Annotated in this window: 49 protein-coding genes and 3 tRNA genes (2 of these 52 running past the window's edge); 24 read left to right on the top strand and 28 right to left on the bottom strand. The window is 66.4% G+C overall.

Annotation, left to right across the window (positions count from 1 at the left end):
* A protein-coding gene (locus ASE79_RS16005; protein ID WP_056418919.1) for a S9 family peptidase crosses the window boundary here: on the bottom strand, positions 1-1,014 show its beginning. The gene continues 1,041 nt to the left of window position 1, outside the view; the window shows 1,014 of its 2,055 coding nt (coding positions 1-1,014); it begins with the start codon at positions 1,012-1,014; the stop codon falls past the left edge of the window.
* Between the two features lie 502 nt (positions 1,015-1,516).
* Here ASE79_RS16005 and ASE79_RS16010 point away from each other — a divergent pair.
* Positions 1,517-3,325, top strand: a complete 1,809-nt coding sequence (locus ASE79_RS16010) for an aminopeptidase P family protein (protein WP_056418922.1) — start codon at positions 1,517-1,519, stop codon at positions 3,323-3,325.
* Here the strand turns inward: ASE79_RS16010 and ASE79_RS21465 are convergent.
* Positions 3,318-3,455, bottom strand: coding sequence for a hypothetical protein (locus ASE79_RS21465; protein ID WP_199860799.1), 138 nt, complete (start codon positions 3,453-3,455; stop codon positions 3,318-3,320). The two genes, ASE79_RS16010 and ASE79_RS21465, sit on opposite strands and share 8 nt — an antisense overlap.
* 89 nt (positions 3,456-3,544) lie before the next feature.
* Between ASE79_RS21465 and ASE79_RS16015 the strand changes: the two genes are divergently transcribed.
* Positions 3,545-3,619, top strand: a tRNA-Thr gene (locus ASE79_RS16015).
* A 241-nt stretch (positions 3,620-3,860) separates the two neighbouring features.
* Complete coding sequence (gene clpB, locus ASE79_RS16020) at positions 3,861-6,440, top strand: ATP-dependent chaperone ClpB (protein WP_056418925.1); 2,580 nt, start codon at positions 3,861-3,863, stop codon at positions 6,438-6,440.
* 84 nt (positions 6,441-6,524) lie between these two features.
* Here clpB and ASE79_RS16025 read toward each other — a convergent pair whose 3' ends face one another.
* The 4 genes from ASE79_RS16025 to xseA form a co-directional block, all read right to left on the bottom strand.
* Positions 6,525-9,482: a TonB-dependent receptor domain-containing protein gene (locus tag ASE79_RS16025; protein ID WP_235516982.1), complete on the bottom strand. Its 2,958-nt coding sequence runs from the start codon at positions 9,480-9,482 to the stop codon at positions 6,525-6,527.
* 332 nt (positions 9,483-9,814) lie between these two features.
* Positions 9,815-10,654 carry a M23 family metallopeptidase gene (locus ASE79_RS16030; RefSeq protein WP_056418934.1) on the bottom strand — a complete coding sequence of 280 codons (840 nt, stop codon included), beginning with the start codon at positions 10,652-10,654 and terminating at the stop codon, positions 9,815-9,817.
* Positions 10,651-10,851, bottom strand: coding sequence for a DUF2093 domain-containing protein (locus tag ASE79_RS16035; RefSeq protein WP_055881745.1), 201 nt, complete (start codon positions 10,849-10,851; stop codon positions 10,651-10,653). The genes ASE79_RS16030 and ASE79_RS16035 overlap by 4 nt, the downstream gene beginning before the upstream one ends.
* A 12-nt stretch (positions 10,852-10,863) precedes the next feature.
* Positions 10,864-12,288: an exodeoxyribonuclease VII large subunit gene (gene xseA, locus ASE79_RS16040; RefSeq protein WP_056418936.1), complete on the bottom strand. Its 1,425-nt coding sequence runs from the start codon at positions 12,286-12,288 to the stop codon at positions 10,864-10,866.
* On the opposite strand from xseA, the gene purD reads away from it, so the two are divergent.
* The 3 genes from purD to ASE79_RS16055 all read left to right on the top strand — a co-directional run bounded on the left by purD (position 12,287) and on the right by ASE79_RS16055 (position 15,650).
* Positions 12,287-13,552, top strand: a complete 1,266-nt coding sequence (purD, locus tag ASE79_RS16045) for a phosphoribosylamine--glycine ligase (protein WP_056418938.1) — start codon at positions 12,287-12,289, stop codon at positions 13,550-13,552. The genes xseA and purD overlap by 2 nt on opposite strands.
* Before the next feature lie 97 nt (positions 13,553-13,649).
* A complete protein-coding gene (locus tag ASE79_RS16050; protein WP_056418941.1) occupies positions 13,650-14,402 on the top strand; it encodes a hypothetical protein in 753 nt (250 codons plus the stop codon).
* Positions 14,403-14,537: 135 nt separating this feature from the next.
* Positions 14,538-15,650, top strand: coding sequence for a VacJ family lipoprotein (locus ASE79_RS16055; protein ID WP_056418943.1), 1,113 nt, complete (start codon positions 14,538-14,540; stop codon positions 15,648-15,650).
* Positions 15,651-15,751: 101 nt separating this feature from the next.
* On the opposite strand, the gene ASE79_RS16060 is transcribed toward ASE79_RS16055, so the two are convergent.
* Positions 15,752-17,053, bottom strand: a complete 1,302-nt coding sequence (locus tag ASE79_RS16060; RefSeq protein ID WP_056418954.1) for a hemolysin family protein — start codon at positions 17,051-17,053, stop codon at positions 15,752-15,754.
* Between the two features lie 196 nt (positions 17,054-17,249).
* On the opposite strand from ASE79_RS16060, the gene ASE79_RS16065 reads away from it, so the two are divergent.
* A complete protein-coding gene (locus tag ASE79_RS16065; protein ID WP_056418956.1) occupies positions 17,250-17,924 on the top strand; it encodes an OmpA family protein in 675 nt (224 codons plus the stop codon).
* A gap of 44 nt (positions 17,925-17,968) precedes the next feature.
* On the opposite strand, the gene ASE79_RS16070 is transcribed toward ASE79_RS16065, so the two are convergent.
* The 7 genes from ASE79_RS16070 to ASE79_RS16100 form a co-directional block, all read right to left on the bottom strand.
* Positions 17,969-18,313: a tRNA-binding protein gene (locus ASE79_RS16070; RefSeq protein ID WP_056418959.1), complete on the bottom strand. Its 345-nt coding sequence runs from the start codon at positions 18,311-18,313 to the stop codon at positions 17,969-17,971.
* A gap of 1 nt (position 18,314) precedes the next feature.
* Positions 18,315-18,989: a glutathione S-transferase family protein gene (locus ASE79_RS16075; RefSeq protein ID WP_056418961.1), complete on the bottom strand. Its 675-nt coding sequence runs from the start codon at positions 18,987-18,989 to the stop codon at positions 18,315-18,317.
* Positions 18,990-19,310: 321 nt separating this feature from the next.
* Entirely contained in the window at positions 19,311-23,825 is a 4,515-nt protein-coding gene (gene gltB, locus ASE79_RS16080) for a glutamate synthase large subunit (RefSeq protein ID WP_056418963.1), read from the bottom strand.
* Positions 23,826-23,827: 2 nt separating this feature from the next.
* Complete coding sequence (locus ASE79_RS16085; protein ID WP_082445384.1) at positions 23,828-24,409, bottom strand: DUF2059 domain-containing protein; 582 nt, start codon at positions 24,407-24,409, stop codon at positions 23,828-23,830.
* The gene (locus ASE79_RS16090; RefSeq protein WP_056418968.1) at positions 24,406-25,848 is read right to left on the bottom strand and encodes an NAD(P)-dependent oxidoreductase; all 1,443 of its coding nucleotides are present in this window, start codon (positions 25,846-25,848) and stop codon (positions 24,406-24,408) included. Before ASE79_RS16090 ends, ASE79_RS16085 begins: the two co-directional genes overlap by 4 nt.
* Positions 25,849-25,999: 151 nt before the next feature.
* Positions 26,000-26,809, bottom strand: a complete 810-nt coding sequence (locus tag ASE79_RS16095; RefSeq protein WP_056418972.1) for an undecaprenyl-diphosphate phosphatase — start codon at positions 26,807-26,809, stop codon at positions 26,000-26,002.
* A gap of 37 nt (positions 26,810-26,846) precedes the next feature.
* Positions 26,847-27,809 carry a complex I NDUFA9 subunit family protein gene (locus ASE79_RS16100; protein ID WP_056418975.1) on the bottom strand — a complete coding sequence of 321 codons (963 nt, stop codon included), beginning with the start codon at positions 27,807-27,809 and terminating at the stop codon, positions 26,847-26,849.
* A 113-nt stretch (positions 27,810-27,922) separates the two neighbouring features.
* On the opposite strand from ASE79_RS16100, the gene ASE79_RS16105 reads away from it, so the two are divergent.
* The 5 genes from ASE79_RS16105 (at position 27,923) to ASE79_RS16125 (ending at position 30,147) form a co-directional block, all read left to right on the top strand.
* Positions 27,923-28,009, top strand: a tRNA-Leu gene (locus ASE79_RS16105).
* A 323-nt stretch (positions 28,010-28,332) separates the two neighbouring features.
* Positions 28,333-28,569 (top strand): YozE family protein, encoded by a 237-nt coding sequence (locus ASE79_RS16110; protein WP_056418978.1) that lies wholly within the window; start codon positions 28,333-28,335, stop codon positions 28,567-28,569.
* A complete protein-coding gene (locus ASE79_RS16115) occupies positions 28,569-28,751 on the top strand; it encodes a hypothetical protein (protein WP_056418981.1) in 183 nt (60 codons plus the stop codon). The genes ASE79_RS16110 and ASE79_RS16115 overlap by 1 nt, the downstream gene beginning before the upstream one ends.
* 93 nt (positions 28,752-28,844) lie before the next feature.
* The gene (locus tag ASE79_RS16120) at positions 28,845-29,678 is read left to right on the top strand and encodes a type 1 glutamine amidotransferase (RefSeq protein WP_056418984.1); all 834 of its coding nucleotides are present in this window, start codon (positions 28,845-28,847) and stop codon (positions 29,676-29,678) included.
* A gap of 58 nt (positions 29,679-29,736) precedes the next feature.
* Positions 29,737-30,147, top strand: coding sequence for a hypothetical protein (locus tag ASE79_RS16125; RefSeq protein WP_056418987.1), 411 nt, complete (start codon positions 29,737-29,739; stop codon positions 30,145-30,147).
* Between the two features lie 159 nt (positions 30,148-30,306).
* On the opposite strand, the gene ASE79_RS16130 is transcribed toward ASE79_RS16125, so the two are convergent.
* A complete protein-coding gene (locus ASE79_RS16130; RefSeq protein ID WP_056418989.1) occupies positions 30,307-31,065 on the bottom strand; it encodes a DUF1134 domain-containing protein in 759 nt (252 codons plus the stop codon).
* A gap of 236 nt (positions 31,066-31,301) precedes the next feature.
* Here ASE79_RS16130 and ASE79_RS16135 point away from each other — a divergent pair.
* Positions 31,302-31,394, top strand: a tRNA-Ser gene (locus ASE79_RS16135).
* Between the two features lie 258 nt (positions 31,395-31,652).
* Here ASE79_RS16135 and ASE79_RS16140 read toward each other — a convergent pair.
* The 5 genes from ASE79_RS16140 to ASE79_RS16160 form a co-directional block, all read right to left on the bottom strand.
* Positions 31,653-32,720: a 5-(carboxyamino)imidazole ribonucleotide synthase gene (locus ASE79_RS16140; protein WP_056418992.1), complete on the bottom strand. Its 1,068-nt coding sequence runs from the start codon at positions 32,718-32,720 to the stop codon at positions 31,653-31,655.
* An 11-nt stretch (positions 32,721-32,731) separates the two neighbouring features.
* Positions 32,732-33,187, bottom strand: a complete 456-nt coding sequence (gene purE, locus ASE79_RS16145) for a 5-(carboxyamino)imidazole ribonucleotide mutase (protein WP_056418995.1) — start codon at positions 33,185-33,187, stop codon at positions 32,732-32,734.
* Between the two features lie 178 nt (positions 33,188-33,365).
* On the bottom strand, positions 33,366-34,052 hold the full coding sequence (gpmA, locus tag ASE79_RS16150; RefSeq protein WP_056418997.1) for a 2,3-diphosphoglycerate-dependent phosphoglycerate mutase: 687 nt from the start codon (positions 34,050-34,052) through the stop codon (positions 33,366-33,368).
* 150 nt (positions 34,053-34,202) lie between these two features.
* Positions 34,203-35,321 (bottom strand): M14-type cytosolic carboxypeptidase, encoded by a 1,119-nt coding sequence (locus tag ASE79_RS16155; protein ID WP_082445413.1) that lies wholly within the window; start codon positions 35,319-35,321, stop codon positions 34,203-34,205.
* An 11-nt stretch (positions 35,322-35,332) separates the two neighbouring features.
* Entirely contained in the window at positions 35,333-35,947 is a 615-nt protein-coding gene (locus tag ASE79_RS16160; RefSeq protein ID WP_056419010.1) for a DUF4136 domain-containing protein, read from the bottom strand.
* A gap of 157 nt (positions 35,948-36,104) precedes the next feature.
* On the opposite strand from ASE79_RS16160, the gene ykgO reads away from it, so the two are divergent.
* Both ykgO and ASE79_RS16170 read left to right on the top strand, forming a co-directional pair.
* Complete coding sequence (ykgO, locus tag ASE79_RS16165) at positions 36,105-36,230, top strand: type B 50S ribosomal protein L36 (protein WP_003046794.1); 126 nt, start codon at positions 36,105-36,107, stop codon at positions 36,228-36,230.
* Between the two features lie 4 nt (positions 36,231-36,234).
* Positions 36,235-36,861, top strand: a complete 627-nt coding sequence (locus ASE79_RS16170) for an HAD-IA family hydrolase (protein ID WP_056419678.1) — start codon at positions 36,235-36,237, stop codon at positions 36,859-36,861.
* A gap of 29 nt (positions 36,862-36,890) precedes the next feature.
* On the opposite strand, the gene ASE79_RS16175 is transcribed toward ASE79_RS16170, so the two are convergent.
* The gene (locus ASE79_RS16175) at positions 36,891-37,493 is read right to left on the bottom strand and encodes a L,D-transpeptidase family protein (RefSeq protein ID WP_235516984.1); all 603 of its coding nucleotides are present in this window, start codon (positions 37,491-37,493) and stop codon (positions 36,891-36,893) included.
* Positions 37,494-37,695: 202 nt separating this feature from the next.
* Between ASE79_RS16175 and ASE79_RS16180 the strand changes: the two genes are divergently transcribed.
* Positions 37,696-38,400, top strand: coding sequence for a murein L,D-transpeptidase catalytic domain family protein (locus tag ASE79_RS16180; RefSeq protein WP_056419014.1), 705 nt, complete (start codon positions 37,696-37,698; stop codon positions 38,398-38,400).
* 18 nt (positions 38,401-38,418) lie between these two features.
* Here ASE79_RS16180 and ASE79_RS16185 read toward each other — a convergent pair whose 3' ends face one another.
* The 5 genes from ASE79_RS16185 to ASE79_RS16205 all read right to left on the bottom strand — a co-directional run bounded on the left by ASE79_RS16185 (position 38,419) and on the right by ASE79_RS16205 (position 47,548).
* On the bottom strand, positions 38,419-39,534 hold the full coding sequence (locus ASE79_RS16185; protein WP_235516986.1) for a glycosyltransferase family 2 protein: 1,116 nt from the start codon (positions 39,532-39,534) through the stop codon (positions 38,419-38,421).
* A gap of 41 nt (positions 39,535-39,575) precedes the next feature.
* A complete protein-coding gene (locus ASE79_RS16190; protein WP_056419017.1) occupies positions 39,576-42,086 on the bottom strand; it encodes a DegT/DnrJ/EryC1/StrS family aminotransferase in 2,511 nt (836 codons plus the stop codon).
* 138 nt (positions 42,087-42,224) lie between these two features.
* Positions 42,225-44,129, bottom strand: coding sequence for a CocE/NonD family hydrolase (locus ASE79_RS16195; RefSeq protein ID WP_056419687.1), 1,905 nt, complete (start codon positions 44,127-44,129; stop codon positions 42,225-42,227).
* A gap of 264 nt (positions 44,130-44,393) precedes the next feature.
* Entirely contained in the window at positions 44,394-44,693 is a 300-nt protein-coding gene (locus tag ASE79_RS16200; protein WP_056419020.1) for a hypothetical protein, read from the bottom strand.
* A gap of 29 nt (positions 44,694-44,722) precedes the next feature.
* On the bottom strand, positions 44,723-47,548 hold the full coding sequence (locus ASE79_RS16205; RefSeq protein ID WP_056419027.1) for a M16 family metallopeptidase: 2,826 nt from the start codon (positions 47,546-47,548) through the stop codon (positions 44,723-44,725).
* A gap of 68 nt (positions 47,549-47,616) precedes the next feature.
* On the opposite strand from ASE79_RS16205, the gene ASE79_RS16210 reads away from it, so the two are divergent.
* A complete protein-coding gene (locus ASE79_RS16210; RefSeq protein ID WP_235516988.1) occupies positions 47,617-48,429 on the top strand; it encodes a DUF6445 family protein in 813 nt (270 codons plus the stop codon).
* Positions 48,430-48,618: 189 nt separating this feature from the next.
* On the top strand, positions 48,619-50,124 hold the full coding sequence (locus ASE79_RS16215) for a M23 family metallopeptidase (protein ID WP_056419035.1): 1,506 nt from the start codon (positions 48,619-48,621) through the stop codon (positions 50,122-50,124).
* A 33-nt stretch (positions 50,125-50,157) separates the two neighbouring features.
* Here the strand turns inward: ASE79_RS16215 and ASE79_RS16220 are convergent, their stop codons facing one another.
* The gene (locus tag ASE79_RS16220; protein WP_056419037.1) at positions 50,158-50,682 is read right to left on the bottom strand and encodes a DUF177 domain-containing protein; all 525 of its coding nucleotides are present in this window, start codon (positions 50,680-50,682) and stop codon (positions 50,158-50,160) included.
* Positions 50,679-51,185, bottom strand: a complete 507-nt coding sequence (locus ASE79_RS16225) for a ubiquinol-cytochrome C chaperone family protein (RefSeq protein ID WP_235516990.1) — start codon at positions 51,183-51,185, stop codon at positions 50,679-50,681. Before ASE79_RS16225 ends, ASE79_RS16220 begins: the two co-directional genes overlap by 4 nt.
* Positions 51,186-51,318: 133 nt before the next feature.
* Between ASE79_RS16225 and ASE79_RS16230 the strand changes: the two genes are divergently transcribed.
* From ASE79_RS16230 to ASE79_RS16255, 6 genes are all read left to right on the top strand, one after another.
* Positions 51,319-51,822, top strand: coding sequence for an outer membrane protein assembly factor BamE (locus tag ASE79_RS16230; protein WP_056419040.1), 504 nt, complete (start codon positions 51,319-51,321; stop codon positions 51,820-51,822).
* A 153-nt stretch (positions 51,823-51,975) separates the two neighbouring features.
* Positions 51,976-53,436: a glycosyl transferase family protein gene (locus ASE79_RS16235; protein WP_082445386.1), complete on the top strand. Its 1,461-nt coding sequence runs from the start codon at positions 51,976-51,978 to the stop codon at positions 53,434-53,436.
* 209 nt (positions 53,437-53,645) lie between these two features.
* Positions 53,646-54,440 (top strand): hypothetical protein, encoded by a 795-nt coding sequence (locus tag ASE79_RS20500; RefSeq protein ID WP_235516992.1) that lies wholly within the window; start codon positions 53,646-53,648, stop codon positions 54,438-54,440.
* Between the two features lie 76 nt (positions 54,441-54,516).
* Entirely contained in the window at positions 54,517-55,431 is a 915-nt protein-coding gene (locus ASE79_RS16245; RefSeq protein ID WP_056419048.1) for a sulfite exporter TauE/SafE family protein, read from the top strand.
* A gap of 32 nt (positions 55,432-55,463) precedes the next feature.
* The gene (locus tag ASE79_RS16250) at positions 55,464-56,183 is read left to right on the top strand and encodes a TIGR02186 family protein (protein WP_056419693.1); all 720 of its coding nucleotides are present in this window, start codon (positions 55,464-55,466) and stop codon (positions 56,181-56,183) included.
* Positions 56,184-56,261: 78 nt separating this feature from the next.
* On the top strand, positions 56,262-57,671 hold the 5' portion of the coding sequence (locus tag ASE79_RS16255) for an ATP-binding protein (RefSeq protein WP_056419051.1). It continues 261 nt past the right edge of the window; only the first 1,410 of its 1,671 coding nucleotides appear in the window; its start codon is at positions 56,262-56,264; the stop codon falls past the right edge of the window.

Consider the following 57,671-nt stretch of genomic DNA (forward strand, 5'->3'; position numbering starts at 1 on the left):
GAGCCCGTCCTCGCGCCCATCGACCACGAAGAAGTCCTGATAGCACTCCACCCCCGTCATGTAGAAATGCGGCGACGCCGGGATCAGCTCGGTCCACGCGCCCGGCTCCTCGACCAGTGCGGTGCACAGCCGGAAATTCGGGTCGACGTCGTTGGTGTGGATGAACAGCGTCCCGTCATGCTCGTCCACGTCATATTCGCGCCCGACCTTTCGCGCGGACACGAGGATCGGCACCGCCAGCGGCTCGTGCGCGGGCAGCAGGTAGATTTCGCTCGTCACATGGTCGCTCGTCGCGATCACGATCCACTTGCGCGAGCTCGTCTCACCGACGCCGACGCGGAAGCCCTCGTCCTCCTCGTGGAACAGCACGACGTCGTCCGCGATCGGCGTCCCCAGCCGGTGGAACCGCGCATTGTCGGTCCGCCACTGCTCGTTCGCCAGACCGTAGAGGAAGCCCGCATCGTCCGCGGTCCAGACGATCTCGCTGAGCATCCCGGGGATCACGTCGGGCAGGTGCTCGCCGGTATCCAGGTCCTTGACGCGAACCTCGAACCGCTCGCTCCCGTTATCGTCGATCGCATAGGCAAGATACCGCCCGTCATTGCTGACCGAGAACGCGCCGAGCCGGAAATACTCATGCCCCTCCGCCAGCACCGGCTCGTCGAGCAACAGCTCGTCGTCACCGCCCGCAACGGGTTTGCGCCACCATTTCTTATACTGCCCGCCGGTCTCGTACGCGGTCCAGTACAGCCAATCGCCATCCTTCTGCGGCACCGAGGATTCGTCCTCCTTGATGCGCGCCTTCATCTCTTCGTAGATCGTGTCGACCAGCGCGGTATGCGGCGCCATCTGCGCCTCGAAATACGCATTCTCGGCCGCCAGATACGCCAGCACGTCTTCGTCATCGACCTCCGGATAGTTCGGATCCTTCAGCCAGGCATAGGGATCCTCGATCGTCACGCCGTGCGTGGTGAAGCTATGCGGTCGCTGGTCGGCGATAGGGGGTGTGGTCATGGCGATGTGTTAGCCGCGCGAAGGGTGGAAGCCAACGCTCGTCCCATTGGGTGGAGGCCCCACCCCAATGTTTCCCCGCGAAGGCGGGGACCCAGTCTGGGCTCCCGCCTTCGCGGGAGAACAAGAATTGGAGTACGACGCTCGATCATTCCACCACCCGCGCACGTCCACCACCCCGGCGAAGGCCGGGGTCCAGTTGGAAAGGCCGCAGTAGCGACGCGATGCCTCCAGTTAGCAACGTCCCCCAACTGGACCCCGGCCTTCGCCGGGGAGGTGGCGAGGTGACGAGGTGGGGAGCGTTCGTCGGCTAGACTGCGCGCGCCCAAGCCCGCTGTCCTACCCATCCCCTTTCTGCCAAAACCCCCTGCATGGCCCAAGACTGTCAGATCCGCCCCCGCATCGCCGCCGCCGCCTCGCGCTGCAGAGGCCATATCGAGCGCGCACCACACCCACGCCAGCGTCTGCACTTTCTCTACTTCACTTTTGACGAGAGCCTGAACCGATGACCCCGAACGCCCGCCCCGCTGCCCGCCTCGCCGCCCTCCGCGCCCAGCTAACCACCGATAATCTCGACGGTTTCGTCATCCCGCTGACAGACGAGCACATGAGCGAATATGTCGGCGGCTATGCACAGCGGCTCGGCTGGCTCACCGGCTTCGGCGGCTCCGCCGGCACCGCCGTCGTGCTCGCCGACCGCGCCGCGATCTTCACCGACGGCCGCTACACGATCCAGGTGCGCGAGCAGGTCGATGGCGCGCACTGGGCGTATGAGGCGGTGCCGCAGACCAGCCCCGCAGCCTGGCTTGGCACGCATGCGCCGGTTGGCGGCCGGATCGGCTACGACCCGTGGCTCCACACCGATGGCTGGGTCGCCGTCGCCACCGCTGCACTGGCCGAACGAGATGCGGTCCTCGTCGCGGTCGAGGCCAATCCGGTCGATGCGATCTGGACCGATCGTCCCGCCCCGTCGCCCGCCAAGCTCACCGTCCAGCCCGACCAGTTCACCGGCGCCTCGTCCGCCGAGAAGCGCGCCGCGATCGCCGACTGGCTCGCCGATCACAAGGCCGACGCGGTCGTCCTCACCGCGCTCGATTCGATCGCATGGGCGCTCAACGTCCGCGGCGGCGACGTCGATCACACCCCCGTCGCACTGTCCTATGCGATCGTCGGCGCGGACGGCACGACCGACCTGTTCGTCGCGCCCGACAAGATCGACGACGGCGTGCGCCAGCATCTCGGCAACGCGGTGCGCCTCTATGATCGCACCGCGTTCGCCGCTGCGCTCGGCGGCTATGCGGGCAAGCGGGTCGCCGCCGATCCCGAGCGCACCGTCGCCGCGATCACGCAGGCGTTGCAGGCGGGTGGCGCCAGGACGCTGCCACTGCGCGATCCCGTCGTGCTGGCCAAGGCGATCAAGAACCCGGTCGAGATCGGTGGCCACCGTGCCGCATCGGCGCGCGACGGCGCGGCGCTCGCGCGGTTCCTGCGCTGGGTCGAGATCGAATGCATCAAGGGCGGGCAGACCGAGCTGAGCGCCGCCGCGTGCCTGCTGGCGTTCCGCGAAGAGACCGACGTCCTCAAGGGCACGTCGTTCGACACGATCTCCGCGACCGGTCCGCACGGCGCGATCCCGCATTATCACGTCACCGAGGAATCGAGCGCGCCGATCGAGCCGGGCCAACTCTATCTGATCGATTCGGGCGGCCAATATGCCGACGGCACCACCGACGTGACCCGGGTCATGCCGATCGGCGCACCGACGCCCGAGATGCGCGACCGCTTCACGCGCGTCCTCAAGGGCCACATCGCGATCGCCACCGCGGTCTTTCCCGACGGCACGATGGGCGGGCAGATCGACGCCTTCGCGCGCCGACCGCTATGGGAGGCCGGGCTCGATTTCGCGCACGGCACCGGCCACGGCATCGGCGCCTATCTCGCGGTCCATGAGGGGCCACAGCGTATCGCCGCGCCCAACTATCCCGGCGGCGCGGCGCTGGAGCCGTTGCGTGCAGGCATGATGCTGTCCAACGAGCCCGGCTATTACAAGGCGGGCGAATACGGCATCCGCATCGAGAACCTGATCCTGATCGAGCCACGCACCATTCCGGGCGCCGATCGGGAAATGCTAGGCTTCGAGACGCTCACCTTCTGCCCGATCGAACGCACGCTGATCGAGCCCTCGCTGCTGACGCCGCAGGAGCGCGCCTGGGTCGACGACTATCACGCAAAGGTGCTGGCGGTCCTGACCCCGGAAATGACCGACGAGGCGGATCGCGCCTGGCTCGCCGCCAAATGCGCATCGCTTACTTGAGCGGCTCGTCCTCAGTGGCAGGCGCGGCACTCACTGCCCGCGCCTGCGCCTTCCGCCGCCGCAGGTTCTCGCGCAGCGCGGCGGCCATGCGTTCGGCCTTCTCTGCCGCCTTTCGATCCCGATCATCCATAATTCCGCCCTACATTCTGGCGGGATGCCTTGACAATCGTCCCGCCCTCGTCTCTTAGCCCCTCTCCGCCGGCAGCGATGCCGGCGAGTGCTGCCGTAGCTCAGTGGTAGAGCGCATCCTTGGTAAGGCTGAGGTCGTGAGTTCAATCCTCACCGGCAGCACCAGTTTTTTGGTTGTGCCTCCGCATCGGACGCTTTGATGAAAGCGCGATGCGGAGGGCACCCACCTCCCCACCAGACACCACCCCGAGTAGGCGCTACGCCGACGACGGCTTGCGCTGGTTGCGGTGCGCGAGATTTGTAACTTCGCCGCCGGCACTCCATGCTGCAGCCGCGCCGCCTCTTGTGTTGCCCAAATACAACACCATCTTTTGGGCAACACCGAGCAAATCCACAGGGATTCGTCATGAACATCGACAAATTCACCGACCGCGCGAAAGGCTTTCTCCAATCCGCGCAGACCGTCGCGATCCGCATGAACCACCAGCGGATCGCACCCGAACATCTGCTGAAGGCGCTGCTCGAAGACGAGCAGGGCATGGCCGCCGGGCTGATCAAGGCGGCGGGCGGCGACGCGAAGCGCGCGACGTCGGAAACCGACCTCGCGCTCGCCAAGATACCCGCCGTGTCGGGCTCGGGCGCGCAGACCACGCCGGGGATCGACAACGACGCGGTGCGCGTACTCGACCAGGCCGAACAGATAGCGACCAAGGCGGGCGACAGCTTCGTCACCGTCGAACGGCTGCTCGTCGCGCTCGCGCTGTCGCTCAACACGGCAGCGGGCAAGGCGCTGAAGGCCGGCGGCGTCACCCCGGAAGGCCTCAACACCGCGATCAACAGCGTTCGCCAGGGCCGCACCGCCGACACCGCGGGCGCCGAGGACCGCTATGACGCACTCAAGAAATTCGCGCGCGACCTCACCCAGGCGGCACGCGACGGCAAGCTCGACCCCGTGATCGGCCGCGACGAGGAAATCCGCCGCACGATCCAGATCCTCGCGCGCCGCACCAAGAACAACCCCGCGCTGATCGGCGAACCCGGCGTCGGCAAGACCGCGATCGCCGAGGGGTTGGCGCTGCGCATCGCCAATGGCGACGTCCCCGACACGCTCAAGGACCGCCGCCTCATGTCGCTCGACATGGGCAGCCTGATCGCGGGCGCGAAGTATCGCGGCGAGTTCGAGGAGCGGCTGAAGGGCGTGCTCGACGAGGTGAAGGCCGCTGAGGGCGACGTCATTCTGTTCATCGACGAGATGCACCAGCTGATCGGCGCGGGCAAATCCGAAGGCGCGATGGACGCGGGAAACCTCCTGAAACCCGCTTTGGCGCGCGGCGAGCTCCACTGCGTCGGCGCGACCACGCTCGACGAATACCGGAAATATGTCGAGAAGGATCCCGCCCTCCAGCGCCGGTTCCAGCCGGTCATGGTCGGCGAACCGACCGTCGAGGACACGATCTCGATCCTCCGCGGCCTCAAGGAAAAATACGAGCTGCACCACGGCGTCCGGATCACCGACGGCGCGATCGTCGCCGCCTCGACGCTGTCAAACCGCTACATCACCGACCGCTTCCTCCCCGACAAGGCGATCGACCTGATGGACGAGGCTGCGAGCCGGATCCGTATGGAGGTCGAATCCAAGCCCGAAGCGATCGAAAATCTCGACCGCCGCATCATCCAGCTCAAGATCGAACGCGAGGCATTGAAACGCGAAACCGACGACGCCTCGGTCGACCGGCTCGACACGCTCGAGGGCGATCTCGTCAATCTCGAGGAGCAATCCGCCGAGCTGACGACACGCTGGAAGGGCGAAAAGGACAAGATCAACGCCGAGGCACGGCTCAAGGAACAGCTCGACGCTGCGCGCCTCGAACTTGACCAGGCACAGCGCTCGGGCGATCTCGCAAAGGCAGGCGAGCTCTCCTACGGCACGATCCCCGGCCTGCAACGCCAGCTCGACGAGGCGGCGGGCGCGACCAAGGGCGCGATGCTGCGCGAGGAGGTCACCGCGGACGACATCGCCGGCGTCGTCAGCCGCTGGACGGGCATCCCGGTCGAGCGGATGCTCCAAGGCGAGCGCGACAAGCTGCTCGCGATGGAAGCGACGATCGGTAAGCGCGTCATCGGCCAGGCGCATGCGGTGAAGGCCGTCTCGACCGCGGTCCGTCGTGCGCGTGCGGGGCTACAGGATCCCAACCGTCCCTTGGGCAGCTTCCTGTTCTTGGGGCCAACGGGCGTCGGCAAGACCGAGCTGACCAAGGCGCTCGCCGAGTTCCTGTTCGACGATCCGTCGGCGATGGTCCGCATCGACATGAGCGAGTTCATGGAAAAGCACGCGGTCGCACGGCTGATCGGCGCGCCTCCCGGCTATGTCGGCTATGAGGAGGGCGGCGTGCTGACCGAGGCGGTCCGCCGGCGTCCCTATCAGGTGATCCTGTTCGACGAGGTCGAGAAGGCGCATGGCGACGTGTTCAACGTGCTCCTCCAGGTGCTCGACGACGGCCGCCTGACCGACGGCCAGGGCCGCACGGTGGATTTCAGCAACACGCTGATCATCCTGACGAGCAATCTGGGCAGCCAGTATCTCGCCAACATGGCCGAGGGCGACGACGTCTCGTCGGTCGAGCCGCAGGTGATGGAGATCGTCCGGTCGCACTTCCGCCCGGAATTTCTCAATCGTCTCGATGAGGTGATCCTGTTCCACCGCCTCGGCCAGTCGCACATGGCGCCGATCGTCGACATCCAGGTGTCCCGCGTCGACAAGCTGCTCGCCGACCGCAAGATCGTGCTCGACCTCACCGAAGCCGCCCGCGCATGGCTCGGCCGCGTCGGCTACGACCCCGTCTACGGCGCAAGGCCGCTCAAGCGCGCGGTCCAGCGCTATCTGCAAGACCCCCTCGCCGACATGATCCTGCGCGGTGAAGTAAAGGACGGCTCGACCGTCCGGGTCGACGAAGGCGACGGCAAGCTGGTTCTGGCGATCGCCTGACGGCAACGCGAGCCCGTCATTTCTACCAACAAAAAGGGGCGGCTCCTTTCGGAACCGCCCCTCGTTTTTGCAGGTGAGTAAGTCTTAGAACTTGAACTTCGCGCCTGCGCGGAACTGACGACCGAAGATGCCATCGCCGCCCTGGATGGCGTTGTACAGATAGGCCCCATAGGTGACCGTATCGACCGGCGGCAGATCGTTGAGGATGTTCAGCGCGTTGACGTAGAAGCTGAACTGGTCGGTGACCTTGAAGTTCACGTTCGCATCGACCGTGATGTACTTCTTCACGTGGCAGTCGGTGTACACCTGTGCCTGCCCGCAATCCTTATACGCGTCGCCCTGATCGGTGGCCGACAGGTCGTAACCTGACGTGTAGTTCACCGTCGTGCTCAGCGCGAAGTCGCCGAAGTCGAAGGTGTTGAGCCAGTTGCCCTTCCACTCGAACGTGCCCGAACCTGCCGTCAGGTTGAAGTTGCCGAGTGTGCCTTCGTAGCGCTGCTTCACGCCGTCGACCGTCGTGCTCAGCTCGAGAATGTAGCTGGCGTTAAGGTTGGACGTCCACTTGACCGGACCGAAGTCGTACGCACCGTTGATACCGAAATCGATGCCCGACGAATTGATCGTGTCGGCATTGATCAGCTGCGAGCGGACGAATGCGATCTTCGGCCGTGCGTTCGGGTTGTTGACGTCAACCGCGTCGGCAATGACCTCGAACCCAGTCGGGATGGCCTGCCCGGCATAATAGGCCGCGATCGCCGGGGCGTTGTTCGCGGTCGTGATCGCACCAGTCTTCTTGATGTTGTAGTAATCGACCGTGAACGACACGTTGCGAACCGGATCAAACTTCACGCCACCGGTGAAGCTGCGCGACTTTTCAGGCTTCAGGTTGGGCGATGCCAGCGTCGTCTGACCGATCGAATAGGCCGTGATGTACGCGGGGCAGCCGTTTGGCGTCGCCTGCGAACAACCAGCACCGTACTGAGCGAGGAACGCGTTGGGGATCGCGTTGACCGACTGCGTCACATAGCCCGTCGTCGGCAGCGCGTTCGCCTCCCCGAAGCTCGGGATACGGAAGCCGCGCGAATAGGTACCACGGACGGTGACCTCCCTGACCGGCGTGAAGATCGCGCCGACCTTCGGCGAGAAGTTGCTCTGGCCGGTCGAGTAATGATCGTAGCGGCCCGAACCGTTGAGCGTGAGCACACTCAGGATCGGCGCATTGATTTCGGCAAATGCCGAGCTGACCGTGCGATTACCCTTGGTGCCGAACGCGTTCAGCGTGAAGTAACGCTGCGTCGCGCCGTTGTAATCGTCGTTGGCGCTGGGTGCATCGACGGCTTCGTAGAAGATCGACCCACCGACCGCGAGGCGAAGGTCGCCGCCGGGCAGCGTGGCCAGCGACTTCTGCAACGTCAGCTGTGCCTGGTAGAGATCCGACGTCGTGTCGGTGATGTTCTCAGGCGACAGATAGTCGCGCACCGCCTGGGTGTTGAGACCCGGGTTGACGAAGTTGTAGCTGCCGTCGGCAATGACGTCGAGCAGATGCTGAATGTACACATAGCCGTTGGTCTTGATACGCAGGTCGGTATGCATCGCGGTCGCGTTGAAGTCGTATTCGACATCGTCGAGCACGGTGCCCTTCATGCCGAAGGCCGCACGATACACGCGGCTGCGTGTCGCGTTCTGCGTCACAGTGTCCGGCAGCGCACCGACGAGGCGAGCGACCTGATTCTGTGCTGCGAACGGATTGTTGGGGTTAAGCGTGCCGTTGGCTGCGGTGCAGTTCACGCGAGCAGCGCAGACATAGACCGGCAGTGCCAGGATGCTCGAGCCGGCTGCGAGCGCAGGCGTTGCAGCCTGCGAGGTCGAGAACTGCGGGAAGAGGATACCGGCAGGCGCATTGCCGCGGATAACGGCAGGACGACCCGTGTAGTTGCTCGACGACTGCTGGAAGTTTACCATCAGGTACGCTTCCGAATTGTCGCCTACCTTCGCCGTGAAGCGTGCCGAACCGCCGAAGCGCTCGTTGTTCGGCGTCACCATGTCGTACTTGTTGGTGTTGTCGACCTGGCAGACCGTGGTCGGCGCCGTTACGTTTGCAGCTAACTGCGCAGCCGTCGGATTGTACGGCGTGCCGTTGAGGCAGCCTGCAGCCGGGTTGAGCAACTGGTAGCGGCCGGTCGACACCGTGTTCGCAGCGTTCGCGGGACGAACATAGTAGTTCGCCGTGCCAATGGCGAAGCCGTTGAGGGTGCCATCTGGCTGAATAGCGTTCGAGATATTGTTCGGGCCGCACTGCTGGCTGCCGGTACGGCTGCTGCAAAGACCGGTCAGGTTATCCGAATTGAACGGAGCGGGCAGGTCGCGCTGGTACACGCCTTCGGTACGGTAATAGAAACCGCTGATATAGGCGTTGTAGCCCTTCTCATCGAGATCGCCGGTGCCAGCGGTCAGCGTGAGGCGCTGGTTGGCGTTGACGCCATCCTGCGAGATCCCAGCTTCGGCGCGACCGGAAATGCCGGTGAACTTGCGCTTGGTGATCACGTTGACCACGCCGGCGATCGCGTCGGCGCCGTAGCTCGACGAGGCACCGTCGCGCAAAACGTCGATACGCTCGACGACGTCGTCGGGGATGGTGTTCAGATCGACAAAGTTACGCGAACCGTCATCCGACAGCGGATAATAGGCAGCGCGCAGGCCGTCGAACAGCACGAGCGTTGAGTTGGTCGACAGGCCACGCAGCGAGACAGACGAGGCGCCGGCTGCGAAAGCACCGTTTGCGGTGAACGAGTTGGTCAGCGCAGGACCATTGTTCGACGACAGAGCCTGGATGCCCGCCTGAACAGTGGTGATACCGCGTGCGTCGAGGTTCTCGGTGGTCAGCGTGGTAGTCGGTGAGATCCCGAGATCGGTGCCGCGGATGATCGAACCGGTAACGACAATATCCTGCCCGGATTCATCTGCGGAAGCGGGCGTCTGCGGGGCGGCGGTAGCCGGCGACCCGGCGGCTGGCGCCGCATCCTGCGCATAACCGGGCGCCATGGACAGGACGAGTGCCAGCGGCGTCGCAGCGGCAAGCAGCAAAGCTCTGGACGTGAAACGAGACGTGGTAACCAAGCGAATTCCCCTTTTCAGCCCGCAATTGCCGCTTTGACGATCAACTGCGGAATTCACTTCGGCCATCGTCAAACGAGTGCCGAAGATATGACACAGGGATGAAGCCACGGCATTCTCGTGTAAAGATCCGTCATGTCACGTTGCGCGGTTTGGACAGAAATAGTGTCCGAAATGACACAAACGCTGGTTGCTGCGGCAACGAATGCGTTGTTTTTAATCACTCGACCGCCACGTTGTAACAAAATCAGGCAGAGCGGTTACCGCACCGCGTCCGCCACCAGCATCGGATCGAGCTTCGCGTCGTTCCAGCGCAGGCTCCAGTGGAGATGCGGGCCCGTCGCCCTGCCGGTCATGCCGACCGCACCGATCGGCTGCCCCTGCGTCACGTGATCGCCGACCTTCACGTCGATCCGCGACAGATGCAGGAACGCGCTGTTCAGCCCCATGCCGTGGTCGAGCATCAGCAGGTTGCCCTCCAGCGTGAAGGGGTGATCGGCTGCCAAGATCACGACGCCGTCCGCGGGCGCCGTGACGATCGCGCCGGTCGGCTTGGCGATGTCGGTTCCCGAATGATAGCTGCCGGGCTCGCCCTTGTAGATGCGCTGCGCCCCGAACAGCCCGGAGATGCGACCGGTGGCGGGCCAAGCGAAGGCTTGTCGCCAACCTTGCGCATCGGAAATCCGGGCGCGCGCTGCGACGATCTGCGCAAGTTCGGGCGGACGCAGCCTGGCGAAGACCGGGTCGGGCGCGGGAAATTTCGGCAGCGTGTTCAGGCGCTCGATGCGCCAGGCCCGGGGCGCGATCGTCAGCGGCTGCGTGACGATGCGGCCATCGGCCAATGTCGCCGCGAGGACCGCCTGCGGGCCGGCGTCACGGTCGAAGCCGGCAAGGAAGCGGCCATCGGGCGACAACGCGATCGGTTTGCCATCGAGCGTGAGGGCGCGCGTACCGGTGGGGGCCGCACCCAGAATCAACCCGCCCTGGCTCAGCGTGCCGGTCCAGCGTAATGCGGATGCGCTTGCGGTGGTCGGGGGCGGCGCTTGCTGGGCGGTTGCGCTGGTTGCGACCAACAGCGCGAGCACCGCCGCCCGGATCATCGTGGCGCCATCGCTTCGCTCGCGGCGGCGGCGGTGGCATAGGCCTCCTGCCGCGCGACGCTCCAGTAGCGCAGGTCCTCGAGCGCGATGCGGTGACCGGTCGCCGCGCAGGCGACATGGTCGCCCGGGCTGAGCACGCGGAAACCATTGGCCATATAATGGAGGCGAGCGGCGCGGTCGGAGTTGGACATCAGCATGATCGGGCTCTTCTATAGAAGGGTGGGCTGGCGGGCCGCGGCGTCCGGCGCGGGCTTTGCCTTGGGGGCAGCATAGGTTTTGGCGGCGGGTCGCTCAAGGCCGGCATCCGTCACCACGTCCACGACGCCATCGCGGAAGTGAAGGGTCAGTGCGCCTGCCGCTTTTGCCGACTTGGCCGAGGCGAGCGTTTCGCCACCGGGGCGGACGGTGACGCGGGCATAGCCGCGGTCGAGGATCGTGTCGGGGTTGAGCGACTGGACGAGCCGCCACGTCGCGTCGAGCTGCGCGCGTTTCGCCTCGAGCTTGCGATCGAGCGTGGCCGGACGGAGCGCCGCTCCCGATCGATCGAGGCTACCGCGTGCCATGGTCAGGCGCCGCTCCAGCCCGCGATCGAGCCGCTGGCCGAAATCGTCGGCGCGCTGGCGCTGCGGCCCGAGCAACTGATCCCGCTTGGGCAGCAACCGCGCCAGCGCGTCGAGCCGCTCGCGACCGCGCTCGACATGGCGGCGGGCGCAGCGTTCGGTCCGATTGCGGTGGCTGTCGATCGTCAGCCGCAGGTCGGCAAGCACCGGCACCGCGATTTCGGCCGCCGCGGTCGGCGTCGGCGCACGCAGGTCGGCAGCGAAGTCGCACAGCGTCGTGTCGGTCTCGTGGCCCACCGCGGAAATGATCGGGATCGTGCAGGCGGCGACCGCGCGCACCACGACCTCTTCGTTGAACGACCACAGATCCTCGACCGAGCCGCCGCCGCGCGCGACGATGACGAGATCGGGGCGCGGTACCGGACCGCCGGGGGCGATCGCGTCGAACCCGCCGACCGCGGCGGCGATCTCCGCGGCGGAGCCCTCGCCCTGCACCTTGACCGGCCAGACGATGACGTGCGTCGGGCAGCGATCCTCCAGGCGGTGGAGGATGTCGCGGATCACCGCGCCGGTGCCCGACGTCACGACCCCGATCACCCGCGGCATGAACGGCAGCGGCTGCTTGCGCGCCCGGTCGAACAGCCCCTCGCCGCTGAGCTTCGCCTTGAGCTTCTCGAGCAGCGCCATCAGCGCGCCCGCGCCGGCCAGCTCCATCCGCTCGATGACGATCTGATATTTAGAGCGACCGGGATAGGTGGTGAGCTTGCCGGTCGCGATCACCTCGATGCCGTCCTGCGGCACGAAGGCGAGGCTCGACGCATTGCCCTTCCAGATGACGCCGTCGATGACCGCCTGGTCGTCCTTGAGCGACATGTAGCAATGCCCTGAGGCGACGCGTTTCCAGCCGGATATCTCGCCGCGCAGGCGGACATGACCGAATTCGCCCTCGACCATCCGCTTCAGCTTGAACGCGAGTTCGCCGACCGACATGGCGAGTGCGTTGTCGCCGGCGACCGGCTCGGCTACCAGCCGCCCCATGTCACTCGACACGTCATCGGAAAAGGGATCGGGCATGAACGTCCTGCTGCTGGGCTCGGGGGGGCGCGAACATGCGCTCGCGTGGAAGCTGGTGCAATCTCGCGGCCTCGATACGCTGTATGCCGCGCCGGGCAACCCCGGGATTGCGCAGCTCGCGACGCTCGTCCCGCTGGATGCGACGGATCACGCCGCCGTCACTGCGTTCGTGCGGGAGCATGCGATCGGGCTCGTCGTGATCGGGCCGGAGGCGCCGCTGGTCGACGGGCTGGCCGACACATTGCGCGCCGCGGACATTGCCGTGTTCGGGCCCTCCAGGGCTGCGGCGCAGTTGGAGGGCTCGAAGGGCTTCACCAAGGATCTGTGCCAGCGCGCGGGGATTCCGACCGCAGGCTATGTCCGGGTGAAGAGCCGCGCAGAGGCTGAAACCGCGCTCGCCCGCACGTTTTCGCTGCCGGTCGTCATCAAGGCGGACGGGCTGGCGGCGGGCAAGGGCGTCGTCATCGCGTTCAGTGCGGCCGAAGCCGAGGCGGCGCTCGATGCGCTGTTCGCCGACGGGGAAGCCGAAGCGGTGATCGAGGAATTCCTGGAAGGCGAGGAAGCAAGCCTCTTCGTCCTCACCGATGGCGTGTCGCTGATGCCGTTCGGCTCCGCGCAGGATCACAAGCGCGTCGGCGAAGGCGATACCGGCCCGAACACCGGCGGGATGGGCGCGTACAGCCCCGCCCTCGTCCTGACGCCTGCGCTCGAACAGCGCGCCATCGACGAGATCGTCGCGCCGACCGTGGCGGCGATGGCCGCAGACGGCATGCCGTTCAGCGGCGTGCTCTATGCCGGGCTGATGCTTACGCCGCAGGGCCCAAAGCTGATCGAATATAATGCGCGATTCGGCGACCCAGAAACGCAGGTGTTGATGCTGCGTTTCCAAGGCGATCTGCTTGCAACGATGCTGGCGGTGGCCGAGGGACGGCTTGGCGAGATGCCCGCGGCGACGTTTAGCGAAGAGACCGCCTTGACGGTGGTGATGGCGGCCGATGGCTATCCGGGGAGGCCCCAGGCGGGTGGGTCGATCATCGGCCTCGACTCGGCGCGCGCCGCTGGCGCCACGGTGTTTCACGCTGGCACCCGGTTCGAAGATGGCGGGCTGGTCGCATCAGGCGGTCGCGTTCTTGCGGTGACCGCCACCGGCGATGACGTGGCGGCGGCGCAGGCCAACGCCTATCGCGGGGTCGACGCGATCGATTTCGCGGAAGGCTTCTATCGGCGCGACATCGGCTGGCGCGAGATTGCGCGCGCGTCCTGACGCGGCCCGCCCGTCAGCCGATCGTGCCGCGTTCTATCGCGACGAGGCCCCCGATTTAGCTCTCGCCGCATTTCTCGCGCAGCGCTACTGATAGAGAATGAACGAAACTTCCGCGACTTCCGCCTCGGGCCTCAGCCTGCTGCCCGACGGCATTGCGACGCTAACCGCGATCCACTTCACGATCATCGCTGTGGTGGCCATCCTGGTCGTGATCGGGCTGCTCTGGGGCATCAAGGCGAAACGCAGCCGGGTGAAGGCGTCGCGTGACGTGATCGCCAATGCCGAGGAAGCCGGCGTCCCCCCCGCGCCCGTCGACTCGGACGATCAGCGTGCTACAACCCCGGCCCCCACACCAGTCGAGCAGCGCAAGGCCGAGCAGACCCAGACCCAGACACGGACGGTTGCTCCAACGCCGGCATCACCGCCGCCACCGATCGAGCGCGCGTCCCCTGTTGAGGCCACACCAACACCACCGCGGGTCGCCGACGAATCGACGACGCCGATCTTGCCGGCAGATCTCAGCCCGACCACCATCCCGGCTGCCCAGCCGCACGCCGAAATCACGGCGCCGCCTGCGAAGATTGCCACCCCCGTATCGGCACCTGCCTTTGCCGATGGCCCGGTCACGCAGCTGAAGGGGCTCGGCCCCAAGGTCGCCACGCAACTCGGCGCGCTCGGCGTCACGACGGTCGGCCAGATGGCCGCTTTGTCCGAAAGCGAGGCGCAGTCGATCGATGCACAACTTGGCAATTTCACCGGGCGGATGGGTCGCGATCGCTGGGTCGAACAGGCGCGCCTGCTCGCGGCCGGCGACAAGGCCGGCTTCGAGGCGATCTTCGGGAAGCTGTAAGCCCCGGCGACCTTTGGCAGTTGTCATGCGCGACGAATGTCGATTGGCTCTATGCCGGGCTCGCGGCGACGGGCATGCCACGCGGCGGCGGACCTCGAAGTATGAGGCCGGCATTAGACAGGGTGATGAGTGCACATGCTGGCAATGATGAGCGCGATGCTGCTGACCGCAACGCCGGTGCATGGACCGGCAGCGCCGGTCGCATGGCTTGGTGCGACGCCGTCGCCGTTTGCCGGGGATTTTCCCGATAGCGCTTCGCTGCCGGTACTGATGCCGCTGTCGATGGCGGTTTCACCCTTGGCGCTGGTCGCGTCGCTTCCTGCGGTGACGTTCGAGCCGCAGGGGGTTCCGACCCAGACGATCCCGCCGGTCGGTCCGGCGCCGCTGAACACGCCGACGACCGGACGCGATATCGTCGTTACCGGACGCAAGGAAACCGCAGGCGATCCGCTGCGCGCCGTCAATGCCGAGTCGTTTGCGGTGACGCAGAAGGTCGACGACGCGGTGATCGGCCCGGTCGCGCGAACCTACAAGAAGACCGTGCCGAGCCCGATCCGGCGCGGCATCCACAATTTCCTCTATAATCTGCGCGAGCCGATCGTCTTCCTGAACTTCCTGCTGCAGTTCAAGCCGGGCAAGGCGGCAGAAACGGTCGGCCGGTTCGCGATCAATTCCACGATCGGCGCGGTCGGCGTGATCGACATCGCCAAGCGCAAGCCGTTCCACCTGCCACGCCGCTCGAACGGGTTTGCCAACACGCTGGGCTATTACGGCGTCAAGAACGGCGCGTTCCTGTTCCTGCCGCTGGTCGGCCCGACCACGATCCGCGACCTGTTCGGCGGTGCGATCGATCGGCTGATCCTGCCGGTCGGCATCGGCAAGCCATTTACCAGCGCGACCTACACGATCCCGGCAGGGATCCTCGGCGCGCTCGACCACCGGTCCGAGTTCGACCAGACACTCAAGGACCTGCACGACAATTCGCCCGATCCCTATGCGGCGACCCGGTCCTTCTATCTCAACCGGCGCCAGGCGGAGATCGACCATCTCCATGGCCGCGCCGAGGGCGATCCCGCGGGCATGTCGGGGCCGCCGCCCAGCGTCGTGCCGTTCGTGCCGAAGGATCTGGAACCGGGTGCGCGGGCGGTTCCAGAGACCCCTGCTATGGGCACCCCCGCAGCCGAGGCGCCTGTGGTCAATGCGCCGGCGACCGAGAGCTCCGCCACGGTGCCCGCAACGGCCGACTAAAGGAGCGTCAAGGCACCAATCCGGTCGGTCGCCGTTCGCGCTCGTGTGAGTTGTGGGCGCTTGCGCCGCCCCGTCCCCTGCCTTCGCAGGAGACGCCTGCCTCAGACTTCGCTGACCAGCAGCTTGTCGATCCGGCGGCCATCGAGATCGACGATTTCGAACTTCCAGCCCTGCTCGACAAAGCTTTCGCCCTCGCCTGGCAGGTGGCGGAAGACCGACAGCGCGAGTCCCGCGACGGTCGCGTAGTCGCGGTCCTCGGGCAGGTCGATGCCAAGTCGGTCGGCGAGCGAATCCGCCGCCATCGTGCCGGCCACTAGCAGCGACCCGTCGTCGCGCACCACGACGGAGGGCGCGTCGTCGGGGTCAGCGTCCGACTTGAACTCGCCGGCGATCGCCGCGAGCAGGTCGGCAGGCGTCACGATTCCCTCGAAATGCCCATATTCGTCATGGATCAGCGCCATCGGCACCTCGGCCTCGCGCAGCGCGAGCAGTGCATCCATTGCGTCGATCTGGTCGATCACCACCGGCGCCTTGCGCATCAGCGCGCGCAGATCGAGCGGGTCGCCGCGGAACAGCGCGGCGGCGATGTCGCGCGCCTGGACGACGCCCTTGACCGCGTCGATCGAACCATCGCCGACCGGCAGCCGCGTATGCTGCGAGGCGAGCAACGTCTCGCGGATCTCGTCGGGGCCCCAGTTGCAGTCGAGCCAGTCGATGTCGGTCCGCGGCGTCATCACCTCGCGGACCGGGCGATCGGCTAGCCGCACGACGCCCGAGATGATCGAGCGTTCATGCTCCTCGATGATACCCGACTTCGAAGCCTCGGCGACGATCAGGTGAAGTTCCTCGGCGGTGACGTGCTCCTCTGATTCGCGGTTGAGGCGGAGCAGGCGGAAGATCAGCGCGCTGGTCGAATCGAGCACCCACACGATCGGCGCGGTACCGATCGCGAGCCAGCGCATCACCGGCGCCATGAACGAGGCGATCGCCTCTGGCGCGCGCAACGCGAACTGCTTGGGGACCAGCTCGCCGATGATCAGCGATGCATAGGTCGTGAGGCCGATGACGATCGCGAACCCGGCGGTCTCGGCGGTCGAGGCGGACAGGCCGAGCGCCTGCAACCGCGCCGCAGTCGGCATGCCCAGGCTCGATCCCGAATAGGCGCCGGCAAGGATGCCGATCAGCGTGATGCCGATCTGGACGGTCGAAAGGAACTTGCCGGGGTCCGCAGCAAGCACGAGCGCCGCGCGCGAACCCTTCTTGCCAGCGCGCGCCATCGCCTCGAGCCGCGCCTTGCGCGCCGAAACGATCGCGAGTTCGCTCATCGCGAAAACGCCGTTCAACGCGACCAGCGCGAGGATGATCGCAACGTCGATCCAGGGGAAGGGGGGAAGCGGTGCCATTGGCTCTGCGCCTCTTTGCAGGACAACGCCGGTTCGCACAACCGCCCTTGCACACAGGGGGGTGGATACTCGACAGGGGGACGCGAAATATGGTCATGCTCGGTTCAGTGCGCAGGCGGAACAATCGTCGCGACACCGGGTTGTCGGCCGTATCGGGCATGAAGCCCCAAATTGTCGTGTCTCAGGGAGATTATCTATGAAAACCAAGATGTTCGTAGGCGCAGCACTCGCCGCATTGATCGCCACCAGCGGGTGCACTACCGATCCGGAAACGGGTCGCCAGACGATTTCGAAGACCGCGCTTGGCGGCATCGGCGGTGCGCTTGGTGGCTATCTGCTCGGCGACGTGGTCGGCGGACGCCATGATCGTACCGAAAAGCTGTTGGGCGCGGGCATTGGCGGCCTCGCCGGGGCAGGCGTCGGCGCGTACATGGACAAGCAGGAGCGCGATCTGCGCGCACGCACCGCCGGCACCGACGTGCAGGTGATCCGCCAAGGCGACGATCTGGTGCTCAACATCCCGTCGGGCATCACCTTCGCCTATGACAGTGCCAACGTGCAGCCGCAGTTCCAGCGGACGCTCGACCAGGTCGCGGATACGCTGTCTCAGTACAACCAGACCTATGTCGACGTGTACGGCCACACCGATTCGACCGGCAGCGACCAGTATAACCAGGCTCTGTCGGAGCGCCGCGCACGCTCTGTCGCGGATTATCTGTCGGGCCACGGGGTGCAGGCGGCCCGCATCGGCACGCGCGGCTACGGCAAGACGCAGCCGATCGCATCGAACGACACCGATGCCGGCCGCGCGGCGAACCGTCGCGTCGAGGTGAAGATCGTCCCGATCACGCAGAACGACCTGCGCCAGTAAGAGGCGCCTGGCTTATCCTCCCCCGCAAAGGGGAGGATAAGCGTTTAGAATAATCGGCCGCCGTTGGGGACCGGCACGCTCGGCGAGATCAGCACTACCTTGCCGTCGGCGTCGGGGAAGCCGAGCGTCAGGACTTCAGAGCGCACCGGGCCGATCTGGCGCGGCGGGAAGTTGACCACCGCCGCGACCTGGCGACCGACCAGCGTCTCGGGCGTATAATGCTCGGTGATCTGCGCGGACGAGCGCTTTACGCCAATCTCTTCGCCGAAATCGATCCGCAGCTTGAAGGCGGGTTTGCGCGCTTCGGGAAAGGGTTCGGCCTCGACGATCGTGCCGACGCGGATGTCGACCTTCTCGAAATCGGGGAAGGCGATTTCTGCGGTGGGCATCTCAGAAATCCACGTTGTCGTAATGCGCCGGCGGCGAGATCAGCTCCATCCGTTCGGACAGCAGCGGGCGGAAGCTCGGGCGGCTCTTGAACCCGCGATACCAGCGCGCGGTCTGGTCGTGGCCCTTCCAGTCGATCCCACCGAGATAGTCGGTGACCGAAATCTGCGCCGCCGCCGCCAGATCGGCGAGGCTCATCGTCGCGCCACCGAGCCAGTTCCGGTGATCGAGCAGATAATCCATATAATCGAGATGCCCGACCGCGGCCTTCATCGCCTCGCGCAGCCCCTTTGCGTCGGGCGCGGCGCGGTGCGCGAGCCGCTTGACCATCCGCTCGTGGAGCAGCGGGCCGGTCACGTCGCGATAGAAATGAGTGTCGAACCACGTGACCAGCCGGCGGATCTCCGCGCGATTGGTCGCGGTGCCGTTGATCATTGCCGCCTTCTCGACGGTTTCCTCGAAGAATTCGCAGATCGCCATTGAATCGATGAGCGGCGCGACGCCGCGCGACGCGTCGACCATCACCGGAGTCTGGCCGGCGGGGTTCATGTCCATGAACTCGTCGCGGCGTTCCCACGGCGATTCGCGGACGAGTTCGTAGCCGACCCCCTTCTCGCCCAGCAGCAGGCGCACCTTTCGCGAGAAGGGACATAGGGGGAATTGATAAAGCTGCCACATGCCTATCGTTTAGGCGGTGGGGGGCGGGTGTGTCACTAGCGCCGGTTGGGCGGTGGGTAAGAAGATTTGGTTCACGCGGAGGCGCGGAGACGCGGAGGTGGTGCGTTCGCAGCGCGCGAAGCTCTTTCAGAACCGATCACGGAAAGACAGGAAGGGGGGGATTCTAGCTCCGCGCCTCCGCGTCTCCGCGTGGCCCCTCCCTATCCCCCCGGCGAAGGCCGGGGCCCAATTGGGAGGCGTGGCTAACGGAGGGCGGCGCTCCGTTACTGCCACCTTGCCAATTGGGCCCCGGCCTTCGCCGGGGTGGTGTGAGGGTTTGGCTTACTCTGCCGCGACCAGTTCGGCGCTGTCGTCGAGCGGATGGCTTAGCCGCGTCAGCATTTCCTTGGGCACGATCTGCCAGAAATGCGGCGCCACGCGGTCCCAGTCCTCGAGCAGGCCCTTCGACCATTTGCTGTCGGTCGTATCAGCATGGTCGCGCACGAGGTCGAGCAGCACGTCGGCCCAGTGGAGCGACCGCACCCGGTCCCAGGTGATGTTCTCGGGGTTCGCGCGCGTTTCGAACGCGCCGTCGGGATCGTAGATGAATGCCATCCCGCCGGTCATCCCCGCGCCGAAGTTCGCGCCGACCTTGCCCAGCACCACCGCGATGCCGCCGGTCATATATTCGCACCCGTTCGCGCCGCAGCCCTCGACGACCACCATCGCGCCCGAATTGCGCACCGCGAACCGCTCGCCCGCCTGCCCCGCCGCGAACAGCCGGCCGCTCGTCGCGCCGTACAGCACGGTGTTCCCGATGATCGTGTTGTCCTGGCTGGCCAAAGGCGAACTCACCGCGGGCCGAACGATGATCGTACCGCCCGACAGCCCCTTGCCGACATAGTCGTTCGAATCGCCGAACACCTCGAGTGTGATCCCCTTGCAGAGGAACGCGCCCAGCGACTGGCCCGCGGAGCCGCGCAACCGGATCGTGACATGATCGTCGGCGAGCGTCGACATCCCGAACTTCCGCGTGATCTCGCTCGACAGCCGCGTGCCGACCGCGCGGTGCGTATTGCGCACCGAATAGGTCAGCTGCATCTTCTCGCCGCGCGAGAACACCGCGGCGGCATCCTTGATGATCTGCGCATCGAGGCTGTCGGGCACCGCGTTGCGCCACGTCGACAGCGAGAACCGCCGCTGCGAATCGTCCGCATCGACCTTGGCCAGGATCGGGTTGAGATCGAGATCGTCGAGATGCTCCGCGCCGCGGCTCACCTGCCGCAACAGCTCGGTCCGCCCGATCACCTCGTCGAGGCTCTTCACGCCGAGCCGCGCGAGGATGTCGCGGACCTCCTCGGCGATGAAGGTCATCAGGTTGATCACCTTCTCGGGCGTGCCGACGAACTTCTGCCGCAGCGCGTCGTTCTGCGTGCAGATCCCGACCGGACACGTGTTCGAATGGCACTGGCGCACCATGATGCAGCCCATCGCGACGAGGCTCAGCGTGCCGATGCCGTATTCCTCGGCACCGAGGATCGCCGCGATCACGATGTCACGACCGGTCTTCAAGCCCCCATCGGTCCGCAGCCGCACGCGACCGCGCAGGCCGTTGAGCGTCAGCACCTGGTTGACCTCGGACAGCCCCATCTCCCACGGCGTGCCCGCGTACTTGATCGAGGTTTGCGGAGACGCACCGGTGCCGCCGACATGGCCGGCGATCAGGATCACGTCGGCATGCGCCTTCGCCACCCCCGCCGCGACCGTGCCGATCCCCGCCGACGAGACCAGCTTCACACAAACGCGCGCACGCGGATTGATCTGCTTCAAGTCGTAGATCAGCTGCGCCAGATCCTCGATCGAGTAGATGTCGTGATGCGGCGGCGGCGAAATGAGAGTCACGCCGGGTGTCGCATGGCGCAGCTTGGCGATGAACTCGGTCACCTTGAAGCCGGGCAGCTGGCCGCCCTCGCCGGGCTTGGCGCCCTGTGCGACCTTGACCTCGATCTCCTCGCACGCGTTCAGATATTCCGCGGTCACGCCGAACCGCCCGCTCGCGATCTGCTTGATCGTCGAGTTGGCATTGTCGCCGTTGGCGTAGGGCACGAAGCGCGCCTTGTCCTCGCCGCCCTCGCCCGACACCGCCTTCGCGCCGATCCGGTTCATCGCGATCGCGAGCGTCTCGTGCGCCTCGGGGCTCAGCGCGCCGAGCGACATGCCCGGCGTCACGAAGCGCTTGCGGATCTCGGTGATCGCCTCGACCTGATCGACCGGAACGCCTTCCGCGGGGAAGTTGAACTGGAGCAGATCGCGCAGGTACACCGGCGGCAGGTCGGACACGCCGCGCGAGAATTGCAGGTAGCTCGTGTAGCTGTCGGTCGCGACCGCGGTCTGGAGCAGGTGCATCAGCTGCGCCGAATAGGCGTGCGTCTCGCCGGTGTGGCGCTGGCGATAGAAGCCGCCGATCGGCAGCGTCGCCACGGCCGGATCGAACGCGGCTTCGTGACGGTCGGTCGCGTTGACGTGGAGCGACTTGTAGCCCTCGCCGCTGATCTTGGCGGGCATGCCGGGGAACAGGTCGTTCACCAGGCTGCGCGACAGGCCGACCGCTTCGAAATTATAGCCGCCGCGGTAGGACGAGATCACCGCGATGCCCATCTTCGACATGATCTTGAGCAGCCCCTCCTCGACCGCGACGCGGTGGCGACGGAGGCATTCGGCGAGGTCGAGGTCACCGAACAGCCCACGCGACTGGCGATCGACGATCGCGGCCTCGGCCAGATACGCGTTCACGGTGGTCGCACCGACGCCGATCAGCACCGCATAATAATGCGTGTCGAGGCATTCCGCCGTCCGCACGTTGATCGACGCATAGGAGCGCAGGCCGCGACGGACGAGATGCGTGTGGACGGCGGCCACGGCGAGCACGCCGGCGATGCCGACGCGGTCTTCGCTGATCGCCTCGTCGGTGAGGAAGATCTCGCTCTTGCCCTGCCGCACCGCTTGTTCGGCCTCGTTGCGGATCCGCTGGATCGCTGCGCGCAGCTTCTCCGGGCCGCCGCCGACTTCGAACGTGCAGTCGATCTCGGCGACCGCGCTGCCGAAATGTGCCTTCAGCCGCGACCAATGCTCGCCCGTCAGCACCGGCGAATCAAGCACCAGCACGCGCTCGCGCTGGTCGCGGACGTCGAGGATGTTGGCGAGATTGCCGAACCGCGTCTTGAGCGACATCACGTGGCGCTCGCGCAACGGATCGATCGGCGGGTTGGTCACCTGGCTGAAATTCTGGCGGAAAAACTGGCTGATGAGGCGCGGCTTGTCCGAGATCACCGCGAGCGGCGTGTCGTCGCCCATCGATCCGATCGCTTCCTTGGCGGATTCGACCATCGGCGACAGGATCAGCTCCATGTCCTCCATCGTCTGACCCGCGGCGATCTGACGGCGTGCGAGCTCGGCGCGGTCGTAGCGCACGATCGCGTCCTCGACCGAGGGGAGGTCAGCGAGCGTGTGGAATTCCCCGATCATTGCGGCGTAATCCGCCTCGCCCGAAATGCGATCCTTGACCGCGCGGTCCTGCAACAGCACGCCCTCATCGAGATCGACCGCGATCATCTCGCCCGGCCCCAGCCGGCCCTTCGCGACGATCGTCGATTCTGGAACCACGACCATCCCGCTCTCCGACCCGACGATCAGCAGACCGTCCGACGTCAGCGTATAGCGCAGCGGACGCAGCGCGTTGCGATCCATGCCGGCGACCGCCCAGCGGCCATCGGTCATCGCCAGCGCGGCGGGGCCGTCCCACGGCTCCATCACGGAGGCGAGATACTGGTACATCGCGGTATGCTCTGCCGGCATGTCCGGGCTCGCCGCCTCGGGCACCAGCATCAGCTTGGCGGTCGGCGCGTCGCGGCCCGAGCGACAGATCGCCTCGAACACCGCGTCGAGCGCGGCGGTATCGGACGCGCCCGCCGGGATCACCGGCTTGATGTCCTCCGAATTGTCGCCGAACGCGAGGCTCGCCATCCGGATCTCGTGTGACAACATCCAGTTCTTGTTGCCGCGGATCGTGTTGATCTCGCCGTTATGCGCCAGGCAGCGGAACGGTTGCGCCAGCCACCATTGCGGGAAGGTGTTGGTCGAATAGCGCTGGTGGAAGATGGCGACGCGGCTCTCGAACCGCTGGTCGCACAGGTCCGGGTAGAACACCGACAGCGATTCGGCGAGGAACAGCCCCTTGTAGATGATCGACCGGCACGACAGCGAGCAGATGTAGAAGCCCTGGATCTGCGCCGCGATCACGCGCTTCTCGATCCGCCGGCGGACCAGATACAGCGTCTTCTCGAACTCGGCGGCGTCCTGCTCGTCGGGCAGCGGCCCGGCGATCATGATCTGCTCGATCTCGGGACGAGTCGCCTGCGCCTTCTGGCCGATCACCGACACGTCGACGGGCACCTGGCGCCAGCCATAGATGGTATAGCCCGCCTCGATGATCGCGCTCTCGACGATCGTCCGGCAATCCTCCTGCGCGCCCAGATCGGTGCGCGGCAGGAAGATCATGCCGACCGCGAGCCGGTTCGGGCGCACCTTGTGCCCCGACGCGGCGACCGCATCGTCGAAGAATCGCAGCGGCAGGTCGATATGCAGCCCCGCGCCATCGCCGGTCTTGCCGTCCGCATCGACCGCGCCGCGGTGCCAGACCGCTTTGAGCGCATCGACCGCGGACTGCACGACGCGCCGCGACGCGCGGCCATCGGTGGCGGCGACGAGCCCGACGCCGCAGGCATCGCCTTCGAAGTCGGGGCGGTACATGCCCTCTTCGGCAAGACGGGCGCGTTGATCGGTGGTGAAATCGGTCATCGTCACTTCTTCTTCTGCTCAGGCGTGGCCGCCTGCTTGGCGAATTCGGCGACATCGGCCTGCATGTGCGCCATCGAGGATTCCATCATAGACCGCTGCCAGGCAGCGACATCGGGGTCGGCCATGATCGTCAGCGATTGCTGCATGTATGCGCGGCCGCTCGGCGTCGCGAAGAACGCCTTGATGTCACGGCATTGGGCGACATCGAAGCGGCGCGCATAGGCGCGCGCCATCGCGTCGACCATGCTCGGCAACCCGTCGCGCATCAGCGTCATCGTGCGCGTCTGCTGCCGGTCCATGAAGGCGGCAAACTGAGTCTGCATCTGCGGATCTTGCGCCATCGCGCTGCTGAACATCGGGCTCTGCGCCATGCCCTGCTGAAGATTGCCCAGCATCGGCGCGATCATGCCCTCGATCATCCACGCGCGCGATTCGGGCGGCATCAGGACGTCGATCAGTTCGCGCGCCGCAGCGAGGCGAGCAGGATCGGGGGCCGCGACGGCAGCAGCCGATCCCTGCGCATGGGCCGCAGACGGCGCGACTGCGCCCGCCAGCAACGCCACCCCGAGAAACGCGTGCCTCATGCCGCGACTTTCGCATTTGCAGCCTTGGTCTTAAGCCACTTGTGCATCGTCGCCGCCACGTCGCGGCCGTCGCGGATCGCCCACACCACCAGGCTCGCCCCGCGGACGATGTCGCCCGCCGCGAACACGCCGTCGAGCGAGGTCATCAGCGTCTTGCCGTCGACCAAGACAGTCCCCCAGCGGCTGACCCCAAGCTCAGGCGTTGCGAACAGCGTCGGCAGATCCTCGGCGTCGAAGCCGAGCGCCTTGATCACTAGGTCCGCGTCGACCGAATAGTCACCGGCGGGATCGGGCTCGGGCGCACGGCGACCGCTCGCGTCGGGCGCGCCGAGCCGCATTTTCCGCACCTTGACGCTCGACACGGTGTCACCGCCGTCGAAGCTCTGCGGCCCCGACAGCCAGACGAACTCGACGCCCTCCTCCTCGGCGTTGGCGACCTCGCGCTGCGATCCGGGCATGTTCGCGCGGTCGCGGCGGTAAAGGCACTTCACCGACTTCGCGCCCTGGCGAATCGCGGTGCGCACGCAGTCCATCGCGGTATCGCCGCCGCCGATCACGACGACGTCCTTGCCCTCGGCATTGAGGCTGCCGTCGTCGAACGCGGGGACCGCGTCGCCGAAACCCTTGCGGTTCGATGCGACGAGGAAGTCGAGCGCTGCGACCACGCCGTTCGACCCGCCGCCGGGCAGGTCCATCGCGCGCGCCTTGTACACGCCGGTCGCGACCAGGATCGCGTCGTGGCGCTGGCGCAGATCGTCGAGGCTCGCGTCATGGCCGACCGCGAAGCCCTCGTGGAAGACGATGCCCGCCGCCTTCAGCCGCTCGACGCGGCGCATGACGATAGGCTTTTCGAGCTTGAAGCCGGGGATGCCATAAGTGAGCAACCCGCCTGCACGATCGTAGCGGTCATAGACATGGACGTCATAGCCGTGCCCGCGCAGATATTCCGCAGCGGTGAGCCCCGCCGGGCCCGCCCCGATCACGCCGACCGACTGGCCACGCGACTTGCCGGGGACGAGCGGCTCGACCCAGCCATTCTCCCACGCGGTGTCGGTGATGAACTTCTCGACGGAGCCGATGGTAACGGCGCCGTGCCCCGTGAATTCGATGACGCAATTGCCTTCGCACAGCCGGTCCTGCGGGCAGATGCGCCCGCAAATCTCCGGCATGGTCGAGGTCGCGTTGCTCAGCTCATACGCCTCGCGCAATCGGCCTTCGGCGGTAAGCCGCAGCCAGTCGGGGATATGGTTGTGCAACGGGCAATGGACCGAGCAATAGGGCACGCCGCACTGCGAGCAGCGCCCGGCCTGTTCCTCGGCGGGCTCGACCGCGTATCGCTGCGCGATCTCGCGGAAATCCTCCTGCCGCTCGTCCGCGGTGCGCTTCGCCGGGTAGGATTGCTCCCTCCCGACAAACTTTAGCATCGAATCGTTCGCCATACATGCCTCCGACAGATGCGTTATTGCGCTGTCAGGGGCTTGTCACTGCTAAAAATGCGTTTACGTCAGCCTAGCTGCCATAAAATCGGATGAAATCCGCGTCGTTTCCGACCAATCCTCTCCGATTAACGTTATTAGTTCCGTATCGGACTTACTTGCTTAGCAACCAGATCAGCGCGGCCGAGCCAGCGACGACGCGGTAGAGCGCGAACGGCACGAAACCATGCTTCGTGACGATGCCGACGAACCACTTCACCACCAGCAACGCGACGATGAACGAAACGGCAGCGCCGATCGCTATCGCGCCCAGCCCAACCCCGCCGCCGCTCGCGATCGCATCGCGGTTCTTGAGCAGCTCGAGCGCGCTCGCGCCAAGCATCGTCGGGATCGCGAGAAAGAAGCTGAACTCCGCCGCGGTGCGCCGTTCGACGCCCAACGCCAGCGCGCCGAGGATCGTCGCCCCCGAACGGCTGACGCCCGGGATCATTGCGAGGCACTGGAGGAAGCCGATGCCGATCACCGTCTTCAGCGGAATGTCGGCGACGCCACTGATGTCGCTGCGCGGCGCAAACCGCTCGACCGCGAGGATCGCAAAGCCGCCAACGACCAGCGCGATCGCCACGACCTCGGCATTGCCGAGCAGCGCCTCGATATATTTGTGGAGCGCCAGCCCGATCACCGCAGCGGGAATGAACGCCACCACCAGGTTGCGCAGAAACAACCAGGATTTCGGCTCGCGGCGGAACAGGCCCATGCCGACCGCCCAGAAGGTGCGCCAGTACAGCACGACGATCGCCAGGATCGCCCCCAGCTGGATCACGACGTTGAACACCTCCCAGCGCCCGGCATCATAGCCGAGCAGCCGCGTGGCCAGGATCAGGTGGCCCGTCGAGGAGACGGGCAGGAATTCGGTGATCCCCTCGACGATGCCGAGGAGGATGACGGTCAGAAGTTCGGTCAAGCAAGGCTCCGGCGCGGTAGGTCAGGACAGGCTTAGCCTAGTTCGATCCACCTGCGTGGACTTCCGCATGCGTTTCGGCGCGCCGACCGAACCGTCCAGCCTTGCGGAACCGCACCAGCCACCCCGGCGCGACCGTGGATAGCGGCGTCGCGTCGATCCCCAGTGCGGCCAGGCCATCGACGCCGGTGACGACATTGTCGCTCTGCAGCATCGTCCACTGGTCCTTGGTGATCGGGGCGCCCGGCAGGAACCCTGCTCTGGCGATCAGCGCGCCCGCAAAATCGGGAAGCTCGATGATCGACGGCGTGCGACCGATCGTGCTGGCGATCCAGCGGATCAGATTGCCCATCGTGATGATGTCGGGTCCGCCGAGCTCGAGCGTCTGCCCGCCGAACGCCTCGGGCGCCGCCGCCGCCGCAACGATCGCATCAGCGACGTTGCCGACGAACACCGGCTGGAACTTCGCCCCTGCGCGGAGCACGGGGACGACCGGCGCCTTGGCGATCATCCCGGCAAAGCGGTTCACGAACTGGTCTTCCTGACCGAACACGATCGAGGGCCGCAGGATCGTCGCGGTCGGGAACGCGTCCAGCACCGCCGCCTCGCCCTGCCCCTTCGACTTGCCATAGGCCGAGGCGGACTGCGGATCCGCCCCGATCGCCGAGACATGCACAAGCGCGCCGACACCCGCCTTGGCCGCGGCCTGCGCGACGGTCTGTGCGCCCAGCGCTTGCACGCGCTGGAAATCCCCTGCGAGCACGCCGACCAGGTTCACGACCACGTCCGAGCCGCTGACCGCATGCGCGATCGTCTCAGGCTTGGTAACGTCGGCACCGACGAACTGAGTCTGGCCGAGCCCGCCGAGCGGCTTCAAGAAAAACGCCTGCCGCGGATCGCGCTGCGCGATGCGGACGCGTGCGCCCGTCGCCAGCAGCGCCTGCGCGACATAGCGGCCGACGAAACCGCCGCCCCCGATCAACGTCACCAGTTTGTCGTTCATCGCCCGTCCGTCCACTTTAGTTTGCCTGCTCATTCGCGAATAACCCCTTGCCCCAGCAAGAGGCGTGTTGACAAGCATCCGCACCCTCCACTAGAGGCGCCCTCCTACCCCGTGCCCGGATGGCGGAATTGGTAGACGCACCAGCTTCAGGTGCTGGCGATCGCAAGGTCGTGGAGGTTCGAGTCCTCTTCCGGGCACCACTTTCCAATTGGGTTTGGAGAGTACAGACGCCGTTGGCAGCACGGCATCTAGCGACCGATGTCGCATAATGCAGCGGTATTGCATCGCGCGCATGCAAGCGTACTCCGCGTTATCACCGTTCGTCGTCAGACAGCAGATGGGCCAGCTGTGAAGCGCTCGTTGGCGTTATACGGTAGCGACCCCCTCCCCTCGCTCATAGCCGCAGATCATACTGCACTTCTACACGTCACCGGTCGTGGCGTGCCGCAAATTAGGCCCGAGAAGAACATTGCAAGAACGCGCGCCTGATGCGATTGGAGATGGCCGAATCGAGGACGCGAGAATGACCGATCACGACGACGAGCAGCAGGAGCCGAAGCCCGCGTTCGGGCAGTGGCTTGTCACGCAGAAGGACCGGAGCGACCTTGTCGGTCAGCTTGCGATCGGAGCGGCCGCCGATCGCCGTTTCCCACGCAACGGGGACCCCGAAGCCGTGCGTAAGCACCTCAGTGCCATGCAGGCCGAAGGCGACATGTTCGCTGCCGTAGACGACGCCGAGTCCGACTGGTTGTCCGCGTGATGCAGGATGCCTGGAAGCAGGCCTTCGCGCTGATGGCGGACCATGGACAAAGGGGCGCCTGCCAGATCGTGGCGTCCGGTATGCAGAAGACGCCGTCAGGGCAGCCCGAGCAATTCCGGCAATGGGAGATGTTAGCCGACTGCCTGAACGCCGTGGCCGATGCCAGCCGCACGAAGCACTGACGCCGGTGGCGGAGTCCCGCAGATATTTACGCCACGTGCGAAGACATGCGTCGTGCCGCGCGTTCAGGCTAGCCCGACCCGTAAGGACGTCCATTGCCCAAATTCCTGGTAGCCGAGAGCGAGACCACAACCGAGCGCGACGAGCGTCGCCAGCATGCCGGCAAAAGCGCGGGCGAAACCTACGCCGCCACGCTCGGCCAGTTGCGGCCAGGGGCTGACATCACGATCGTTGCCCCGGCGGATGCCGATGCGACGCAACTCATGCTCGCCGATCTTGCGCGATACGATGCCGTGTTCGTCACCGGTGCCCCGCTACATGTCTACCAGGACAGCCCCGAGGTTCGTCGTCAATTGGCGTTCATGGCGAACGTCTTTGCGTCCGGGACGCCATCGTTTGGATCATGTGCCGGGCTGCAACTCGCGGTCGCTGCCGCTGGCGGAACCGTGCGCAAGATGGAGCGGATGGAGGCCGGCATTTCGCGCCGCATCGCCCCTACCGAAGAAGGCCGCAGCCACCCGCTCCTGAGAGGACGAGGGCCATGCTGGGACGCTCCTGCGATCCACGGCGACGAGGTCGAAACGCTGCCGGCCGACGCAACGCTGCTGGCGAGCAACGCGGTCAGCGAAGTGCAGGCCGTCGAGATACGCCATGATGGCGGCGTCTTCTGGGGTGTTCAGTATCATCCGGAACTGGCGCCGGGCGAGATTGCGGTGGCGCTGCGCCATCAGGCGTCGGACATCGTCGATGCCGGGCTGGCCGAAAGCGTGGACGATGTCGAACGCCGCGCCGACCAGCTTGATGTGTTGCAGCACGACGCAGGCCGAACGACGGCGCTTTGGGCGCTTGGGGTAGACCATCGGTTTGCGGAGGAAGAATGCCGCAGGCTTGAACTGAAGAATTTCCTCGAGCACCTCGCCAAATGCTGATCACCCCCGCCGCTACTGTCGCGACGCACGCCTTCGCCGCGGCGCCCGCTGGCCGGTCATGGAGCAGAATTTGAAGTTTGCAGCGGCCTTGCTTGCAAACGGCCTGATCGACGACTTGATGATCACCTTCACCGTCCAGGCCGACAGTTACCGTGAGATGGGCGACGCTGTCGATCTCGCCCGCCAGATTGGCGCAAGCCACGTCAATTTTGGCAGGGTGACGAACTGGAGCACGTTCGGGCCGGCCGAATACGCCCAAAAGGCTGTCTTCGTGCCGGGACATCCCGACCATGACGATTTCGTCACCGCCTGTCGCGCCCCCTGGTTGCCCGACCCGATCATATGGCCGAGCGACTTGGACGAGTTCTTCCATGACGGAGTGTGGGAGGGTGTGAACGCGGGCAACGCCGCCGGATGCCGGCGGATAGAGCTCGAGGGTCGATCGTGGCGCAGTGTCGATCCTGTTTGACGGGTTGGGCGGGACGCGTCGAACCGTGGACGATGCGCCCCGGCCAACCCGTCCGCCCAAGATTTCCGGCCTTCACAGCCCTTGTCCAGCGCAGCCGGGACAGGCACCGTCCCGTACTCGGGCGTCGGAACGGCTTCCTCTTACGAACCGCAGGCAGGTTCAGAACGGCAGCCAGCGGCTCTTGTGCGTGAGGTTCATGTACCCGACGTTCACGCCGGCGCGCCAGCCGACGCCGAGGCGAATCGGGATCAGCACGACATTGCCACGGCGCAGGTACGTCGCAGCGAAGCCCCCCACGAGATAAAGCCGCCCCTCGACCGCAGGGAAGCGCTTGTAGAGCTCCTCGGTGTCGTAGAGATTGTAGACCAGCACGAAGACCTTGTTCGCGTCGCCGCCGACGTCGAACCCTACCGAAGGCCCGGTCCAGTAGACCGGCTGTTGGCCCTCGACCTTGTGGCTCATGATGCCCGACCCGTAGCGTACGCCCAGGATGAACGCCCCCGATGCCTCGCGGCCCGCGATATAGGCATTGGGTTGTCCCTGATCTTTGAGGATCTTTTCGAGCAGCCCGCCAAGTCCGGCCGCGCCCTTGCCGAAGACGCCTTCGCCCGCCGCAAGCAGATCGTCACGCTCATAGGTATCCGCGGCCTGCATCGTCGCCTCGGCGCGTGTTTCCGGCGCCTGCGGACTTGCCGGAGGCGGCGGCGCAGGGACGGGCTCCGACTGGACAGGTGTTTGCGGATAGGCTGGTCGCGATGGCTGGGTCGACGCCTGTGCGCGCGGCGGCGTCGAATAAGCCTGCGCGGAAATATCGCCGTCGATCGCCTGATTGGGATCGATCGTACGGACCTGCGCCGATGCGCCCCCCCCGCAAATGGCTGCCGCTAGGGCACCCAGGCCAAGCCAGACGCTACGCATGTCGATCGATCCCCACTACCAAGGCACCCTGCCGCCGGTAGAGTAACCGACGTTCACGTTACCGCGCTATGAACGAGCGGGGTTTGCATGTCGAATTCGGGTAAATTCGGGACGAGCGACCGATTTCCCGACTTTGCAGTTCGCCCCTGGCTGGTCCGATGCAATTCGCGCGGGACATCATTACAGCCGTTGCTCCCTACGCCGACCCTCGCTATAGGCTCGCATCTGCTGCAACCGGAGACGTGGGTGAGTGGCTGAAACCAGCGGTTTGCTAAACCGCCGTACCGGGTTTACTGGTACCGAGGGTTCGAATCCCTCCGTCTCCGCCAATATCTGCGACAAAATCCAGCTTCCCCGATATGCGGCCGCGATCACAAGCGCGAGCGTTGGTGGCGAAGCAATGGTTGCCCGGAACTAGTCGGCTTTGCCGATGACAGCGCGATACTGCCGCCCCCTCACTCAACTTGACGTAAGAGCAGGACTCGTGCGTCGCCGCCGATCTGGCGCGTCCGCTGCCCCGGAGTAGGCATGCGCTTCGATGCGCGACGTCCCGGCCTTCGTGAAACGGTCGGCGACCCCGACCGCCCTCAGCGGACGACGCGCGTGACGTGGCCCATCTTGCGGCCCGGTCGTGCCGTACCCTTGCCGTAGAGATGGAGGTGGGCGCCGGACTCCGCGAGCAAGTCTGCCCAGCGATCCGCGTCGTCGCCGATGAGGTTTTCCATCGCCACCGCGCGCGCCGTCAGCGTCGTCGTGCCCAGCGGCAGGCTGCAGATCGCGCGGATGTGGTTTTCGAATTGCGAGCATTCGGCGCCCTCGATCGTCCAATGGCCCGAATTATGGACGCGCGGCGCCATTTCGTTGAACACCGGACCGTCGGCACCGACGAAGAACTCGCACGCCAGCACGCCGACATAATCGAGTTCGGCGGCGATCCGTTCGGCGAGCGCTGTGGCCTCGGCGGCCTGTGCCAGCACGGCGGCGGGCGCGGGGACCGTCGAATGGCGCAGGATCGCGTCGCGGTGGACGTTGAGCGGCGCATCGTACCGCGCGACGCTGCCATCGAGACCGCGCGCGATCAGAATCGAGAATTCATGCTCGAACGGTACGAACGCCTCGAGCACCGCGGGGCCGCCAATTGCGTCCCACGCCGCCTGAGCGGCGTCGGGCGTCTCGATCTTGACCTGCCCCTTCCCGTCATAGCCGAACCGCGCGGTCTTGAGCACGGCGGGGGTGCCGACCGCCCCCAGCCCTGCCCGCAGACTGTCGAGGCTGTCGACCGCCGCCCAGGGCGCCGGACGCCCGCCGACGCTCTCGACGAAGCGCTTCTCGCCGATCCGCTCCTGCGCGACGCGCAGCGCGCGCGGGCTCGGGTGCACGGGGACGCGGTCGGCGAGCCATTCGACCGGCTCGACGTCGATATTCTCGAACTCGTAGGTCACGACGTCGCACGCGTCGGCGAAGTCGGCGAGCACGATGCGGTTGTGGTAATCGGCGCGCGTCATCGTCGAGGCGGACTGCGCGGCGACGCTCTCCTGGTCGGGCGCGAGGATGTGCGTGTGATAGCCGAGCTGCGCCGCGGCGGTGGCGAGCATCCGGCCGAGCTGGCCGCCACCGAGGATGCCGATGGTCGATCCGGGGGGAAGCGGCGTCATGCTCTGGTCCTTCAGGCGGGGTCGGTGGCGACGGCGTCGGTCTGTGCGGTGCGCCACGCCTTGAGGCGGGTGGCGAGCGCATCGTCCGACGTCGCGAGAATCGCGGCGGCGAGCAGGCCTGCGTTGATCGCACCGGGCTTGCCGATCGCCAGCGTGCCGACCGGGATGCCGCCGGGCATCTGCGCGATCGACAACAGGCTATCCATGCCTTTGAGTGCCTTCGATTCGACGGGCACGCCGAGCACGGGGAGATGCGTCATCGACGCCGCCATTCCGGGCAGATGCGCCGCACCGCCCGCGCCCGCAATCACGACCTTGAGCCCGCGGTCAGCGGCGGTCGTCGCATAGTCGTAAAGGCGTTGCGGCGTGCGATGCGCGGAGACGACCTTGGTCTCGTAGGCGACGCCGAGCGTGTCGAGCGCCTCGGCAGCGTGGCGCATCGTCTCCCAATCGGAGGTGCTGCCCATGATGATGCCGACTAGAGCCACGATCGTCCCCTGATCCAAGGAGCGCCGTGCCTAGCGACGGGAGGGGGCTAGGGCAACTACCCGTCATCCTGGGCTCGACCTAGGATCCAGAGCCACGGACGCCGACGCCTTTGGCTCTGGATCCTGACCTTCGTCAGGATGACGGGCTATGGGTGGCTCAGCGCTCGCTCAGGTAATAGCGATCGGTCGCGTTGAGATCGGCGTCGAGTTCATACACGATCGGCTGGCCGGTCGGGATTTCGAGGCTCGTAATCTCGTCGTCGGGAATGTTCGACAGATGCTTCACCAGCGCGCGGAGCGAGTTGCCGTGCGCGGAGATCAGGACGCGCTGCCCGTCCTTAAGCGCGGGAGCGATGCGTGCGCCCCAATAGGGCAGCACGCGTGCGATCGTGTCCTTGAGGCTCTCGGTCTTGGGAATCGCGATGCCGTCGTAGCGCCGGTCCTTCGACAGGTCGAATTCGCTGCCATCCTCCAGCACGGGCGGCGGGACGTCGAAGCTGCGGCGCCAGATATGGACCTGCGCGTCGCCATGCTTGGCCGCGGTCTCGGCCTTGTCGAGCCCGGTCAGCCCGCCATAATGCCGCTCGTTCAGGCGCCAGTCCTTCTCGACCGGGAGCCAGAGCCGTCCCATCGCCTCGAGCGCGATGTTGAGCGTCTTGATCGCACGCGTCTGGAGGCTGACGAAGGTCTGATCGAAGTCGAGCCCCTTGGCGGCCATCAGCTCGCCCGCGGCCTTGGCCTCGGCCTCGCCCTTGGCGGTCATGTCGACGTCCCACCAGCCGGTGAAACGGTTTTCGAGGTTCCAGCTGGACTGGCCGTGGCGGATCAAGACGAGAGTCGGCATGCGGGCTCCTGCGACATGGGAAGATGAAACGATAATGCGGCGGTTGCCCCCTATCCGTCATCCTGACGAAAGTCAGGATCCAGAGCCAAGAGGGCCAGCGGTCGGTTACCCTGGATCCCGACTTTCGTCAGGATGACGGGCGCGCGAACGTCAAATCTCGTCGATCATGTCGGCGAGCGTCTCGAGCATCGCGTGCGCAAGCTGCTTCGACCGCTCAGGCGACCAACCATACTCGGCATCGGGGTTCGCATCGTGATCCTTGAACGGCATCTCGAGCGTCATCGACACCGCGCCGAAACGCTCGGCAAGCTGGTTGGTCGACATCGACAGGTTGGCCGTGCCGGGTGCGGACTTGGGATAGCCCTTCTCGGTCTGGAAATCGGGGGTGTGCGCCGCGAGCCGCCGGCCGTAGTCGTAGAATTTCTCGCCGTGCACGTCGGTCCAGGACGGGATGCCCTCATAGCCTGCCACGAAGTTCGCCGGGATCGCCTCGTCGCCATGGATGTCCATCGCGACGTCGACACCGGTCAGGTCCATCGCGTTGCGCACGCATAGGACTTCGGGGCTCTTCTCGAGGCTGGGCGTGTGCCATTCGCGATTGAGGTTCACGCCGACCGCGTTGGTGCGCAGATGACCGCGCCGCGTGCCGTCGGGGTTCATGTTGGGGACGACGTTGAAGGTGGCCTTTGCCAGCAGGTCGGCGGTGATCGGATCGGCCGAGTCGGTCAGCCGCTCGAGCGCGCCTTCCATCCACCATTCGGTCATCGATTCGCCGGGATGCTGGCGGCCATAGATCCAGACCTGCTTGGGCCCCGACCCGATCGTGAAGCAGTCGATCGCCTGCCCGTCGAGCGATTGGCCGAGTTCGCGGTGCGCTACGCCCGGCAGCAACGCGGTGCGTGCCACCAGCGCTTCGTGCATCTCCATCGTGTACGGCGCGAAATAGGCGAACCAGACGAGATCGCTATCCGCGGTGAAGTCGAACTCGAGCACGCCGCCCTCATAGCGCGTCTCGATCATCCGCCACGCCTGCCGATCGGTGCTGGCGCGCGTCTTGTAGCCCGGCCAGCCGAACGGGTAGGCCGACGTACCCGCATTGAGGATGCGATAGGTCAGCGTCCGCCCGGCCGCCCCCGCCACCCGGAAATAGAACCACTGGAAAAAGTCGGACTGGTGGTCCGTGACGATCTCCAGATCGATTCGGTCTCCGTCGATGGCGACAACGCGAATGTTGCCGCCATCGAAAGCGGCGTTGATGGTCGGGTTCATGGCGTTTGCGTTCATTTCACCTGAATAGTGCGACCGGACTCGCCGGGGAACCCCATGAACAGCGCTCGGGCGAGCTTGTCGGCCTGGATATCGGTCCGTGCGTCGTCCTTGCGCGCATCGGCAAACGACTGGGCACGGCCTTCCCAGACCGGCGACTGGTCGGCGGTGCGCTTGATCGTCACCGACAGCTCGGACACGAGGATCGCGGTGCTCCCGCCGCCACCGATCGGGAAGCCTACACCGCCGCCAAGCCCGACGCCACCGCCGCCCCGACCGCCGCTGAAGCCGCCGCCGCCCAGGCCGATGCTGATCGGCGACCGCTTGGGCGGCCCGGCCTGCGTCGTCCGCGTGAAGCCGACGGTCGCGACCAGCAACGGCTTCGCGCCGGCCATCGGCACGCTATAGCCAGCCTTGAGCAGTTCGCCCTGGACCGCTGCGGCATAGGTCTTGAACTCGAGGCTGGCGGGGCCGCCACCGGTGAGCGGCTGTACCGCGATCGTGCCACGGTCGATCGGTTCGCCCAGGTGATAGCGCAGCACCTCGGTCGGCGGCAGCGACGGGCCGGTCGCGCACGCGGTGAGGGATGCGCCTGCCAGCGCCAGGACCAGGATCGAACGAACCGCCATCGGGACTTCCTTAGAATGTTGCGCCATAGTAACGCTCGGACCAGCCGGGTGGGTTCCCGGATGGCTTGAGCGTGTCCATTGCTTGACTTGGACACACCCCGCCATTAGGCGATCCCGTCTTTCCGCACACCTAGATTTGAAAAGAAGCGAATCGATCATGAAGATCCGCAATTCCCTGAAGTCGCTCAAGGATCGTCACCGCGATAACCGCGTGATCCGTCGTCGTGGCCGTACCTACGTCATCAACAAGACCAACCGTCGCTTCAAGGCACGCCAGGGCTAACGCCCTGACTACCGCCGTCATCTTCGACGTCGGTCGTGTCCTGTACGACTGGGATCCCCGGATCCTGTACGAGCGCCTGATCGACGACGATCGGGCGCTCGACGCGTTCCTGCGCGACGTCGTGACGGTCGATTGGCATTTCCAGCACGATGCTGGCCGCGACTTCGCCGACACCTCGGCGGAGCTTGCCACGCTGTATCCGCAGTATGCCGCGTTGATCGCCGCCTGGGGGCCGCGATTCAACGAGAGCATCGGTGCGGGGATCGCAGGCATGCATGAGATCGTCGAGGAGCTCGATTCGGCCGGCGTCCCGCTGTTCGCGATCACGAACTTCAGCCACGAGTTCTGGCCACCCTTCCGCGCGCGCGAAGCGAAGCTGTTCGACCGGTTCCGCGACATCGTCGTGTCGGGCGAGGAGAAGATGGTGAAGCCGGACGCGGCGATCTATCGGCTGGCGCTCGATCGATTCGGTCTGGCCGCGGAGGACGCGGTGTTCGTCGACGACAATGCGGCGAACGTGGCGGCCGCGCAGGCGCTGGGCATCGAATCGGTGCTGTTCACGACCGCGGCAGATTTCCGCGCGCGGTTGGTCGCACTTGGACTGCCGATCGCGAAACAGCACTCATCCTGACGAGCGTCTGGATGACGGTGCGCTAGCCCTTATTGTTGCAACGAAACCGACTGGGCGAGATTTGCCACGGCCGTCTCCTGATCCACGACGGGCTCGGCCAACGTCACCCCGCCCTCGAAATCGTCCGTGACGGTCACGGTCGTGCCCAGCGTCGTCACCCCGAACAACTGTTTCGCGAAGCCGAGCGGCACGCGGATGCAGCCGTGCGAATCGGGAAAGCCCGGGTTCCGTCCCGCATGGATCGCGATGCCGTCCCAGGTCAGCCGCTGCATGAACGGCATCGACGCATCGTTATACAGGCTCGACTTGTGAACCGCGTTCTTCTGCAGAATCGGATAGGTGCCGAGCGGCGTGTCCTTGCCATCCTTGCCGCTGGAAATGCTGGTCGCGGCGATCATCGTCGACCCGCGATAGACGAAGGCACGCTGCTCGATCAGGCTGATCACGATGCTGACGGGCTCGCCCGAGCCATTATCCTTCCAGACGAACTGGTTCGGCGACAGCTCGGCGGCGGCCTGCTCGATCGGCATCGCGGCGATGGCCGCAGCGGACGAGGCCAGCGCCGGGGTGGCGCCCATGCCCAGCACGATCGCCAACCCGTATGCCTTCAACGACCGCGCCATCCCGCTCATCTGTCCATCCGTTCCCGAGTCTCGATCCGCCAGTCAACGTCCGACCGCGGGGAATGTGCCGACACGATGAGTCGACGAACCGACCCCAAGCCGGGGTAGTTCGAGGGAACGGACCCACAACCAGTGGAAATGGTTGCAGAATATTCACCGAAAATCGGTTATAGCCATGCCTACGGGAACTGGGGCAATTTCGGGAAAATCGATGCACGACGAGCAAGGTCTTGTGCGCGAACGACGCGCGCTTCTGAAGAACGGTTTGGTTTTGGCGGGGGCTCTGGCGGTACCGGGGGCGGTATCCGCAACGACGCGACTCGGACGTCCACTGACGGCGCGTGATCTCAAGCCGATGACGCAGCCACCGCTGCCACGCACCACGGTCGCGGTGACCTCGCCGCGAGTCGTTCGCCCCGATCTGTTGCGCCAGGCGATGGCATCGCTCAGCCGCCACGGCAGCCGCATCCCGAACCGCGACCGGATCGCGATTGCCGATTTCGCGGCGCCGTCGGGCAAGCCGCGTTTCCACTTTATCGACTTGGCAAGCGGGCGCAGCACGTCGTTGCTGGTCGCGCACGGCAGTGGGTCGGATCCGGCGCATACCGGCTATCTCGAGCGCTTCTCGAACCGCTTCGGCTCGAACGCCTCGTCCGAGGGCGCGTTCGTCACCGACGATTATTATGTCGGCAAGCATGGCCGGTCGCAGCGCCTGATCGGCCTCGATCCGACCAACGACAACGCGCTCGATCGCGCGATCGTCGTGCATTCGGCCTGGTACGCGAACAAGGACATGATCGAGAGCCATGGCATGCTCGGTCGCAGCCAGGGTTGCTTCGCGGTCGGCGAGCGCGATCTGGACCAGGTGTTCGCACGCCTCGGTGCGGGCCGGATGATCTACGCCGCCAAGGTCTGACAGGCGCGGACTCGTGGGCTAGCCCGCAGTCTGCGCCATCTGGCTTTGCTCCATCCGCTGGCGTGCGCGTCGAACGCCGCCGATCAACCCCGACCAGAGCAACGCCTCCAGCCCGGCATAGCCGAGCCCGAGATGATCGGGCCTGACCGCCAGCACGTCGGCGAGCTTCACCGTCCCCGCACGCAGGGCCGCGCGGCCGATATCGCCCCAGCGTCGCGCAGTTTCCCAGCGAATCAGGCGGATATCGTGCGGCGAGCAATCGTGCGTCGCCAGGAAATCCGCCTGGATCACGCTTAGCGCACTCCCCAGCGTCGCCAGCGCGGCGCGATCGGGCACCGGTCGCCTTGCCATGTTGTGCAGCATGATCAGCGTCGCGACCCGCTCCGCGCGATCGTCGAACAGCCGTGCGTAGCGCTCGGTCAGCACACGGACCGATGCCGCCTCCATCGTATCGACGAACCGCTTCGAGACGCCGCCCGGATGGACCCGGTACAGCACCAGCGCCGCATCGAGCCGCGCGATCGCGCCGAAATGCTGGATCCGCTGATACAGGTCGAAATCCTCCGCATAGAGGAGTTCGGGCCGGGTCACCGGATCGAGCCGCCGCGCAGTCGCGGTGCGCATCATCGTCGACGACCAGACCAGCGGATTTTCGATGCAGGTTAGCCACGCAACCAGCGCGGGCGTGGTGGACGGCGCATAGCGCGACGGGCCGACCACGCCCTCGGTCAGCAGGTCGGCGGCGGTGCCCAGCAATACGGTGTCGGGATGCGCGTCGAGATACGCCACCTGTCGCGCGAAGCGATCGGGGCGGCAGATATCGTCATGGTCTAGCGCGGCGATGTAGCGCCCGCGCGCCTCCGCAAAGCCGCGATTGCGCGCGAGCACCGGGCCGCCGTTGCGCGCCATCTCGACGAGTCGCACGCGCGGATCGGGCCAGGCCCGCACCACGTCGCGCGTGTCATCGGTCGAGCAGTCGTCGACGACGATCACCTCGAAATCGGTAAAGGTCTGCGCCTGGAGGCTCGCGAGCGTCTCCTCGATCAGTCCCGCGCCGTTATACGCCGCCATCACGACACTGACCGCGGGGTTGGCCGCCGGGCCGGCCCCCGGCGCGCCTACCCGCATGTCCATGGGCGCATCCTGCCGCATATCCTTCTGCATTCCCGTCTAACTCACGCTGCCGCCATGACCTGCGACGCCATCACCTGATCGACGATCATAAGGCCCACATCATTCTGCCATAGCCATAAGCCATTGGCTTGGCCCGAGAAACTTGGCTCGCCGCCAAGCGGGCCCCAGGGGACGAACCCCGCAGCGAGGCCAAGCCCGTATAGTCCCGCAATCGGTGCGCCGTCGCCATCGACGATCCGGCAATGGCGATCGACCATCGGCTTCCCGTCCTGCGCGGCAAGCGGGATCGGCAGCCTGTCGCGGTCGGCGATCGGCACCGCGATCGGTCGATAACCGAGCGCCGCGATGACCAGGTCCGCCTCTTCGATGATCGTCCGCGCGGCGGCGTCATCGTCGCCCGCGATCCGGTGCAGCGCCACGCGAGGATCGGGCGCGCGACCGTCGACGCGCAGCATCCGCAACACCAGGTCGCGCGCCTCGAGGCGAAAGCCCGCGAGCCGGTAGACAAACCCCGAGACCGGGCAGATGTCGTCCGGACCGAAATCGGTGAACCCCTCGGCATGCGCCGCCTCGACCGAATGATAAAAGGGGCGCAGCGGCCGCCGGTGGAGCAAGGTGATCGCCCCTGCCCCCAGCGGCAGCCCCGGCTGGCGCTTCAGCAGCAGCGCGATCGTCGTCAGCGCGCTGGTCGACCCGCCGATCACCGCAATCCTCGGGTTGCGCTTGCCGGTCAGGATATCGGCAACCTTTTCGAACCCGCCCACAGTCAACACGTCGTCCGACTGGATCAACCGGCCGCTTGCGAGGTCAGCCAGTTGCCCCCCCGCGACACGCTGGGTCGCAAGCCGGTCGAGTGGCTGATGACCGCCGGTCGCGACGACGATGTTGCGCGCCAGCTGATCGAACACATGCCCGTCGGACAAGCGGCGCAGCTGCACGCTCCACACGCCTTCGCCGACCCGCCGGACGCCCAACGCTTCGTGCCCGGTCAGCACGACGCCGCCATTCGCGCGGACGATGTCGGTCAGCCGGTCGCCGGTCGCGCGCAACAGCGGCCCGACCTCGGTCAGCGGCACGCCGAGCGCGTCGATATGCGCCGCGACCGCCCGCCCCGCGGGATGATCGACCAGCCGAGCGAGTTCGGGGTGCGTGTTGTCGCGCACCGCGGTCAGGAACGTCTGCGCGGTCGAATCGGAGGTGATCGCATAGCGCCCGAGCCGGCCGCCGCCGATCGCGCCGCTCCGCTCGATCACCATCAGTCCGGATGCGGCAAAGTCGGGAAGCAGGCCGCGCTTGGTCGCCGCGGTGAGCATCGCGGTGCCCGCCGGACCACCGCCGATCACGATTACCGACGCCACCGCACCACCAGGCCCGCGCACCGACGCGCGCCGATCAAGCGGGCGGAGGATCGCCGCGCACGCATCCGCCAGCGCCGCCGCCGCCCGGCGCGCATCGTCGACCGACATCGCATCGGTGATCGGCAACGAGAGCATCCGCCCCGCGATCTTGTCCGCAACCGGAGTCGGCTCGATCATCGCGGTCGCCTGGAACCAGGGCTGTTCGCCAAGGTGCGGGCTGAAATAGCGACCGCAGCCGACGCCCGACGCCTCGATACTCTCGACGATCGAATCGCGGTGATGCGCGAGCCGCTCGGGCAGCAGCACCGGCATGAACTGCATCGCGCGGCGCCGGCCAGACACCGACTGGAACTGGAAGCCGGGCAAGGCCGCGCGATAGGCCTGTTCGAGCGCGGCGCGGTGGTCCGCGACCGAATCGATCTCGGCGAGCTTGGCCTGCGCGATGATTGCGGTGATTTCGGGCAGCTTGGCGTTGATCCCCGGCAGCGTCGCGTTGCGGCTGCCCTCGAACCCGAAATTGCCCATCGACCGCAGCGTCGCGATTAGATCGACGTCGGCGCTGTGGATCAGCCCGCCCTCGCCCACCGCGAACGTCTTGGTCGCGTGCATCGAATGGACCACTGCGAACGGCGCGCAAGCGCCAAAGCCCAGCCCCGCATCGTCGAGCGTCCCGAGCGACGACGCCGCATCGACCACCACGCCAACGCCGTATCGCTGCTGGAAATAGACGTACCGCTCCAGATCGATCGCGTTGCCGAACGTCGCATAGGGTACGACCACGCCGACCCGCTCGCCATGCCGGGCGAGCAACCGCTCCTCCTCCAGCGCGCACGCGGCCCAGTCGTCGGGATCGATGTCGCAGATCAGCGGGGTGAGACCTGCCCATGCCGCCGCCTGTGCGGTCGCGGCGAAGGTCAGCGCGGGCATCAGCGCGAGCGTGCCCTGCTTCGGGTTCAGCCCCCCGGTCCGCATCCCCGAGGCATGCCGGATCGCGAGCATCAACCCGAGCGTCGCGTTGCCGACCGCAAGGCAGGCACCATGGCCGCCGAACAGCGCCTGAGTGACGCCCGCCTCGAACGCGCGGACCTCGGGGCCGTTGTTGCTGAACACCCCCGATGCCTCGACCCGGCGCAGCGCGTCGAGATGCTCGCTCAGCCGCGGCGGGTTCGGCGCGATCAGGGGGAGGCGTTTCATCGGCGATCCGGTCTGTTGGTGCGACGGCTGTATGCCGCAGCGCCTCCTAAGAACCAGTTACGTCGTCAAACGCCAATATACGCAGGACAGTTCTTTTCTTACATCACCCCGGATTCCGTCCGGGGTGATGTAGAAGTGTCACCTGACCAGCGGCAGGCTGATGAAGCTCTCGTCAGCACCCGAGACGGTCACCTTCTGTGTCGCCCGCACATAATCCTTTGGTTGTGCAAAAAAGATGTTCGGGACGAAGGTTTGCGGGTTGCGATCGTAGAGCGGGAACCAGCTCGACTGCACCTGCACCATGATCTTGTGCCCCGGCAGGAACACGTGGTTGGTCGTCGGCAGCGCGAACTTGTATTTCAGCGGCACGTTCGCGGCGATCGGCTTGGCGACCGCCAGATCTTCGCGGTAGCGCCCGCGGAAGATGTCCATCGCGACCGAGAGTTGATAGCCCGCCATCGCCTTGTCACCCGGATTGACGTCGGGATAGACGTCGATCAGCTTGACGACCCAGTCGCTGTCGGTGCCGCTGGTCGACGCGGTGAGGTTCACTTCCGGCACGCCCGCGACCGTCGTCGGGGTGGTCAGCGCATCCGTCGTGAAGGTGAGCACGTCGGGACGGCCCGAAACTGCGCGCTGATCGTCGACCAGCCACTGTTTCCACGTCGATCCGCTCGCATAGGTCGGCAGCGTCGGGCGCACGCGGTAGCTGACCGGGGCCGCCGGATCGGAAATATAGTCCGCAGTGGTCGCCGCGCCGCCCGTCGCCTGGAAGCCGAGCGCGCCGCCGGGCTTGAGATACAGCGGCGTGCCCGCGGCGGGTGCGGTCGGCCACGTGTCGAGCTTCTGCCACTCGTTGCGGCCCGTCTGGAACATCGTGACGGGCGCGACATCCATCGCCGGCTGGTCGCTCTTCAGATAATGCGCGAGAAACGGCGCAAGGACGTGCCACCGCCACCATTTGGCGGTGTCCGCATCCCATTTGATCGCGCCAAGCGCGCTGCCGTCGCGCACCTCCTGCCCGTGATACCAAGGGCCCATCGACAGATAGACCATGTCGTTGGCGGTGTCCTTGGGCTCGAGCGCGCGGTAGACCGCCGGCGCGCCGTAGATATCCTCCTGATCCCACAACCCGCCGACGATCAGCGTCGGCACCTTGAGCGGCTGGCCCGCGAGCACGGTGTCCATCGCCTGGGTCGACCAGAACGCGTCATAGGCGGGATGCTGCGTGATCTTGCGCCAGAAGCCGAGCTGGTCGAGTCCCTGCGCCTTGCCGATCGCGCCCGCCGAGCCGCCCTTCAAATAATAGTCGTAATCGTCCGCGGTGTCGGTGATCCACGGCGTGCCCGCGTCCTTGGTCGCTTCCTGCCCGAGGATGTAGGGCATCATGCCCTCGCGGAATGCGCCGTTGTGGAACCAGTCGTCGCCGCGCCAGCCATCGACCATCGGGTTCATCGGCACCGAGACCTTGAGCGCAGGGTGCGGATTGATCAGCGCCATCAACGGCAGGAAGCCGTCATAGCTGATCCCACTGATCCCCACACGCCCGTTCGATTCGGGGACGTGCTTCACCAGCCAGTCGATCGTGTCGTAGGTGTCAGTCGAATCGTCGGTCTTGGTCGGGTTCTGCGCGGTGCCGGCGCGCGCGGGGTTCATCATGTAGATGCCCTCCGACGCGTGCATCCCGCGGACGTCCTGGATCACGCGGATATAGCCCGCCGCGGCGATCACGTCGCCCGCGCCGTCGCCATGCTCGAGGATCCCCGCATAGGTGCCGCTGTCGACCTTGGTCTGGCCATCGGCGTCGTACGGCGTGCGCGTCATCAGGATGCCCGCGTCCTTCGCACCCTTGGGCACGATGATCACGGTGTGCAGCTTCACCCCGTCGCGCATCGGGATCTCGACGACCTTGCGGACATAGTCGTAGCCGACGTCGCGCGGCGCCATCTTGGCGGGGCGTTCGTCGTAATTCTGCGCGGTGGCGGGGGCGGTTGTAGCGGCGACGAGCGCGGCCAGCGCGCAGGCGGTGAGCAAACGGGGCATCGATATCATTGTCTTTTTCCTTCCCTCCCGGACCGAAAAAGAAAAGGCCCGCCTTTCCGGGTCGGAAAGACAGGCCCCTCTCATAGCTTGGATTACCACGCCGAACGCGCGATCACCCGCATTTCAACGCCGTCGCCGCAGCGAACGCCGAGGTCTGCCGCTTGGCAAATGCCGCCCGCCGCACCGAGAGATCCCAGCGTTCGCTGGGATGACGGCGTTGGCGGAAAGCACGGCTTCACAGTCGCTGATCGTCGTACGGGCGCGTCAGGCGGTCCGCGTACCGGTCAGCGGGAAGCTGCCAAACGCGCCGGCCGCGACGCTGCCCTTGAGCATGTCGTCCTCGACGGTCGCCTTGCAGTCGAGCGTCATCGGCATCGGTACGGTCATGCTCTGCTTCCAGGTGATCGTGTCGCCCTCGACCTCGCCGGTGACGTCCATTCCGCCCATTGCACCCGACACCGCACCGGTGAACGTGTCGCCCGCGCTGTTCACGGTCAGCGTCATCTTCTGGTCACCCAGCGGCGACTTGACCACGCAATCCCAGCTGCCATCGACGTTCGCCATTATATTTCTCTCCTGAATCACAGCTCTGATTACTGGGCGCCGGCAACCGACGCCGCGGGGATGACCTCGACCGGCAGGCCGATGCTGTCAAGCTGCGGCCGCACCGTCTTCGCGTCGCCGACCACGACCCAGATCGTCTTCTTCGGGTCGAGCGCCTGCTGGATCGCACTATTGAGTTGATTGAGGTTAAGCCCCTGATAGCGCCGGGTAATCGTCGCATAGTAATCGTCGGGGCGCTTGAGCAGATCGTTCTGCTGCATCGCCCCCAACACCGCGTCCGACGTCTCGAAATTGCCCGACAGCGATCGGATCGCACCGTTGATGGCGCGATCGAACTCGGCCTGCGTCATCGGCTCCTTGCCGAGGAACGCGCCGATATCGCTGCGCAGCGCGGCGATCGACGGGCCGGTCTGGTCCGCCTGCACCGGCGCCGACAGGATGTAGGGCGCGGCGTTTTCCGATGGCTGGAACCGCCCCGACACGCCGTAGGACCAGTGCTTGCTCTCGCGCAGGTCCATGTTGACTCGACCGAGGAAGCTGCCGCCGAGCGCGTCGTTCGCGGTCGCGATCGGCAGCAGGTCCTGCGTGCCCTTCAATCCGGTCGGCACGCCGGCGATGATCACCGATTGCGGGCTGTCGGGCCGGTCGATCAGGACGATTTTCGGCGCGGACGGCGTGACGGTCGCCGGAAAGACCTTGGCCCCCGCCGCACCGGTCGGCCGCCATGTCCCGAACCGCGCCTCGAGCGCCGCCTTCACCTCGGCGAGCGGGCGATCGCTGACGACAAAGATCTTCGCCTTATCGGGGCGCAGCCATGCCTGCTGGAACGCAACAAGGTCTGCGCGGGTCAAAGCCGCGACCGCCTTGGGATCGCCGCTGCCCTGCGCCTTGGCATAGGGCGAGGTCGGCCCGAGCAGCTTCGGCAGGACGCGCGTCGCCAGTCCCTGCGGGCTGGTCAGTTCCTGCGCGATCTGTGCGAGCTGCTGGTTCTTGACGCGCGCGACCTCGGCGTCGGCGAAGGCCGGGTTCTGCGCGATGTCGGCGAACAGATCGACGGCGGGCGCCAAGTTCGCGCTCGGCACCTGGAGCGACAGGAACGTCCGGTCGTTCGACGCACCCGAGCCGATCTCCGCGCCGAGCCGCTCCTTGGCCTCGGCCAGCGCGACCGAGTCGCGAGTCGCGGTGCCCTCATCCATCATCGACAGAGTCAGCTTCTGCGTGCCAAGCTTGCCCGGGACATCCGCCGCAACGCCGGCGTCGAAGCTAAGGACCGCCTGCGTCACCGGCACCGCGTCACGCTGCGCATAGACAAGTTCGATCCCGTTCGCGAGCCGCGTGCGCTCGACCGTCGGGAAGCTAAGCCCCGCGATCTGGCCGACCGCGGGCAGCGGTCCACGCGTGCCCTTTGGCGGCGCCTCGGGCGCGGGCACGACGACGGCCTTGGGCGGCACGACCGCATTGGCATAGGCATCGCGCGCGCCGGGCACGACGGTCAGCGAATAGGCCGGCCGCGACAGCCACTTGGCTGCCGCCGCCCGCACGCTCGCCGGCGTTTCCGCGGCGAGCTGGAGGAGCTGTTTCTTGTAGAAGCCGGGATCGTTCGAATAGAGCGTGCCCTCGGCCAGCGCGACCGCCTTGCCGCCGAAGCCGCCGACCGATTCGAGCCCCTCCATCCGGCGCGCCGCCGTCGTCGTCGCGACCCGGCTCACCTCGTCGGCGGTCGGGCCGTTCTTGAGGAAATCGGCGAGGATCTCGTCGATCCGCCGCGTCACCAACGCAGGGTCGACGCCCTCGCGGACGATCGCCTGGATCTCGAACATGCCGAGCTGGCTGAAGCTGCTATTCTCGGCGGAGATCCGCGTGACCAGCTTCTCCTTCTTGACCAGCGCGGTGTCGAACCGGCTGCTGGCGAGGCCGCCCAGCACACCCGCCGCGACGTCCAGCGCGGTGCCGTCCTTGTCGTTCAGCCCGGGCACGACCCAGTTGCGGCTGATCATCACCGCGGCGACGCGGTCCTTGATCGTTTCGCTGACCGGCGCGGGCAGCGTCGGGATCGGTGCGGCCGGCACGACGCTCTCCGGCCCCTTCGGAATGCCGCCGAAATACTTCTCCGCGAGGCGCTTGGCGGTCGCCGCATCGACGTCGCCGGCCAGCACCAGCACCGCGTTGTTCGGGCCGTAATGATCCTTGAACCAGTCCTTCACCGTCTGCAGCGACGCGGCATCGAGATCCGCCATCGAGCCAATCGTCGTGTGGCCGTACGGATGCGATGCTGGGAACAGCCCCTCGGTAACCTTGTACTGCGTCAGCCCGTAAGGCTGGTTGTCGCCCTGGCGCTTCTCGTTCTGGACGACGCCGCGCTGCTCGTCGAGCACGCCCTGCGTGATCGCGCCGGTGAGATAGCCCATGCGATCCGATTCGAGGAACAGCGCGCGATCGAGCGCCGCGGTCGGCACCGTCTCGAAATAATTGGTGCGGTCGAAATAGGTGGTGCCGTTGAAGTCGGTCGCGCCGACCTGCTTGAGCGGCTCGAAGAAATCGCCGGGCGCGTTCTCGGAGCCGTTGAACATCAGATGCTCGAACAGATGCGCGAACCCGGTCTTGCCCTTGGGTTCGAACTTCGACCCGACATTATACCAAACCGACACCGCGACGACGGGCGCCTTGCGATCGGTGTGCACCACGACGCGCAGGCCGTTCTTCAGCGTGAACTGCTGGTAAGGGATATCCACCGACTTCACGAGGGCGGCGACCGGTGCAGCCTGGGCCGCGGGCGTCGAACGCTGCGCCTGCGCGCCGGAGACCAGAAGCGCGGCGACCGACACGCCGGTGAATACGGAAATCTTCGAAACCATCTGCGCTCATCACCCCAGTCTGTCTGTTGGGGGGCAGCATAGAGACGCCGTGCCTGACGGCAACAAGGATGACAAAACCAATCAGTTATGGAGCAATCGGTTGGCTGTACGGTAACGCTTGGGGTATCCGGCAGCATGAGCTGCGCCCGATCGAGCCGAAACCCGCACATACCAAAAGCCATCAGCCCAAGCAGCCGCGGCGGATGATCCGCCCGGTCATTTCCGCACGCCAGATCGGCAACCAAGCGCAACCGCTCGCGATCATCGACAACTTCCACCCCGATCCCGATGCGCTGCGTGCCCATGCCACGACGCAGGCGTTCGAGCCGGGGCGCAACCATTATCCCGGGCTGCGGGCTGCGTTGCCGCCGGACTATCTCGCCGAGGTCGGGCCTGCCCTCGCCGCGGTGTTGTCGGGCGTGTTCTACCATAATGCCGCGGCCGCGCTGATCGACGCGAGCTATGCGATGGTGACGACGCCCGCCGATCGGCTGACGCTGGCGCAGCAGCTGCCGCATGTCGACGCGGTCGATCCGGGGCGGATCGCGCTGGTACATTATCTCAGCCCCGAAAGCCGCGACGGCACCGCGTTCTACCGCCACCGCGCAACGGGTACCGAGACGGTCGATGCCGCGCGGGCGGCGGACTATTATGCGCGGCTCAACGCCGAACTGGTGCAGGGCGCACCGCCAGCGCCCTCCTATATCGCCGGATCGACGCCGCTGTTCGAGCAGATCGCGCAGATCGAGGCACGGTATAACCGGGCCGTCATCTATCGCAGCGCCTCGCTGCACAGCGGCGTGATCGCATCGGACACTGTGCTGAGCAACGATCCGCTGCTCGGGCGCCTGACGATCACCGCATTCCTGCTGCTCGACTAGCCCTCGCCGCGACGCGCCACCGTTTCGTCGCGACCACAGGTCCAAAAGGCGCCACTTAAGTCGACTTTCACCTATTTTACGGCAGAGGGGTTTCCTCTGTCCCTTGTACGGCGAACCAGGTCGGTGACTCCACGTCAACGACGCCGCTTGCCGCTTCGACCATGTTCTTCAACCACCAAGGCAGCGCGCGTGTTTCTACGGGACGATCCGGAATATGGACTGGCTGGCATACGGGGGCCTCGCGGCCTGCGCGTGCCGTCGTCCGCGTCACCGCCGAGCCCGCGCGTCCCGCTGCGCACTGCGGCGACGTCGATCGACTGGGTTCCGGACCTGGGTGCACAGATTGGCAGCCTCGACTGGTGGCGCGGCGTTGCGACGTGCACCGCGCTGTGCGTGGCGACATGGGCGTTGGCGCCGGGCATCGAGCCGCTGGTCGGTGCGGTGCCCCCGCCGCTTGCCGGGGCGGAATGGGACGAGGCGCGCGCGCAGGGAATCACCGCGATCGGCCAAGGTGCGGCGACCGGCCGGCGGATGGCCGCCAATGACCTCGTCGCGCCGCTGACCGAAGCCCCCGAGCGGCCGACCGTGACCCTCTCTGCAACGCTCGGCGAGGGCGACCGGCTTGACCGCGTGCTGATGCGCGCCGGCGTCGGGCGCGCCGATGCAAATGCCGCCGCGACGATGGTTGCGCAGGCGGTGCCGCTCGATTCCATCGCCGCGGGCACACGGATCGCGCTGACGCTCGGTCGTCGCCCCGACCGCACCGTCGCCCGGCCGCTCGAAGCGCTCGATCTGCGTGCGCGGTTCGATCTCGGGCTCGCGCTGATGCGCACCGCGGGCGGGCTGGCGATGCACCGCAAGCCGATTGCGATCGACGCGACGCCGCTGCGGATCCAGGGCCTTGTCGGATCGAGCCTGTACCGGTCGATGCGCGCGGCAGGCGTGCCCGCCAAGGCCGTCGAATCCTATATCAAGGCGCTCGCGACTCGCCTGTCGATCGGTCGCGATGTCGGCGCCGCGGACCGTTTCGACCTGATCATTGAACGCCAGCGCGCCGCGACCGGCGAGACGCAGATCGGCGCGCTGCTGTTCGCCGGGATCGATCAGGGCCGCCGCAAGGTGCAGCTCGTGCGCTTCGGGCCCGACGGTGCGGAGCGCGAGCGCGACGGGGCCGGCGCGTCGCGGACGGACGGCTGGTTCGACGCCAACGGCCAGACCGAGCGGCGCGCGGTATCCGGCCTGCCCGTATCGGGCCGCATCACCTCCACCTTCGGGTTGCGCGTGCATCCGCTGCTGCGCTTCACGCGAATGCACAAGGGGCTCGATATCGGCGCGCCTTATGGTACGCCGATCTACGCGATGACCGACGGCGTCGTCGCGTTCGCGGGGCGGACCGGTGGCTATGGTAATTTCGTCAAGCTGACCCACGGTGGCGGCATGGCGAGCGGCTATGGCCATATGAGCCGGATCGCGGTGTCGTCGGGCACGCGCGTGCGGCAGGGGCAGGTGATCGGCTATGTCGGCTCGACCGGCCTGTCGACCGGCCCGCATCTGCACTGGGAAGTGTGGAAGAACGGCGCGGCGATCAATCCGCGCGCGGTATCGTTCGCGGGCGTCGCGCACCTGTCGGGCGCATCGCTGCGCGCGTTCAAGACGAAGGTGGCGACGCTGCTCGCCGTCCGCCCGGGCGGCTGAGGCACGCCGCCAGGGCCGGCACGCGCGCCCGCCTTACGACTTGGCCGCCATCCGCGCCTGGAGATCCGCAAACGCATTGGCGGGGCGGAACTCGTCCTCGCTGATCACGCCCGCCGCCGCCAGCGCAGCCGCCGCATTGGGCCCGCGCGGGAACGGATCGACCGACAGCGCCAGCGTGTCTGCCGCCGCCTCGCCCAGATCGATCGTGCCGCCCTCGATCGCGACCGTATCGAGCGCGTCGTCGGACAGTTCGACCTCGTCGCCCTCCGCCACCAGCCGCTCGACGAAGAGAAGCTCGACGGGTTCGTCGATCCGCGTGTCGAGCGGCTCGTCGGTCACCGAGCAGGCCTGCACCGCCGCGCCGGTCACGCGGCCCTTCACCACGATGCCCCGGTCGTTGCGCTTGATGCCGAGCCGCGCCTCCAGCCGAGAGATCGAGACGAGCGAAAACCGCTTCGCCAGCGCGGCACGCTCGCTCTCGGTGGCGGCGATCTCGACGATCCGCTCGCGCTCGCCGATCGTATCGAGACGTTCCGGACGGCTGAATTCGGGGCTCACGGCAGGTCTCCAGCAAGTAGATCGGGAAGGGATTTGGTCGTCAGTCCGGCATGGAACGCCATCAGCGACTCGCGCACATGCGCCAGCGCGGCATCGTCGGGCGCGGCCCCGCGGTACAGGTTGCGCACCAGCGCCGGCGCGATATCGCCTGTGGCCAGCCCTTCGCGGTACGCGCCGAGCCGGCCGCCCAGCATGCTCATCATCTTGCCGATATGCTTGCCGACGATGATGTCGCCGATCCCGATTTCACGCAGCTGGCCGTCCATGTCGTCGACGAAGCGTTCGGCAAGCCGCGCGGCTGGATCGCCGCCGGCGGGCTCCGACTCGAGCCGCAGCATCACGATCGCGAGCAGAGTCGCGATCATGTCGAACCGGCCGTCGACGGTGTCCGGCACCGCGCCCGCCTGGTACCAATGCGCCGCCCGCGCCCGCGTCACGACGGCATTATACAGCGGCAGCGCTTCGTCCGGCTTCTCGCCGAACAGTCTTCCCAACCAGCTCAATACGTCGTCCTTCGACCATCGACCGCGCTCTGGCTTGTTTGCCCGCGCATCCTCGCATATCGAGGCGATCGGCGGCCGATGCAATCGCATCGAAACCGTCACGTGTTTTCGCGTGCCCCGGTTGGGAGTTTATATGAGCGTGTTTTCCGCCCGTACGGGTCTCGCCGCCGCCCTCGCGGTCGTTACGCTGGCCAGCGCGGGCTGCACCCAGCTGCGCTCGCACCAGGGCTATGTCGTCGATACCGACCTCGTCAACTCGGTCCAGCCGGGCGTGGACAATCGCCAGTCGGTGCTCCAGACGCTGGGCAAGCCGACGCTGGCGGGCCAGTTCGACCAGGGCGACTGGTATTACCTCGCGCGCGACAGCCGCAACCTGGCGTTCCGCAACCCGCGGCCCAACGCGCAGATCACGCTGCAGATCAGCTTCGACCAGCAGGGCACCGTCACCGCGATCCGTCGCGGCGGGCTCGACCAGGTCGCCGCCGTCAAGCCGTACGGCAAGACGACGCCGACGCTGGGTCGCGAACGCGGCTTCTTCCAGGATCTGTTCGGCAATATCGGCACCGTCGGTGCGGCAGGGGCCGGCGGCGGCGGCGCTGGCGGCAACACCGGCGGCGGCGGGCGCGACCGGCCGTAACCCCCGGATGCGGTGACGCGACACGGCCAAGCAGTAACACGGCCTCCCCAAGAACAGTGCGGCGCCGATGACTATCGTTGCAAACATCCGATTCGGATCTGACTGAATCCGAAACGGGTTTATTCTGCTGTACCCTTTCGACCGGGGGTGAGCATGAACGATTCGTTATGGATTGTCGACGTCGTCGCGCGCGAAACCTTGTTGTTTGCGGGCGTCGGACTGTTCCTCGGCGGTATCGATGATCTGCTGGTCGACCTCATCTTCATCGCGCACCGGATCCGGCGGGGCGGTCAATCACCGCTGAGCTTGGCGACGTTGCCGCCGCCCCGTCGTTCCGGCCCGATCGCGGTGTTCGTCGCTGCGTGGGACGAGGTCGCGGTGATCAGCCCAATGCTGTCCGCGGCGCTCGACCGCTACGAGCATGACAATTACCGGATCTATGTCGGCCTATACCCTAACGATCCGGGTACGATCGACGCCGCCAAGCGCGTTGCCGACCACGATCCGCGGGTCCGCCTCGTCATCGGATCGCGCAACGGGCCGACCACCAAGGCCGACTGCCTCAACACGCTATGGCACGCGCTGCGCCTTGACGACGCGCGCGAAGGCCGGAACAGCAAGGCGATCGTGCTGCACGACGCCGAAGATGTCGTGCATGCCCATGAGCTGCACGTCTTCGATAGCCTGATCGACCGGTATGAGGTGGTGCAACTTCCCGTCCTGCCACTCGTCAATCGCGGCGCGCGGCTGGTGTCTGGGCATTACGCCGACGAATTTGCCGAATCGCATGCCAAGCAGATCGTCGTAAGGACCGCTCTCGGCGCCGCGATGCCGCTTGCCGGGACCGGTTGCGCGATCAGCCCAGCGATGCTGGCGAAGATCGCGCAGGCGCGCAACGGCGATCCGTTCGATGCGAGCAGCCTGACCGAGGATTATGAACTAGGGATTCGCCTGGCCGAGATCGGCGCGCGCGGCATCTTCGCGCGGGTTGCGGTCGACGGTGCTGGTACCGTCGTCACCGTCCGTGCGTATTTTCCGGGGACGATGGCCGAATCGATCCGCCAGAAGACCCGCTGGATGACGGGTATCGCGCTGGCCGGCTGGGATCGGACCGGCTGGGCGCGACCTTATGCTTTGACCGATCATTGGATGCGGATGCGTGATCGCCGTGCGCCGCTGGCGGTCCTGATCCTCGCAGTCGCCTATCTCGCAATACCGGTCTGGGGGGTATCGCTGATACTTCACGGCGTTTTGGGCGAGGCGATGCCCTATACCGACTGCGCCAACCCGCTCGCGGCGGGGATGTTGATCATCAACACCGCCTTGCTCGGCTGGCGGCTGGCGATCCGGATGCTGTTCACGGGGCGAAGTTACGGGTTGCGCGAGGCGATCTGGTCGTTGCCGCGCTTCTTCGTCGGCAATCTCGTTTCGCTGGTCGCCGCTCCCCGCGCGGTGCTGCGCTATATCGGCATGCTGCGCGGTGCCACACCGGTATGGGACAAGACGCGTCACGAATTTCCCGACCTGCTGCCCGTCGCTGCGCCGCCGAGCTGCACGGCCTCGGACTCCGTTGATCCGCATGACCCCGATATCGTCACCGCCTGGGCGGGATGACAGGCGGGCGACCGCTCCGTTTTCTTGCGCTGGCCCTTGGTGGATGGGTGGCGATCCGGATCGTGGTGCTCCTGCCAGAGATCAGAGCGGTGCCGACTGCAAACGTCATCCCGCGTCTGATCGCGGCTCTCGTTCCCAACGTCGCAGCCACGGGTCTTGCGCGACACCACGCCGCTTTATCCGCCAAGCATGCTCGCGCCAGTCCGCGGATGACGATCCGGTTGCGGCAGCGGCAGCCGCAGCCGCAGCCGCGTCTGCCTCGACGGGTCGAACGGCAACCCGAGGCCAGCTTCATCATTCTGGCTGTGCGTGCCGCACCGGATCATCGGATCGATCCAATCCCATCGCCCCAAACACCACCAGCCCCGCTGCGGGGAACGAGCCGGCTGACCGGCAGTGCGTGGCTGCTCGTCCGAGGCGGCCCGGCGGGCACCGTATCGGGCGGCCGGCTCGGCGCGTCGCAAGGTGGCATGCGGTTCACCTACGCGCTGGGCCGACACCGACGGGTCGCCCTCGCCGCGCGTATCGCCGCCCCGCTCAAGGGGCGTGGTCGCGAAATCGCGCTCGGCGTCGAATGGCAACCCCTGAGGCTGCCGATCCACCTCGTCGCGGAGCAGCGCTTCGTCCTTGACGGCGGCCGCGGCGGGCCGACGGTCGGCGTGATCGCCGGCTATGGTCCGTCCGACATCGCGCCGGGCATCCGGATCGAGGCGTATGGCCAGGGCGGCGCGATCCTTCGCGAGGGGCTTGAGGGATTCATCGACGCATCGGCCCGCGTCACCCATCCCCTCGGCACGATCGGCAAGGCGCGCGTCGATATCGGGATCGGTGCATGGGGCAGTGCGCAGCGTGCGGCGGCGCGGTTCGATGTCGGACCATCGGTCGTCGCGACGCTGCCGATCGCGCGCAAATCGCTTCGCCTGACGCTCGACTGGCGAGAGCGGGTCGCGGGGAATGCGCGTCCCGGATCGGGCCCGGCGCTTTCGATCGGCAGCGACTTCTGAGGCCTTTCCCCAACAACGCGATCGGTACCGAGTCGAGCCTAGCCCCGCGCGCGCAATCCGGTGTAACGCTGCACGCGTGGATCTGTATCTCCCCGTCGCCAACCTGTCGGTCAACGCGCTCGTCATCATCCTGCTCGGCGGCGGCGTCGGGCTGTTGTCGGGGATGTTCGGGGTCGGCGGCGGCTTCCTGACCACGCCGCTGCTGATCGTCTACGGCATCCCGCCGACCGTCGCCGCCGCCTCCTCGGCAAGCCAGGTGACCGGCGCGAGCGTTTCGGGCGTGTTCGCGCATTTCCGCCGCAAGGGCGTTGATACCAAGATGGGCGGGGTGCTCGTGGCGGGCGGCATCCTCGGCTCGTTCTTCGGCGCCTGGCTGTTCCGGCTGCTCCAGCAGAGCGGCCAGATCGATACGGTGATCGCGATCGTCTATGTCGTCATGCTCGGGTCGATCGGCAGCATGATGGCCAAGGAATCGATCGGCACGATCGGTCGCGCGCGCACCGGGCGCCCGCCCAAGGCGCGCAAACGCCGCCATCACCCGCTCGTCGCCGCACTCCCGCTGCGGACGCGCTTCTACGCCTCGGGGCTGTATATCTCGCCGCTGGCGCCGTTGCTGCTCGGCTTCTTCACCGGCATCCTGACGATCCTGCTCGGCATCGGCGGCGGCTTCATCCTCGTGCCCGCGATGATCTACCTGCTCGGCATGGCGACCTCGGTGGTAGTCGGCACGTCCTTGTTCCAGACTCTGTTCGTGACCGCGGTCGCGACGATGGTGCATGCGACGACGACCAAGGCGGTCGATATCGTGCTGGCCGGGCTGCTGCTGCTCGGCTCGGTCGTCGGCGCGCAGATCGGCGCGCGGTTCGCGACCAAGTTCCGCCCCGAATATCTGCGGCTGGCGCTCGCGACGATGGTACTGCTGATCGGCGTGCGGATCCTGCTCGGCCTCGTCTGGCGGCCCGAGGAAATCTTCTCGGTCACGCTGTCGTGAGGGTCTGGCTCGTCCTGCTGGCCCCGCTGCTGATGGCGCAGGCCAAGCCCGTGCTCGTCCCCGACGTGTCGCAGCGCAATATCGAGATCGCCTACAGCTTCACCGGCGCCGAGCTCCTGCTGTTCGGCGCGATCCTGTATCCCGGCGGCCGGCTGCCGACCGGTGAGCAGCCCACCGACATCGTCGTCGTCGTGAAGGGCCCCACCCAGTCGATCCTGATGCGCGAGAAGGAGAAGGTTGCGGGGATCTGGGTCAACGCCTCGCGTCTGCGCTATCGCTCCGCCCCCAGCTTCTACGCGATCGCCTCGTCGAAGCCGATCGCCCGGCTCGTCGACGATCGGACGCGTGCGATCTACGAACTCGGGCTCGACAGCCTGCAATTGTCGCCTGCATCCAGCGCGCCCGCCGACACGCAGGACCGGTTCCAGAAAGGACTCGTCGACCTGAAGCGCAATGCCGGCCTCTACTACGAAGCGCCGCGCGCGGTGGAGATCACCGATGGCGTCCTCTACCGCGCGCGCGTGTCGATCCCCGCGCGCGTCCCGGTCGGTCGCTTCACTGCAGAGACGTTCCTGATCCGCGACGGGCGCGTGCTGGCGGCGGCGGTGCGCGACATCGACATCCGCAAATCGGGCTTCGAGCGATTCGTTGCGCGCGCGGCGGATCGCTCGTCGGTGGTCTATGGCCTGGCCGCGGTCGCGCTGTCGGTGTTTCTCGGCTGGGCCGCTGGCTGGATCGCGCGCAGGGTTTAGCGTCGGTTCACCATCGTCACCGGATGTTTACGCTCTTGCGCGCAAGAGGTCGGGTAAATGACTGGGGATCTTGCCAGAATGAGTGAAATGCCGGGACCCGATGCGTTTTTGCGCGCCGTACCACTAACCGGTGGCATCGCGGGCTTTGCCGCGCCGCCTGCCCCGATCGGCGTCGTGTACGCGATCGCCGGGTCGAGCAGCCGCGTTTTGCTCGATCGTGCCTCGATCGGTGCGCTGTGCGACGATCCGGACAGCGTCGTCGCGGCGGCGGGCCAGGTTGGCAGCCAGGTCAAGATGCGCGTCGGCACGACGTGGCTGGTCGCCAATGTCAGGTCGCTCAAGCTCGAGGACAATGCCGGCACCTGTATCGCCGCCGAGATCGATTTTCTCGGCGAGGGCGACGAGGAGCCGCTGACCGGCAATCTCGACCGGTTCCGGCGCGGCGTGACCCGGTATCCGATGCCGGGCTGCGAGGTGTTCCCGATCACGACCGCGGATCTGCAACAGGTCTACGCGGCGGAGGATCGCGCCAACATCACGATCGGGACGGTGTACCCGACCAGCGACATCCCCGCCGCGCTGTATGTCGATCCCATGCTCGGCAAGCATTTCGCGCTCGTCGGGTCGACCGGCACGGGCAAATCGACCGCCGCCGCGCTGATCCTCCACCGGATCTGCGAACTGGCGCCGCAGGGCCATGTCGTGATGATCGATCCGCACGGCGAATATGCCGCGGCATTCGCGTCGAACGGCGCGCTGTACGACGTGTCGAACCTGCAGATGCCGTACTGGCTGATGAATTTCGAGGAGCATTGCGAGGTCTTCCTGACCAGCAGCGGCTCCGCGCGGCAATTCGATGCGGATATCCTCGCCAAATGCCTGCTCGCCGCCAAGGCCAAGAGCCGGCTGGGCCAGGAGATCGCCAAGCTGACGGTCGACGCGCCGGTCCCGTATCTGCTGAGCGATCTGACGACGATCATCAACGCCGAGATGGGCAAGATGGATCGTGCCGGCGATACCGCGCCATATCTGCGGCTGAAGACCAAGATCGACGAGATCAAGGCCGATCCGCGCTATGGCTTCATGTTCTCAGGCATGTTGGTCGCGGACACGATGGCGAGCTTCCTTGCCCGCATCTTCCGCCTGCCCGGCGACGGCAAGCCGATCTCGATCATCGACGTCTCGGGCGTGCCGTCGGACATCACCGCGGTGGTCGTCGCGGTGCTCGCACGGATGACGTTCGATTTCGCGATCTGGTCGCGCAACGAACCGCAACGCCCGATCCTGCTCGTGTGCGAGGAGGCGCATCGCTACATTCCCGCAGGCCAGGAAGCGACCAGCGCGGTCGGCCGCATTCTCGGCCGGATCGCCAAGGAAGGCCGCAAATACGGCGTGTCGCTCGGCCTGATCACGCAGCGTCCGTCGGATCTCGCGGAGGGCGTGCTGTCGCAGTGCGGCACGATCATCGCGATGCGCCTCAACAACGAG

It is taken from the genome of Sphingomonas sp. Leaf28 (genome assembly GCF_001421685.1).
GTDB lineage: Bacteria > Pseudomonadota > Alphaproteobacteria > Sphingomonadales > Sphingomonadaceae > Sphingomonas > Sphingomonas aurantiaca.

Excerpts from the sequence above, each read along its gene's own strand:
- ASE79_RS16010 (WP_056418922.1), top strand. The coding sequence starts at position 1,517 with ATGACCCCGAACGCCCGCCCCGCTGCCCGCCTCGCCGCCCTCCGCGCC.
- ASE79_RS21465 (WP_199860799.1), bottom strand. The coding sequence starts at position 3,455 with ATGGATGATCGGGATCGAAAGGCGGCAGAGAAGGCCGAACGCATGGCC.
- clpB (WP_056418925.1), top strand. The coding sequence starts at position 3,861 with ATGAACATCGACAAATTCACCGACCGCGCGAAAGGCTTTCTCCAATCC.
- ASE79_RS16025 (WP_235516982.1), bottom strand. The coding sequence starts at position 9,482 with ATGGCGCCCGGTTATGCGCAGGATGCGGCGCCAGCCGCCGGGTCGCCG.
- ASE79_RS16030 (WP_056418934.1), bottom strand. The coding sequence starts at position 10,654 with ATGATCCGGGCGGCGGTGCTCGCGCTGTTGGTCGCAACCAGCGCAACC.
- ASE79_RS16035 (WP_055881745.1), bottom strand. The coding sequence starts at position 10,851 with ATGCTGATGTCCAACTCCGACCGCGCCGCTCGCCTCCATTATATGGCC.
- purD (WP_056418938.1), top strand. The coding sequence starts at position 12,287 with ATGAACGTCCTGCTGCTGGGCTCGGGGGGGCGCGAACATGCGCTCGCG.
- xseA (WP_056418936.1), bottom strand. The coding sequence starts at position 12,288 with ATGCCCGATCCCTTTTCCGATGACGTGTCGAGTGACATGGGGCGGCTG.
- ASE79_RS16050 (WP_056418941.1), top strand. The coding sequence starts at position 13,650 with ATGAACGAAACTTCCGCGACTTCCGCCTCGGGCCTCAGCCTGCTGCCC.
- ASE79_RS16055 (WP_056418943.1), top strand. The coding sequence starts at position 14,538 with ATGCTGGCAATGATGAGCGCGATGCTGCTGACCGCAACGCCGGTGCAT.
- ASE79_RS16060 (WP_056418954.1), bottom strand. The coding sequence starts at position 17,053 with ATGGCACCGCTTCCCCCCTTCCCCTGGATCGACGTTGCGATCATCCTC.
- ASE79_RS16065 (WP_056418956.1), top strand. The coding sequence starts at position 17,250 with ATGAAAACCAAGATGTTCGTAGGCGCAGCACTCGCCGCATTGATCGCC.
- ASE79_RS16070 (WP_056418959.1), bottom strand. The coding sequence starts at position 18,313 with ATGCCCACCGCAGAAATCGCCTTCCCCGATTTCGAGAAGGTCGACATC.
- ASE79_RS16075 (WP_056418961.1), bottom strand. The coding sequence starts at position 18,989 with ATGTGGCAGCTTTATCAATTCCCCCTATGTCCCTTCTCGCGAAAGGTG.
- gltB (WP_056418963.1), bottom strand. The coding sequence starts at position 23,825 with ATGACCGATTTCACCACCGATCAACGCGCCCGTCTTGCCGAAGAGGGC.
- ASE79_RS16085 (WP_082445384.1), bottom strand. The coding sequence starts at position 24,409 with ATGAGGCACGCGTTTCTCGGGGTGGCGTTGCTGGCGGGCGCAGTCGCG.
- ASE79_RS16090 (WP_056418968.1), bottom strand. The coding sequence starts at position 25,848 with ATGGCGAACGATTCGATGCTAAAGTTTGTCGGGAGGGAGCAATCCTAC.
- ASE79_RS16100 (WP_056418975.1), bottom strand. The coding sequence starts at position 27,809 with ATGAACGACAAACTGGTGACGTTGATCGGGGGCGGCGGTTTCGTCGGC.
- ASE79_RS16110 (WP_056418978.1), top strand. The coding sequence starts at position 28,333 with ATGACCGATCACGACGACGAGCAGCAGGAGCCGAAGCCCGCGTTCGGG.
- ASE79_RS16115 (WP_056418981.1), top strand. The coding sequence starts at position 28,569 with ATGCAGGATGCCTGGAAGCAGGCCTTCGCGCTGATGGCGGACCATGGA.
- ASE79_RS16125 (WP_056418987.1), top strand. The coding sequence starts at position 29,737 with ATGGAGCAGAATTTGAAGTTTGCAGCGGCCTTGCTTGCAAACGGCCTG.
- ASE79_RS16130 (WP_056418989.1), bottom strand. The coding sequence starts at position 31,065 with ATGCGTAGCGTCTGGCTTGGCCTGGGTGCCCTAGCGGCAGCCATTTGC.
- ASE79_RS16140 (WP_056418992.1), bottom strand. The coding sequence starts at position 32,720 with ATGACGCCGCTTCCCCCCGGATCGACCATCGGCATCCTCGGTGGCGGC.
- purE (WP_056418995.1), bottom strand. The coding sequence starts at position 33,187 with ATGGGCAGCACCTCCGATTGGGAGACGATGCGCCACGCTGCCGAGGCG.
- gpmA (WP_056418997.1), bottom strand. The coding sequence starts at position 34,052 with ATGCCGACTCTCGTCTTGATCCGCCACGGCCAGTCCAGCTGGAACCTC.
- ASE79_RS16155 (WP_082445413.1), bottom strand. The coding sequence starts at position 35,321 with ATGAACCCGACCATCAACGCCGCTTTCGATGGCGGCAACATTCGCGTT.
- ASE79_RS16160 (WP_056419010.1), bottom strand. The coding sequence starts at position 35,947 with ATGGCGGTTCGTTCGATCCTGGTCCTGGCGCTGGCAGGCGCATCCCTC.
- ykgO (WP_003046794.1), top strand. The coding sequence starts at position 36,105 with ATGAAGATCCGCAATTCCCTGAAGTCGCTCAAGGATCGTCACCGCGAT.
- ASE79_RS16175 (WP_235516984.1), bottom strand. The coding sequence starts at position 37,493 with ATGAGCGGGATGGCGCGGTCGTTGAAGGCATACGGGTTGGCGATCGTG.
- ASE79_RS16180 (WP_056419014.1), top strand. The coding sequence starts at position 37,696 with ATGCACGACGAGCAAGGTCTTGTGCGCGAACGACGCGCGCTTCTGAAG.
- ASE79_RS16185 (WP_235516986.1), bottom strand. The coding sequence starts at position 39,534 with ATGGACATGCGGGTAGGCGCGCCGGGGGCCGGCCCGGCGGCCAACCCC.
- ASE79_RS16190 (WP_056419017.1), bottom strand. The coding sequence starts at position 42,086 with ATGAAACGCCTCCCCCTGATCGCGCCGAACCCGCCGCGGCTGAGCGAG.
- ASE79_RS16195 (WP_056419687.1), bottom strand. The coding sequence starts at position 44,129 with ATGCCCCGTTTGCTCACCGCCTGCGCGCTGGCCGCGCTCGTCGCCGCT.
- ASE79_RS16200 (WP_056419020.1), bottom strand. The coding sequence starts at position 44,693 with ATGGCGAACGTCGATGGCAGCTGGGATTGCGTGGTCAAGTCGCCGCTG.
- ASE79_RS16205 (WP_056419027.1), bottom strand. The coding sequence starts at position 47,548 with ATGGTTTCGAAGATTTCCGTATTCACCGGCGTGTCGGTCGCCGCGCTT.
- ASE79_RS16210 (WP_235516988.1), top strand. The coding sequence starts at position 47,617 with ATGACAAAACCAATCAGTTATGGAGCAATCGGTTGGCTGTACGGTAAC.
- ASE79_RS16230 (WP_056419040.1), top strand. The coding sequence starts at position 51,319 with ATGAGCGTGTTTTCCGCCCGTACGGGTCTCGCCGCCGCCCTCGCGGTC.
- ASE79_RS16235 (WP_082445386.1), top strand. The coding sequence starts at position 51,976 with ATGAACGATTCGTTATGGATTGTCGACGTCGTCGCGCGCGAAACCTTG.
- ASE79_RS20500 (WP_235516992.1), top strand. The coding sequence starts at position 53,646 with ATGACGATCCGGTTGCGGCAGCGGCAGCCGCAGCCGCAGCCGCGTCTG.
- ASE79_RS16250 (WP_056419693.1), top strand. The coding sequence starts at position 55,464 with ATGGCGCAGGCCAAGCCCGTGCTCGTCCCCGACGTGTCGCAGCGCAAT.